The organism is Streptomyces sp. W1SF4 (genome assembly GCF_003950035.1).
In the GTDB taxonomy this organism is placed as follows: Bacteria; Actinomycetota; Actinomycetes; order Streptomycetales; family Streptomycetaceae; genus Streptomyces; species Streptomyces racemochromogenes.
Genome location: NZ_CP034350.1, coordinates 4,317,627 through 4,374,149 on the forward strand (window position 1 = coordinate 4,317,627; position 56,523 = coordinate 4,374,149).

The window sequence follows — 56,523 nt, forward strand, 5'->3', positions numbered from 1 at the left end:
GAGGAGACCGAGTACGTCATCCAGGCCGACAAGTCCGGCTTCAAGTACGCCTGGGCCTCGGAACACCACTTCCTGGAGGAGTACTCCCACCTCTCCGCCAACGAGGTCTTCCTCGGCTACCTCGCCGCCGCCACCGAGCGCATCCACCTCGGCTCGGGCATCTTCAACCCGCTCGCACCGGTCAACCACCCGGTGAAGGTGGCCGAGAAGGTCACCATGCTCGACCACCTCTCCAAGGGCCGCTTCGAGTTCGGCACCGGCCGCGGCGCCGGCAGCCACGAGATCCTCGGCTTCCTCCCCGGCATCACGGACATGAACCACACCAAGGAGATCTGGGAGGAGACCATCGCGGAGTTCCCCAAGATGTTCCTCCAGGAGGAGTACGAGGGATTCCAGGGCAAGCACTGGTCGCTCCCGCCGCGCAAGATCTTCCCCAAGCCGTACGGCAAGGCCCACCCGGCCATGTGGTACGCCGCCGGCTCGCCCTCCTCGTACGCCATGGCCGCGAAGAAGGGCCTGGGGGTGCTGGGCTTCAGCGTCCAGAAGGTCTCCGACATGGAGTGGGTCCTGGAGCAGTACAAGACGGCCATCCAGGAGGCCAAGGCGATCGGCGCCTTCGTGAACGACAACGTGATGGTCACCTCGACCGCGATCTGCGCCGAGACGCACGACAAGGCGGTGGAGATCGCCGTCAACGCGAACATGAACCGCTTCCAGTCGCTGGTGTTCCGCTACCACGACACCTTCCCGCGGCCGGAGGCGATCCCGGAGTGGCCGGAGACCCTGCCGGAGTACAACGCGGAGATCATCGAACTGCTCATCGCGGAGGAGCTGCTGATCTGCGGAGACCCGTCGGAGGTACGGGCGCAGTGCGAGCGGTGGGAGCGGGCGGGGGCGGACCAGCTGTCCTTCGGACTGCCGACGGGGGTGTCGAAGGAGGACACGCTCACCACGATCAAGCTGATCGGCGAACACGTCATCCCGCACGTCGACACCGACCCGGTCCACCGGACCACCCGCTTCCGGCAGGCCGCTTCCTAACGCCGGACTCCGTCCGTCGGACCTGGGGCGGGGTCGGTTCGGGTGGCTGGGGCCGGTGGGTCGTGTGCGGGTGGTGTGCCGCTGCGCGGGGCGGGGTCCCCTACCCGCCCTTCCCCCGTTCCCAGGGGCTCCGCCCCTGACCCCGCGCCTCAGACGCCGGCGGGGCTGGAAGTACGGCGCTCCGCGCCCGGTGCGCTCAAACGCCGCGCGGGCTGGATGTATCCAGCCCCGCCGGCGTTTGAGGCGCGGGGGTCCGGGGGCGGAGCCCCCAGGGGGCCCGGGGCGCAGCCCCGGGCTCTTCCAGCCCCGCCGGCGTCTGAGGCGAGAACGGTTGAAGGGCGGGTAGGGGACCGCCCCGCAGGGCTCGCGCCCCGCCCGGCCGGGGCAACGGCAAGGGACACGGAACCACCCAGGAGGGGAACCGCATGCTCGACCACCTCATCCGCGGAGCGACCGTCGTCGACGGCACCGGCGCCCCGCCGTACCTCGCCGACGTCGGGATCAAGGACGGCCGCATAGCCGTCATAGCCGAGCCGGGCACCACCGCAGAGGCCCGTACCACCGAGGACGCCACCGGCCTCGTCCTCACCCCCGGCTTCATCGACCCCCACACCCACTACGACGCCCAGCTCTTCTGGGACCCCTACGCCACCCCCTCCATGAACCACGGCGTCACCACCGTCGCCGGCGGCAACTGCGGGTTCACCCTCGCGCCCCTCAACCCCGCCCGCCCCGAGGACGCCGACTACACCCGCCGCATGATGAGCAAGGTCGAGGGCATGGCCCTCGCCGCGCTCGAGGAGGGCGTCGACTGGTCCTGGTCCACCTTCGGCGAGTACCTCGACGCCCTCGAAGGCCGCATCGCCGTCAACGCCGGCTTCATGGTCGGCCACTGCGCCCTGCGCCGGCACGTCATGGGCGAGGACGCCGTCGGCGGGCAGCCCACCCCCGCCCAGATGGAGCAGATGCTGGCGCTCCTCCACGAGGCCATGGACGCCGGCGCCTGGGGGCTGTCCACCACCCAGTCCTCCACCCACTCCGACGGCGCCGGCGCCCCCGTCGCCTCCCGGCACGCGAAACCCGCCGAACTCCTCGCGCTCTCCCGCGCCGTCGGCGAACACGAGGGCACCCAGCTCGAAGCCATCGTGGCCGGCTGCCTCGACCAGTTCTCCGACGACGAGATCGACCTCTTCGTCGAGATGAGCGCCGCCGCCGGCCGGCCGCTCAACTGGAACGTCCTCACCATCGACGCCGCCGTCCCCGAACGCGTCCCCCGCCAGCTCGTCCCCAGCGAACGCGCCCGCAAGTCCGGCGGCCGGATCGTCGCGCTGACCATGCCGATCCTCACCCCCATGAACATGTCCCTCGGCACGTTCTGCGCCCTCAACCTCATCCCCGGCTGGGGCGAGGTCCTCGCACTCCCCGTCCCCGAGCGGATCGCCAGGCTCCGCGACCCGGACGTACGCGCCGGGATGCTCCGCCGCGCCGACAGCAAGGAGGCCGGGGTCTTCCGCCGCCTCGCCGACTTCGGCCGCTACGTCATCGGCGACACGTACAGCAAGGAGAACGAGGGGCTCAGCGGGCGCGTCGTCGGCGACATCGCCGCCGAACGCGGCCAGGACGCCTTCCAGTGCCTCGTCGAGATCTGCGCCCACGACGACCTGCGCACCGTCCTGTGGCCCATGCCCACCGACAACGACCCCGCCACCTGGGCCCTGCGCGCCGAGACCTGGCAGCACGAGGACGTCATGCTCGGCGGCTCCGACGCCGGCGCCCACCTGGACCGGATGTGCGGGGCCCCGTACACGACCCGGTTCCTCGGCGACTGCCTGCGCGGCCGCAAGCTCCTCCCGCTGGAGCAGGCCGTACGGATGCTCACCGACGACCCGGCCCGGCTGTTCGGGCTGCGCGAGCGCGGCCGGATCGCCGAGGGCTTCCACGCCGACCTGGTCCTCTTCGACCCGGAGCGCATCGACGCCGGCCCGGCGACCCTCGTCCACGACCTGCCCGGCGACAGCCCCCGGCTGGACGCGCGGGGGATCGGGGTGGTCTCCGTACGCGTCAACGGCGTCGAGACGATCCGCGACGACCAGGTCACCGGCGCGGTCCCGGGGACCGTGCTCCGCTCCGGCCGCGACACCACGACGGTGAGCACCCGATGAACGAGGGCACGGGCACGCAGCGCCTCTACATCGGAGGCGAGTGGGTCGAGCCCGACGGCGGGCACTACGAGGTGGTCAACCCGGCCGACGAGTCCGTCGTCGGCCTGGCCCCCGAGGCCTCCCGCGCCCAGGTCGAGGAGGCGGCCCGCGCCGCCGCCGAGGCCTTCGGCACGTGGTCCCGTACGGCCCCCGAGGAGCGCGCGGCCATCCTCGACCGCGCGGCGGACGTGATCCAGCGGGAGTTCGAACCGTGGGCGGCCCTCGCGCGGGCCGAGACAGGCGCGCCGACGGGCATCGCCCGCGGGATGCAGGTCGGCGTCGGCGTGTCCCGCTTCCGGCGGTACGCGAAGGGCGCCCTGGAGCCGGTGGAGAAGGGGCTCCCGCCGCAGGTCACCGAGGCCGGCCCGATGGGGAAGGCGTCCGTCCTGGGCGCGCTGGAGGTGCGCCAGCCGGTCGGCGTGGTCACCTGCGTCACCTCGTACAACAACCCGTGGGCGAACCCGGCCGGCAAGGTCGCCCCGGCGCTCGCCATGGGCAACACGGTGGTGGTGAAGCCGGCCCCGCAGGATCCGCTGTCGGTGTTCAGGATGGCCGAGGCGCTGCACGAGGCGGGTGTCCCGGCCGGGGTGGTGAACGTGGTCTCCGGCGCCTCGGTGGAGGTCGGCGAGGCGGCCGTGGACTCCCCGTACGTGGACATGGTGTCCTTCACCGGCTCCACGGCCGTCGGGCAGCGCATCGCCGAGGTGTGCGGGCGGAGCATGAAACGGCAGCTGATGGAGCTGGGCGGCAAGGGAGCGGCGATCGTCCTCGAGGACGCCGACCTGGACGCGGCGGTGACGGGGATCGGCACCACCTTCTCCTTCTACAGCGGCCAGATCTGCACCGCTCCCACCCGCGTGATCGTCCACCGGTCGGTGTACGAGCCGCTGGTGGAGAAGCTGCGCGGCTACCTGGCCTTCATGAAGGTCGGCGATCCGGCCGAGCGGGGCACGGTCGTCGGCCCGGTGATCTCGGCGGCGCACCGCGACCGGGTGGAGTCGTACGTGGAGCTGGGCCGCAAGGAGGGCGCGCGGATCGCCTTCGGCGGCGAGCGCCCGGTGGTCGGCGGCGGCCGGGGCTTCTACGTGGCGCCGACGCTGCTGGTGGACTGCACGAACGACATGCGGGTGGTGCGGGAGGAGATCTTCGGCCCGGTCGTGGTCGTGGTCCCGTTCGACGGGGACGAGGAGGAGGCCGTCCGGCTGGCGAACGACAGCGACTTCGGGCTGATCAGCTACGTGTGGTCCGGCGACCCGGCCCGCGCCTTCCGGGTGGCGCGCCGGCTGCGGTCGGGCGGGGTGGGGGTCAACACCATCGGCCGGAACATGGAGGCGCCGTTCGGCGGGTTCAAGCGGTCGGGGGTCGGGCGGGACGTCGGCTCGTACGCGCTGCACGCGTACAGCGAGGTGCAGTCGGTGGTGTGGACGACGTGACGGGGGGAGGAGGGGAGGCGCTCCCCGGGGCGGTCCGCCCCGGGGGTGCCCTACTCCTCCTGGTTCCTGGGGCTGCGGCCCTGCCGCGGCCAGGTGTAGCCGAGGGACTCGGCGAGCCGGCGGTCCCCGCCGGTCAGCCTGGCGTACGTCTTCGGGTCGGCGCTCTCCAGGCGTGCGACGGCCGCTTCGGCCCGGACCTCGGGCGGGCGGCCGTCGTCCGGGAGCTCCCATGCGAACGTCAGGCTCGGCGCGGGGTCCTCGCCCGGTGCGGGCGGGGCGGCCGGGGCGGGCCGGTGGCCGAAGTCCACGGTCACCCGGTCCGGGTCCCGCCAGTCCGTGGTGGCCCGGATCCAGCGCAGTTCCCAGCGGGTCCGCAGCTCCGGCCGGGCCCGCAGGGCCGCCGTGATCCGCCGGGCGGTGCGCCGGGCCGGCCAGGCCCAGGACTCGTCGGCGCGGGCACGCAGGACCTCGGCCCCGTAGGCGGCCGCGTCGAAGCGGAGCTCGGGCGGGGGCGGGCCGGCCGCCCCGCGCCAGCCGTCCCAGACGACCTCGTCCCCGTCGCGTCGGACGGTGACGTACAGGGCGCCGCAGCATCCCTCGGTGCAGTCCGCCTCGGCGAGCTGCACCTCGCGCGGCTCGGGGCCGGGGAGCAGGGCGTCGCCGTCGAGCAGGTGCTCGGGCGGATGCCCGGGGCCCTTGGGGAAGAGGGCCGGTACGAGGGGCCGGCCGTCGATCAGGATCCGGGTCTCGACGGCGGTGCGGGTGTCGGGGTCGCCGGCCACCACCTCGATGCGCAGGGGCGCGGGCGGTACGGGGTGGCCGAAGGGGCGGGTGCGGTTGCGGGCGATCCAGGCGGCGCGCCGGTCGTGGGGTCCGGGCGGGGGTTCGGTGCCCAGGTGCCGTTCGAGGAGGGCGAGCAGCGCCTCCCGCTCGCCGGCGGGCCGGTCGAGCAGTGCGCCGGTGCCGCTGTCCAGGTCCTGGGCGAGGGAGAGGAGGAGCGCCTGGTGGTCGAGGTCCGGGTCGGGCAGGCCCGCCCGCTCCACCACCGTGCGGTACACCTCCGCCGCCGGGCCGTAGTCGAGGAGGTCGGCGCGGTTGTCGTACCGGTTCGCCATGGCGTGCAGCAGCCGCCCGGCGGCCGTGGTGAGGGCGGTGTCGTCGGGGCGGGCGCGCAGGAGGGCGTCGAGCCGGGCGGCCTCGGCGATGCGGCGGGCCTGCCAGCGGACGGCGGTGTCCCGGTCCGGTGCGTTGACGAGGGCGACGAGCGCGTCCCGTACGCGCCGCGTGGCCGGGCCGTCGCCGAAGCCGCCGCCGTCGGGTGTGGCGGCGGCCGCGTCGACGAGCGGGGTCAGGGTGTGGTCGCGGCCGAGGTGGGTCAGGTGCAGCAGGGCGGCCGCCTGCCGGTCGAGGGGGTCGAGTGCGGCCGCGGCCGGGCTGCCGAGTCCGCGGAGCAGGCCGAGGGCCTTGAGGCAGGGCACGTCCTCGGGTTCCCCGAGGCGGATCAGGAGGGCGACGCCGACGCCGACGGCGGTGGGGGTGGTGCCGGTCCGGGTCAGCCGGCGGGCGGCGGCCCGGGCGGCGGGTTCGTCCTCCAGCGGCATCCGGGCGGCCACGGCGCGGACGGTCCGGTCCGGCAGCCCGAGCAGGACGAGCCTGCCGACGGCATGGTGGACGGCCGCGGCGGCCCTGACGGGGTCCGGGTCGGCCAGCGGGCCGGCGAGGGCGGTGGTGACTTCCTCCTGCGCCCGCTCCCAGGTGAGGCGGGGGCCAGAGGGCGGTGTTCCGGTCGCGCGGTCGGGCCCGTCGGGGAGCGGGTAGCCGCGGCGGGGGACACCGCCGTCGGGGTCGCAGCCCCGGCGGAACAGGGCGTAGTCGTACAGGGAGGTGCCGGGAGTGAGCGTCGTCCGCTCGTCGCGGGCGCTCACCGGGCGGGGTGGGACTCGATTCCGTAGGTCATGCCGGGAGCCTGCCAGAGGTGGTCACGGGCCGTCCAGCGGGTTTCACGGGGCGCAGTCGTTTGGGGGCCTGGGGCGGGTTCCGGGGGCTTCGAAAATTGGCGCGGGAAAGTTTGGAAACGGACAATTGGGATACTCCTGCGGTTTCCGCAATCCGGAATGCCTGTCTCGGCACCTGTTGAACCGTGGATGGTTGCCCGTGTGAACCTTGTATTGCCAGTTCATGAACGGATGCGATCTTCGCAATCCAAGGAATTTAGCCCTGTGAATTACCGGACTTAAGTCTTCCGGATCAGGAAACCGCAGCATCTACCGTCCTGTCCCATGACACAGCTGGACGCGCGGCCTCGGGTCGGAGACACGGTAAGCGGCGTCGCCGAGGGCGGCGCCGTACATGCGGCCGGGACCGCAGACGCGGCCGACGTCCGCGGCAAGGGCCTCGGCAAGGGCTCCGTGGGCCTCCTGGGCAGCGCCGTCATCGGCATCTCCACCGTCGCCCCCGTCTACTGCCTGACCTCCACCCTCGGCTCCACCGCCGGCGAGGTCGGCGTCCAGATGCCGGCGGTCTTCCTGGCCGGCTTCCTCCCGATGCTCCTGGTGGCCTTCGCCTACCGCGAGCTCAACAAGGCCGTGCCGGACTGCGGCACCTCGTTCACCTGGACCGTCAAGGCCTTCGGCCCGCGCATCGGCTGGATGTGCGGCTGGGGCCTGGTCATCGCCACGATCATCGTGCTGTCCAACCTGGCGGGCGTGGCCACCTCGTACTTCTGGCTGCTGGCCGGCGAGATCACCGGCAACCCGTCGATCGCCGCCCTCGACGACAACAAGTTCGCCCACATCGCCACCTGCCTGACGCTGATCGCCGTCGCGACCGCCATCAGCTACCGCGGCATGACCGCCACCAAGGGCGTCCAGTACACCCTCGTCGGCCTCCAGCTCGTCGTCCTCGCGGTCTTCGTCGCCATGGCCCTCCAGAAGGCCTCCGCCGGCACCTTCGACACCGGCATCGACTTCTCCTGGCAGTGGATGAACCCCTTCGCGGTCGAGTCCATGGGCGCCTTCACCGCCGGACTCTCCCTCTCGATCTTCATGTACTGGGGCTGGGACGCCTGCCTGGCCACCAACGAGGAGACCACCGGCTCCGCCAAGACCCCCGGCCGCGCCTCCCTCATCGCCATGATCGTCCTGGTCGGCTCCTACCTGGCCACCGGCATCGCCGCCCAGATGGCCGTCGGCTCCGGCACCGAGGGCCTCGGCCTCGGCAACGCCGAGACCTCCGGCAACGTCTTCGCCGCCCTCGCCGGCCCCGTCATGGGCCCCGTCCTCGGCATCCTGCTCTTCGTCGCGGTCCTCGCCTCCGCCGCCGCCTCCCTCCAGACCACCTTCATCCCGGTGGCGCGCACCGTGCTGGCCATGTCCACCTACGAGGCCCTGCCGCCCTCGTACGCCAAGGTCCACCCCAGGTTCAAGACCCCCGGCCGCGCCACCGTCATGGCGGGCATCGCGACCGGCGCCTTCTACACGGTCATGACCCTGGTCAGCGAGAACGTCCTCACCGACACGATCTTCGCGCTCGGCCTGATGATCTGCTTCTACTACTCGCTGACCGCCTTCGCCTGCGCCTGGTACTTCCGCGGCGAGCTGCGCCGCTCCGCCCGCGACCTGTTCTTCAAGGGCGTCTTCCCGGTCCTGGGCGGCCTGCTGCTCGCCGCGGTCTTCTTCAAGACCCTGGCGGACGCGTGGGACCCCTCCTACGGCTCCGGGTCCGACGTCCTCGGCGTCGGCAGCGTCTTCGTCATCGGCGTCGGCCTGCTCGCCCTCGGCCTGGTCGTCATGTTCGTCACCGGCCGCCGCAGCCCCGCCTTCTTCCGCGGCGAGGTCCTGACGAAGTCCACCCCGGCCCTGGTGGTGGAGGACTGACCGCCTGACGCCCCCACCTGCTGTGTCATGACCCGCGGCCCCGGATCGATCCCCCGATCCGGGGCCGCCGGTGTACGCGGGCCAGGTCATCCGATGCGCGGAACGGCCGGGGCGGGCGGTGACCCGGGACACGGGGAGGTCGTTGGGCGGGGCATGAAGGCAATGAAGCGCACCCTCACCGCCCTCGCCCTCACCGGCGGAGCCGCACTCGTACTCACCCCCCTCACCGCCCACGCCGCCGACGGGGGCGAGGGAGCGTCCCTCGGCGGGCAGCCCCCGGTCAAGCGCGTCGTCGGCATCGTCAACCACCCCGGGCAGGCCGTGGACGACACCCGCACCGCCGTGGCCATCACCGGCGCGGCCGTCGGCAGCGCGGCCAACTCCACCAACGGCTCCCTCGCGGGCGCGGGCGGCGCCCTGGACGCCGGCGTCCCGGACGCGCCGAAGGTGAAGGGCTAGCCCGGGCGGCCCACGCTCAGCCCCAGGTGCGGGAGCAGAGCACGAGCCGGTAGCCGTCGGGGTCCTCGACCGTGACGCCGTACTCGTCCCAGTACGGGTTGTGCGAGGGGACCCGCGTCCCGCCGCACTCGACGAGCCGGCGCACGAGCTCCTCGTCGGGGGCCTCGCCGAGGTAGACGACGAACAGGTCGTCCACGGTGGGGGAGGGCTCGACCGGGTCGTCGGGGTCGAGCGTCAGCTCGAAGTGCCACCCGCCCCCGGCCGGCCCGACCATCAGCAGGTCGTGCTCCCCGGGCACGCGCTCCGCGCTCCGCCACACGACGTCGAGCCCGAGCCCGTCGACGTAGAACCGCTCGGCGGCCTTCAGATCCCGCGAGGGGCGTGCGACACGTATGTGGGTCTGCGTATTGATCATGCCGGGAGCGTACGCGCGGGGGCGCGTGCGGGCCGGATATTTCCCCCTCGAGGGGCGGGGGCGGGGCGGTGTTCGCCCACCCGCCCCCTCCCTGAGACCGTCCGGGGGGACGCCGCTCGCGCAACCCCGCGCATAATCGGCGGGTGATCAAGCCCGAGAGTGTGCGTACCGACCGGCTGGACCTCGTGCCCCTGCGGGTCGAGGACGCCGAGGAGATGGCCGGTGTGCTGGGGGATCCCGACCTGCACGTGTTCATCGGCGGTGAGCCCGAGGGCGTCGAGGAGCTGCGTGCCCGTTACGTGCGGTGGGGCGCCGGGTCGCCGGATCCGGGGGTTGCCTGGTGCAACTGGGTGGTGCGGCTGCGGGCGGAGGGGTGCCTCGTCGGGACCGTTCAGGCGACCGTCGGGGGCGGCAGTGCCGAGCTGTCGTGGGTGGTGGGAACGGCCTGGCAGGGCCGGGGGATTGCCTCCGAGGCGGCTCGGGGGCTCGTCGTGTGGTTGCGGGAGCAGGGGGTGGGGGAGGTCGTCGCGCACGTCCATCCCGACCACGCGGCGTCGGCCGCCGTCGCCGCTGCGGCCGGCCTCGCCCCCACCGGCCGGTGGCAGGACGGCGAGGTCCGGTGGGAGCGGGTGTGGGGCGGGGATCCTGTCAGCGGGGAGTGAGGAGGCAGAACTCGCTGCCCTCCGGGTCCGTCAGGACCTTCCAGTGGATCGCGGACTGGTCGAAGCCGGCGTCGGCGGGGTCCAGGGCGCCCAGGCCGCGCAGGCGCGCGGCCTCCGCCTCCAGGTCGTCGCCCTTGTAGGGGGCGACGTCGAGGTGGACGCGGTTCCAGCCGCTCTTGGGGTCGGCGGTGCGGATGAACTCCAGGTAGGGGCCGACGCCCTTGGCGGACCGCAGGGTCGCCTGGGTGTCGGTGACCTCGTGGACCGTCCAGTCCGTCGCCCGGCCCCAGAAGCGGGCCATCTCCCGGGGGTCGGCGCAGTCGACCACCACGGCGGCGACCGGCCCGGTGTCCCCGTAGACCTCGCGGGGCTCCAGGACGCAGAACTCGTTGCCCTCCGGGTCGGCCATGACCGTCCAGGGGACGTCGCCCTGGCCCACGTCGGCGAGGGTCGCGCCGAGGCCCTTCAGGCGTGCGACCAGTTCCGCCTGGTGGGCGGCCGAGGTGGTGGCCAGGTCGAGGTGCACCCGGTTCTTGACCGTCTTGGGCTCCGGTCGGGCGATGATGTCGATGCAGACGGCGGCAGGGTCGGGGTAGGTGAAACCGACGGGTTCGAGGTTGGTGACGCCGGGCCCCTCGCTGTCGATGCCCCAGCCGAGGGCCTCCGCCCAGAACCGGCCGAGCGCGGCGTCGTCGTGGGCCTTCATGTTGATCTGCACGAGTCTCGTCGTCATGGGGCAGATCCTAGGAGTTGACGCGGTACTGCCGCGCCGCAGGTCAGAGGCCGTCCCGCCGCCGGTTGGCGTGCGGGGCGGATGTGGGGGAGGCTCGCCGCATGGTTTCGATAGTGCAGAACGTGGCGGTCGACTGTGCGGATGCCTACGGGCTGGCCCGGTTCTGGAGCGCGGTGACCGGCCGTCCGCTGGGCCCGGAGGACGTACCGGGCGCCCGGGAGACGCAGGTGCTGCTCGCGGAGGGGCCGGTGCTGTACTTCAACCAGGTGCCCGAGCCGAAGACGGTCAAGAACCGGATCCATCTGTGCCTGCGCCCCGAGACGTCGCGCGAGCAGGAGGTGGAACGGCTGCTCGGCCTCGGGGCCACCCTGGTCGGCGATCACCGCAACCCGGACGGGACCGGCTGGGCGGTGCTCGCCGACCCGGAGGGCAACGAGTTCTGCGTCCTGCGCAGTGATTCGGACCGGGCCGCGACGGGCTCCTGAGGGGCGGTCCGAGAAGACGTCAGCCCCGTTCGGCGGCGCTGCGTTCCACGCAGAACTCGTTGCCCTCCGGGTCCGTCATGGTCACCCAGCCCGTGCCGTCCGGGTTGCGGTGGTCGCCGGTGATGGCGGCGCCGAGCGCGGTCAGGCGTTCCACCTCCTCGTCGCGGGTGCGGTCCTGCGGCTGGACGTCGAGGTGGACGCGGTTCTTCACCGCCTTGCCCTCCGGGACGCGGATGAACAGCAGTCCGGCGCCGGCCGTCTCGACCAGCACTTCGGGGTCGCCGGGCTCGTCGCCGTCTTCGAGCTTGCCGTCGAGGGCGGCGGTCCAGAACTGCGCCAGGGCGTAGGGGTCGGAGCAGTCGAAGGTCACGTGTCGCACGAGAGATGCCATGGCGGCACTATCGATCAGGCTCCGGCCCCTGTCCATCACACAGGGGCGGGGGCGTCACTTCCGCCAGAAGAGGTGGTGGATGACGCTGCCGCCCGGGCTGGGGACGACGTCCAGGTGGAAGCGGTCGAGCAGCTCGTCGGGTGACTTCCACAGCCGTGACCCGGAGCCGATCTCGATGCCCGGGGAGACCGCCACGTGGAGGGTGTCGACGAGGTCGGCGTCGAGGAACTCGCGGATGGTGGTGGCCCCGCCGCCGAGGCGTACGTCCTTGCCGCCCGCGGCCTCCTTCGCCCGGGCGAGGACGGTGGCCGGGTCGGCGCCGGTGAAGTGGAAGGTGGTGTCGGAGAGGGTGAAGGACGGGCGTTCGTGGTGGGTCATCACGAACACCGGTGTGTGGAAGGGCGGCTCGTCGCCCCACCAGCCCCGCCACTCGTGGTCCTGCCAGGGGCCGCGCTGGGGGCCGAACTTGTTGCGGCCCATGATCTCGGCGCCGATGTTGTTGGCGAAGTCCCGGGTGAGGTAGTCGTCGAGTCCGCGGCTGCCGCCGGGGGCGGTGCGGTTGGGCCAGCCGGCGGTGGCGCCGGCCCACGCGAACATGGTCCCGGGGTCGGCGTGGCCGAAGGGCCGCTCCAGGCTCTGGTCCTCGCCGGCGCCGAAACCGTCCCGCGAGACGTTGAAGTTCTGCACTCTCAGCAGCTGCTGCCGCGCCATGGTCTGTGTCCTCCTCCGTGATCCTCCGTGTACGGACGAGGATTGAGACTGCACGCGTCGGCGGAACTCATCGCCCGCCGACACGCCGGCTTCCCTACGGGGTCTGCTCGGGCTTGGTGTGGAGGATCTCGCGTGCCTGGTCGGCGGCGCGGACGATGCTCTCGGAGACGAAGTCGACGAAGCGGCCGATGTTCTCCAGGCGGGTCGCGGCGGGGGTGTTGCGGCCGAGGACGTTGACGCCCTTGCGCGCGGTCTCGGCGAGCAGGGCGGTGGAGCGGGCGCTGGCCATCATCGACTCGTACCAGACGTCGTCGTCGACGATGTACCGCTCACGGCGGCGTTCGTCGCGTTCCCGGCGGATGAGGCCCTGGCCTTCGAGCAGTGCGACCGCCTTGGAGATGGAGCCGGGGCTGACCTGGAGGCGCTGGACGAGTTCGGACGCGGTGAGGGTGCCGGAGTCGGCTATGTAGAGGGCGACGAGGACCTTGGCGGTCATCTTGGGCAGGCCCGACTGGATCAGGACGGTCGCGAACATCTCCTCGTACGCGGCCACCGCCTCCGGGTCGCGGCCGTGGGTCTGTGCGGGGGCCTGGGGGCCCCGGGGCGCGGCCTGCTTGCGGCGGTGGGTGCGGTGTTCGGTGGCGCGCTGGGCGAGGTCGGCGCGGTAGCCGGCGGGGCCGCCGTTGCGCATGACCTCGCGGGTGACCGTTGAGGTGGGGCGGTCGAGGCGCCGGGCGATCTCCGCGTAGGCGAGGCCGTCGGCCACGCCCAGTGCGATCTGCTGGCGTTCCTGCGGGGTGAGCCTGCCTCCCGGCATGTGCGGTCTCCTTCGTGTTGCCGTCTGCGGCCCCAGCGTAGCGTTCAGATTCGAGCTGTTGCAACGGATTCCGGGCTGGCGTTGCGTTAGATTTAGGTGCGGTGCAACGATATTGCGGCTCTGACCTGCGGTGATTTGGATTCTTCGCAACGAAGTTGTTGCTCGATCTGTGAACGCGACGTAGCTTTCAGGTCGTTGGAAACAGCGAGCGACACCAACCCGAAGGAAGAGAAACCATGCAGAACTTCGCCACCACCGCCGCCATCACCACCATCCTCGACATCCCCGCCGGTGCCATCCGCTTCATCGCCACCGACCGCGCCGACACCACCGTCGAGATCCTCCCGGCCGACGCCGGCAAGAGCCGCGACGTGAAGGCCGCCGAGGAGGCCACCGTCGAGCTCCGGGACGGCGTCCTGTACGTCAGCACCCCGCAGAAGAACGAAGCGTTCGGCGCCTCCGGCTCCGTCGACGTCACCGTCCAGCTGCCCGCCGGGTCCAGCGTCGAGGCGAAGACGGCCTCGGCCCGGGTCACCACCACCGGCCGCCTCGGCGACGTCTCCCTGGAGAGCGCCCACGGCACCGTCACCCTCGACGAGGCCGCCCGCGTCCGCATCGCCCTCGCCGCCGGCGACATCAGGGTCGGCCGCCTCACCGGCTCCGCCGACCTCCGCACCCAGAAGGGCGACCTGACGATCGGTGAGGCCGCCGGCGGCACGGTCACCCTGCGCACCGAGCACGGCGACATCACCGTCGGCGCCGCCCGCGGAGTCTCCGCCACCCTCGACGCCGGCACCTCCTACGGCCGCGTCAGCAACGCCCTCCGGAACGCGGACGGCGACGACACCCTCACCATCCACGCCACCACCTCCTACGGCGACATCACCGCCCGCACCGTCTGAGCCCCAGCCCGTCCCGCACCGCAGCCACGCACACCCACCCGAAGGAGCACGCCACCATGTCCGTCACGCCGAACAACGACCGTCCGGAACTGCTGAAGGCCATCGAGGAGATCGCCGCGGCCGACGCCTGGGCCGGGGTCCTGGTGCGGGTGAACGACGAGCGGGGCGAATGGACCGGCGCCGCCGGCGTACGAAAGCTCGGCGAGAGCGCCGCCCCGCAGGCCGACGGACACTTCCGGATCGGCAGCAACACCAAGACCTTCACCGCGACCCTCGTCCTCCAGCTGGTCGCCGACGGACGGATAGCCCTCGACGGCACCGTCGACGACCACCTCCCCGAGTACGGGCTCGACCGCCGCATCACCGTCCGGATGCTGCTCCAGCACACCAGCGGCCTCTTCAACTTCACCGGCGAGTACTACGAGGACGGCACCATCGCCCCGGGCATCGACTGGCAGGGCCAGGAGTGGGTGGACAAGCTCCTCCACACCTACCGGCCCGAGGAACTCGTCCGCTTCGCCCTCGCCAGGCCCGCCCGCTTCGAGCCGGGCACGGACTGGAGCTACGCCAACACCAACTACGTCCTGCTGCGGCTCCTGGTCGAGAAGGTCGTCGGCCGCCCCTTCGCCGAGGAGATGCGGGAGCGGCTCCTGACGCCGCTGGGCCTCACCGGCACCTTCCTCCCGGAATCCTCGCCCGAGATCGCCGAGCCGCACGCCCACGGCTACTACACCTACCAGGACGGCGAGGAGTGGAAGACGGCCGACGTCACCCGCGCCAACCCCTCCTGGATCTCCGCCGCCGGCGACATGATCTCCACCACCAAGGACCTGCACACCTTCTTCTCCGCCCTGATGAGCGGCGAGCTCCTGCCCGCCGACCTCCTCGACCAGATGCGCGACCCGCACACCAAGTTCGCCTACGGCCTCGGCCTGATCGTCCAGGAGACCGAGCACGGCACGCTCTACACCCACAACGGCGGCTTCTGGGGCTGGGGCGCCCTGATGTACAGCTCGCCGGGCGGCAGGACGACGCTGACCGCCTCGCTCACCTCCAGCGACGCCCGGCTCGACCTCATGAAGGCGGCGGAAGCCTTCACCAAGGTCCAGGGCACGCTCATCGACGCGGTGTTCGGCGCCTGAACGCCGGGAAAAGCAGGTGCGGCGGCCCTCAGGGGCCGCCTAGCTTGATCCGGATGAGCAGCGACTATCCATTCGCGGACGGGTACAACCTCGTCTGGGACCTGACCGGATTCGGTGACGCGGACGAAGAGATAGTCGAGTCCGTGTCCCTCACCCGGGACCAGTTCCTCGAGATCCGGCACCTGTTCGTGCTGGGCGACGACCCCTGGATGGTGAGCGGCGAATACCGCGTGGCGCCGAGCATCTGGGCGCACGTACGCAGCGCCGTGCCGGGTGTCCGCTTCCACCGCGATGCCGACTACTTCCTCGGCGCCCGTCAGGCCCTGCCTGACGGGCGCTTCTGGCGTCCGGCCCCTGGCGTGGCGGCGCCCGGCCCCATCCCGCCGCCTTAGCCCAGATATGGCGCACGAGAGGGCATATCGCGGTTAATCCACTGCTTCTGATGAAGATGACGGCGTATCAGTTTGGTCGGCCCCGATCTGATCAAGAAGCCGATCGATATCCGTTCAGAGCAAAGGTGGTTTCCGAATGACCAGTGACCAGACTCCCTCGGTCACCGAAGCGACGCTCACCGACATCGCCACCAACGGCATCTGGGGCCCGGGCCACAGCGTCAGCGAGGCCGTCGTCGACGTGTCCCGGGCGCTGCTCGCCTCCCTCCAGGGCGAGGAGGGCGTCGAACTCCCGGCGGAGCTCTCGGAACTGGTGGCCGCGGTACGGCGGATCGCCACGATCTCCCTGCCCCGTATCACCGCGCACGACGGTGTCCGGCTGTCGGCGTTCAGCATCAAGCTGAAGGACGCCGCCCCGCACCCCGTGGTGATCGTGCCCGCCGGCTGGAACCCCTACGGCTGGCTGCCCTTCCTCTACGCCTACCTCAAGCTGGCGCAGCGCGGCTACCACGTGCTCGCCTACTCCCCGCGCGGCATCGGCATCAAGGGCTGGCTGTCGACGTCCGAGGGCTTCGTCAACGTGGCCGGGCCCGACGACTGGGCCGACGGTTCGTCTGTGATCGACTACGCATACGAGGCCCTCGAACCCAGCCGGGTCGGCTTCCTCGGCGAGTCCTACGGCTCCGGGATCAGCCAGCTGGTCGCCGCGCACGACCCGGCCGGCCGCGTCGACGCCGTGGTCGCGCTGAGCACCTGGGGCAACCTCGCCACCAGCCTGTACGACAACGGAACCAGGCACCTGGCGGCCGTGGAGGCCTTGATCGCCTTCACCGGCGGCCCGCTGGAGGAGAAGTTCGACGAGGGCTCCCAGCAGCTCCTCAAGGACTTCCTGAGCGGCCGGAACCTCGACGCGGTGGTCGAGTGGGGCACCGAACGCTCCCCGGAGACCTACGTCGACCAGACGAACGCGCGGGGCATCCCGACGTTCATCTCGAACACCTGGCACGAGACGCTGTTCCCGGTCAACCCCGTGCTCGACCTCTTCGAGCGGCTCACCGTGCCGAAGCGGCTGAACCTGTGGATCGGCGACCACGGCGCCCCCGAGGGCCCCGGCCTGGCCGGGCTGGTGACCGGCCTGCCGTTCCCCGGGCTGGCGGAGCCGACGCTGGAGGCCTACGCGTGGCTGGACCACCACCTGCTCGGCGCCGCCAACGACGTGCCGAACTGGCAGCCCGTGAAGAGCCAGAGCATGTTCACCTACAAGACGATCGCGATCCCGGGCGGCACCAACCTGATCACTGTCCCGGCGCACCGCGAGACGTACGACTCCTGGTCCGAGGCCACCACCGGCAGCGAGTCGTGGTACCTCAGCGGTACCGGCGGCTCCGGTGACGGCGCGCTGACCGACAAGCCGACCTCCGGGTGGTCGCGGGACTTCCAGGCCGGCGCCCTGACCTCCTCCCGCGCGGGCGAACTGCTCAAGACCGGGCAGCGGGAGTGGTTCGGCAACCCCACCGTGTACGCCCTCGCGGAGTTCGAGCGCGAGCAGCTGCTGGTCTGGTCGACCGACCCGCTCACCGGCCCCGGTGAGGTGGCCCGCCGGATCCGGGGCACCGCCACCGTGCGGCTGTCGGTGCGCAGCAGCGTCGATTCCGCCACCGTGATCGCGTACCTGTACGACGTCGCCCCGGACGGCACCGCCCGGATCATCACCCACGAGCCGTACACGGCCACCGGCCTGACCCCGAACGCTGAGACCACCCTCACCTGGTCCCTCCAGGCCGCGTCCTACGACCTGCCGGCCGGGCACCGCCTCGCCCTGGTGGTCAACAGCCGCGACCCGCTGTACTCCTACGCGGGCTCGGACCTCCCGGCCCTCACCACCACCACGGTCGGCTCCGTGAGCGGGAGCGAGGCCCGGCTGGAACTGCCGCTGAGCTGAAACGCGCGTGCGGGAGCCCGCCGCTCGGCGAGCGGCGGGCTGCTGTACGGCTCAGGCGGTGACACCGCCGAGGAACGCGGTCCAGGTGGCGGGGCTGACCGCCAGCTCGGGGCTGGCGCTGAGCTTCGAGTCCCGGACGTGGACGGTGTCGGCGCAGGCGGCGACCTCGACGCAGTCGTCACCCTGGCTGCTGCTGTACGACGACTTGTGCCAGGAGAGGGCGACCTCGACGCAATTGTCGCCATCCCCGCTGCTGTAGCTGCTCTTGAACCACCGGAGCTGGGAGCTGTTCACAGGGATCCTCGCATTCGCATCAACAGGCCCGTGCTGTCCGCAGGGTTGAGGGCCTGGATGCGAAGCTTCGCATACTGCTGGTGGAAGGCGCTTACCGCTTTCGGGTCGGAGATGACATGGCCCGCCTTTGGGCCTTCGGTGTAGCCCCACCACTGGTGCTCCTCGGATTCGAGGAGACGAAAGGGGCCGTCGGTGCCGGCATGTTCCGGGCTGACGGTCGGCATGAACTGGATGTCCACATTCGGCAGCTGCGCGCATCGCAGTAAGTGGTCGATCAGCTCGCGGGTTACCTCTGGTCCACCTGTCTGCCGCTCGATGACCGTCTGTTCGATGATGAAGCTGAGGCTGGTGTACGGGGTGCGCGTCAGCACCTTCTGTCGGTTCAGGCGAAGCGTGATCCGGTCCTCGGCCTCCTGTGCCGTGGGCCGGGGTGGGACGTTCTCGATCTGTGCCCGCGCGTAGGCCTCGGTCTGCAGCAGCCCAGGAATCGACCTGCACTCGTACGTATTGAGCGCGATGGCCGTCTCCTCCAGCTCAGCCCACTGCCGGAACCATGAGGCGAGTCCCCGCCTGCGCGTCAGCTGTTTCGCCGCGATCTGGATCACCCCGAAGGCGTCCAGCACCTCCTCCGCCTTGTTCACCAACTTCGCGGACGGATGTCGTCGGCCCTGCTCTACGGACGCCACGTACTGCACCGAGTAGCCGACCTTCGGCCCGAACTGCTCCTGGGTCAGGCCGGCGCGTTTGCGCGATGCCTTGAGCACTTCACCGAAGTTCCGCAGGTCGGGATCCGGCTCCACCTGGTTGTCACCGCTGCTGCCCTCGCCAGCCGTCATCACGGTCACCTCCCGACCAATCATGCTCACGGTCGGTGACTGCGCCTGTCCAGCCACTGGACTACTACTCTTCAACAGTAGTAGTCGCCGTGCTGGGAACTCCCCTGCCCACACGGGACGTTCTAGCCATGACGGCAACCTCGGGCCACCCCCAGGCCTTCGTGCGCGTGTTCACTCAGCGTTTCAGCTGCACCCCCCGCGGCGCCCGCCTCGCCCGGCAGCTGGCCCTCGTCTCCCTCCACGACTGGGGCGTCCCCGAAGGCACCGGGCTCTCCGCCGACGCCGGGCTCCTCGTCGCGGAGCTCGCCTCCAATGCCGCCACCCACGGCCGCGTCCTCGGGCGGGACTTCGAGCTGCGGATGACGCTGCTGGAGGGCGTGCTCCGGCTGGAGGTGTCCGACCCGCGCAGGGACCGGCGGCCCGCCGTGCGGCCCCACGCGTACCAGGCGGAGTCCGGGTACGGGCTGCGCATCGTGGACGCCCTCGCGACCGACTGGGGGGTGATGGACCGGATCATCGGCAAGACCGTCTGGGCCGAGCTGGCCCACCGCCCGGCCCCGTAGGGGCGTTGTCACCGCAGGCGGCTACCTTGCTCGGGCACATGCAAGGGCGCGGGAGCAGGGAGCGGTCATGGTCGTCGAGGTGGGGTACGCGCAGGCGTGGGACCCGGAGTCCCGTACCGCGTGGCGGCCGCTGTCCGTCGGGGAGGCTCGGGAGCGGGACGCGGCCGGGCTGCCGTACGTGGTGGTGTACCGGACGGCGGGCCGGGAGGCGCCGCTGGAGGTCCGGCTCGTCTCCTGGCGGGACCACCACGTCGGGCTGTGGGTCTACGACGACCAGGGGCGCCGCACCAACGACCTGGACATGCGGCTGCTGGACGACCCGGCGCGGCTGTTCCACCGGTACGCCGTCGCCTGGAGGTACCCGGGCCCGGACACGGCGGAGTTCGACCCGCAGTGCCCGCGCATCGTCCTGGACCTCTTCCCGGACGGGAGGGGCCTGCGGAAGGAGGAGCCCCGGGGGTACTCCACCGTGGCGGGCCTCACCGAGGAGCAGCGGTGGATGGACCGGCCGGCCTTCGGGGAGTGGCCGTTGCTCTCTGCGACGGTGCACGGGCTCACGGAGCCGCCGGTCTTCGAGGCGGCCGAGGTCCCCGCGGGCGAAGCCGGGGAGGCTCCCGCCGGCTGCTGGCGGGCGCCGCGTCCCGCGCGGCCCGGGCCGATCGGCGAGCTGTTCCGGCCCGGCGTGCGGGTCACCGACGGGTACCACCCCGAGCAGACGGTCGTGGAGCCGCGCCGGGTGGGCACCCTGCGCGTGCCGAGCGGGCTGCTGGCGGTGGCGGGCCCGGACAACGTCGACGACGAGCCGGCGATCACCGTTCCCGTGCCGCCAGGGGAGTACGTCCTCGACGAAGCGCGGGTCGAGTACGCCTACCACTGCGAGTGGCGGGACGCCCGGGTCGAGACCACGTCCCCGACCGCCGTCCGGCTGCTCCTCGGCGAGACCCCCGCCGCGTCCTGGGAGATGGCCCTCGGTCCGGACGACGACCTCCGGATCTTCATCGAGAACCAGATAGCCGGCTTCACCACCGACGGCGCCGCCGGCTGCTTCGCCGATGCCGGGTCCTTCCGGTCGCTCCTCTCGCTCTTCGAGCGGGGGCTGATCCACGGGGAGCCGGACCTCGACGGGTACGAGGACCTGGACGACGGGTCGATGTTCATGCACCGCACCTGGGACACCGCCACCGGCGGCGAGCTGATGGTCTTCGCGACGACCGGCGACGGCACCTACCCCGTGTGGCTGGGCCGTTCCGCCGCCGGCGAGCTGGTAAGCGTCGTGGTGCTGGTCGAGGGCATGCCCGAGATCCTCCCGGAGCGGGACGGGGACAGAGCCGGTGCCTGACACGGCGTACGTGACGTACGAGGAGTCCTGGCACGCGGGGACCCGTACCGGCGGGCGGGAGCTGTCCGCCGACGAGGCGCGGGCCCGGGACGCGCAGGGGCTGCCGTACGCGGTGGTGTACCGCGCCCCGGGGCGTGAAGTGCCGCTCGGGGTGCGGATGGTGGCGTGGCGGGCCGGGACCGTCGACGCCTGGGCGTACGACGGGCAGGGCCGCCGGAGCGCCGAGGCGGAGCTGCGGATGCGGGACGACGAGGGGCGGCTGCTGGTGCGGCGGCTGCTCGTGCGGCGGTTCCCGGACGCGCGGACGGCGGAGTCCGACCCGGACTGCCCCCGGACGGCGGTGGAGCTGTCGGCCGACGGCACGGCGCGGATCTCGCACCAGCCCGGCGGGATGCGGGGGGACTCCCTGGAGGCCGAGGTGGCGGTGGCCGAGGCGGACCTGTGGGCGGTGCGGCCGGGCTTCGACGACTGGGCGGGGCTGCCCGTCGCGGACGCGCTCCCGGAGTGGGTCGGTGCGCTGCCCGGCGCGGAGGAGGCCGGCTGGCGGCGGGAGCCGTCGCGGCTGCGCGGGCCCGCCGACTTCGACCGGGTGTTCCGGGCCGGGACGGAGATACCAGGGCTGCATGTGCTCGATCCGATGCCGTGCGGGAGCGTGCGCGTGCCGAGCGGGGTGCTGGCGGTGGCCTGCCCGGACACGGGGGAGGGGCTGTCCCGGATCACGGTGGACGTGCCGCCGGGCACGTACCCGCTGGAGGCGGCCTGGGTCCATGTGGCGGAGGCGCACTGGGGGTCGTACGAGGACGTGGCGGCCGTCCGGCTGTGGATCGGCGACGACCCTGTGGCGGCCTGGGAGATGGCGCTCGGGCCCGGTGACGACACGCTCCGGCTCCGCGAGGGCGAGGCCTTCGGGTTCGGTACGGACGCGGCCACCGGTGCCTTCGGCGATGCCGAGGCCTGGCCGGAGCTGTGCGACCTGCTGGAGCGGGCGAGGCGGCGGGGGTCCCCGGAGCACGACCGGCTCTCCAACTCCGTCGCCGGCATGAACCTGGACGGCGGCGGCCTCGGCGCGGACCTGGCGCTGTTCTGCACGGGCGGCGACGGCGTCTACCCGGTGTGGCTGGGGCGGTCGGCGTCCGGCGAGGTCGTACGGGTGGCCGTGCAGACGGCGTACGAGCTGGACCTCGAAGCGTGAACGGGCCGCCGCCGGGAAGCGGCGGCGGCCCGCGTGCGCTACGACTTCGGGAGGGCCGGGAGGGAGGGCAGCTTGCCCGGCTCGCTCTTCTGGAAGGTGTCCTGGCCGGCGCCGTCCCAGGTGACCTTCAGGGTGGTCGCGTCGACCGAGTCGACCTTGCCCTTCGAACGGGTCGCGCCCGCCGGGCACTTCAGGTCGAGGGACGAGCCGCTCGCGGTGCCCTCGCAGGTCAGGCCGGTGGCGGCCTCGACGACGAACGCCTTCTGGCCCTTGACGGTGAGCACCACGCCCTTGCCCGGCGTCTGCATGGAGATCCAGCCGCCGTCGAGGCTGCCCGCGGCCGGTGCGCCGCCGCCCGCGCTGGGCGTGGCGGCCGGGGTGGCGGCCGGCGGGACGGAGGCGGTGTCCGGCTTCTTGGTGTCGGCCGGCTTGCTGTCGCTGCCGCAGGCGGTCAGGGTGAGGACGGCCGCGACTCCGGCTGCGGCGGCGACGGAGATACGCAGTTTGCTGTGCACGGGAAGTCCCCCAGGGGCGAGTCGAACGAAAGACGGGCCAAGTTAGCAGCCGTCCGGGCAGGCGGCGGCCACCCGCAGACACGCCGGGGCGGGGTGGTCCGGTTCCGTCAGAGGTACTGGGCGAAGTCGTCCAGGGCGCACAGGACTTCCGCCTCCCGGGCGGAGGGGAGCTGGAGGACGACCTCCTCGATGCCCAGTTCGGCGTAGTGCCCGAGCTTCCCGGGGTTCGGCTGGACGGCGTACGGGACCACCTGGAGGGACTTGGGGTCGCGCCCGGCGTCCTCCCAGACCCGGCGGAGTACGGGCACGGACTCGGTGAGGCCGCGGCCGCCGATGGGGAGCCAGCCGTCGGCGTGGTCGGCGATCGCGGCGAACAGCTTCGGGCCGGCCGCCCCGCCGATCAGGGTGCGCGGTCCGTACAGCGGCTTCCCGGGGGCGAGTTCGCGCGGGGCCTGCACCGGCTTCGGGTGGGCGGAGCTGGCGCGGACGGAGCCGTACGGGCCCTCGTACGCGGTCGGCTCCGGCGCCCACAGGGCGCGCATCAGGGCCATGTGGTCCCGGACGCGTTCGCGGCGGGTGCGCCAGTCGACGCCGTGGTCGGCGGCCTCCTCGACGTTCCAGCCGTAGCCGATGCCGAGGGTGAGGCGGCCGCCGCTGAGGTGGTCGACGGTCGCGACCTGCTTGGCCAGGCCGATCGGATCGTGCTGGGCGACGAGGGTGATGCCGGTGCCGAGGTGGAGGCGCTCGGTGACGGCGGCGGCCTGGCCGAGGGCGACGAAGGGGTCGAGGGTGCGGCCGTACTGGTCGGGGAGTTCGCCGCCCATGGGGGCGTCGGTGTCCCGGCTGACGGGGATGTGGGTGTGCTCGGGGAGGTAGAGGCCGGAGAAGCCGCGCTGCTCCAGGGCGCGGGCGAGGCGGGTGGGGGAGACGGTGCGGTCGGTGAGGAAGATGGTCGTGGCGATCCGCATGGGCGAGGGCACCTCCGAGACGTCGGGAGGGCCAAGGTACGGGCTCGGGCGCGAGGACGGCAGGGCGTACGGGGACTGCTCCTCGGCGCGTCGGCTCAGGCGCGGGGGTAGCGGGTCAGCCACGGGGAGGCGGTGACGGCCGGGCCGTGCAGGGACGGGCCCTGGGTCAGCTCCAGGGCGAGGTCGTCGGCCAGTTGCAGCAGGAGGGCCCGGCCCTCCAGTTCGGCCAGCCCGGCGGCCGGGAGGGCCGTCTCGCCGTGCAGGGCGCCGAGGAGGGCCCCGCACAGGGGGCCGGCGTGGCCGGCGGCGGCCAGGCGCAGGCCGTGCGGGACGTCCTCGGCGACCAGCGCGCAGTAGACGGCGGCGGCGAGGGTGTCCTCGGCGGTGCGGCTGGTGCCGGTGGCGGTGGCGAGGGCTTCGACGGCGCCGGGGCCGGGCTCGCCGCCGGTGACGGCGGTGAGGGCGCGGTGCAGGGCGTCGGTGACGGGTTCGTGGCCGGGGCGGGCGGTGAGCAGGGCGAGGGCGCGCCGGACGGCGGTGTCGAGGGAGACGCCCCGGGCCAGGCCGTGCACGATCACGGCGAAGGCCCCGGCGGACAGGTACGCGGCGGGGTGGCCGTGGCTCTGGACGGCGCACTCGACCGCGAGGTGGAGGACCAGGGCGGGCTCCCAGCCGACCAGCAGCCCGAACGGGGCCGAGCGTTCGGTGGCGGCCGCGTCCCGGGCGGTGGGGTTCTTCGGCCGGTCGAGGGTGGCGGGGGTGTCGTCGCCGAAGCCGGTCAGGCAGGCCCGCCCGGGGTCGCGGCGGGCGTAGGGCCACTCCTCGTTGCCGAGCCAGCCGTTGTCCTCGCGGCGCTCGTCGGGGCCCCAGTCGTGCTGGGTGGCGTACCAGCGGCGGTAGGCGCGGTGGACGTCGGTCGGCGGGTGCCAGGTGCCGGTGTCGCGGCGCACGTGGGCCCGTATCAGGCCGTCGACGGTGAACATGGTCAGCTGCGTGGCGGCGGTGACGGCCCCCCGGCGGCCGTACCCGTCCCCGAGCGCACCCCCGAGCAGCACCCCGCGCACCCGGCTCCGGAAGTCCTGCTGCTCCCCCCGCCCCCACAACACGGCCCCGCCGGGCCGGCTGCCCGCGCCGGCTTCTGCGGCGCCGCCGCCCGCGCCGGAGCCGGCGCCGCCCCCCGCGCCCGCGCCCGCGGCGGCTTCCGCGGTCCGGGCGCCCGCGCCGGCGGAGGCGGCTGCCGCGGGCGCGGGGGCCGTGGCCCCGGTGTGCCCGGCGCTCGCACCCCCGGAGGGCTGGGCGGCCGCCGCGATGCCGGGTGCCGCGCGGGCCGCCCGGGCGGCGATGCCCGGGCCGGCGGGGACGACCCGCAGTACGGCCGTGTCCCCCGCGGAGTTCCCCGCATCGCCGGCGGAGCCACCGGTGTTCGTCGCCGTCGTCGTGTCCATGCCGTCCCCCCAGGCTCAGGACGCGCACTGTAGTGGACGGGTTCGGCCGTGTTCGGGAGCGCTCTGGCGGGTCGCCCGTAACTGACCGGAGAACGGCCGGAATGCGAGCCGTTCCGGCCACGGCCGGCGGGGACCGCGCGGCGGCGGGCCCCGCCGCGCGGTCACTCCAGGACGGGCAGCAGCTCCGGCAGGTGACCGTCCGAGGCGCGCGCCGCCTCCTGGCGCTCCTGCGGGACCTCCCCGTACAGGGTCGTGCGCGGCTTCGCCGGCCGGCCCGCCGCCTCCGCCACCGCGACCAGGTCCTGGACCGACTTGTACGAGCCGTAGCTCGACCCCGCCATGCGGGAGATGGTCTCCTCCATCAGCGTGCCGCCCAGGTCGTTGGCCCCGGAGCGGAGCATCTCCGCCGCGCCCTCCGCGCCCAGCTTCACCCAGCTCGTCTGGATGTTGGGGATGTGCGGGTGCAGCAGCAGCCGCGCCATCGCCGTGACCGCCCGGTTGTCGCGGACCGTCGGACCCGGCCGGGCGATGCCCGCCAGGTAGACGGGGGCGTTGGTGTGGATGAAGGGCAGCGTCACGAACTCCGTGAAGCCACCGGTCTCCTGCTGGATGCGGGACAGGGTGCGGAAGTGGCCGAGCCAGTGCCGGGGCTGGTCCACGTGGCCGTACATCATGGTGGACGAGGAGCGGATGCCCAGCTCGTGCGCCGTCGTGACGACCTCGATCCAGTCGGCCGTGGGCAGCTTGCCCTTGGTCAGCACCCAGCGGACCTCGTCGTCCAGGATCTCCGCCGCCGTGCCCGGGATCGAGTCCAGCCCGGCCTCCTTGGCGGCCGTCAGCCAGTCCCGTACGGACATCCCGGTGCGGGTGGCGCCGTTGACGACCTCCATCGGGGAGAAGGCGTGCACGTGCATGCCCGGGACCCGTGCCTTCACGGCCCGCGCGATGTCGAAGTACGCCGTCCCCGGCAGGTCCGGGTGGATGCCGCCCTGCATGCACACCTCGACGGCGCCGACGTCCCAGGCCTGGGCCGCGCGGTCGGCGACCTGCTCCAGGGACAGGGTGTAGGCGTCGGCGTCCGTGCGGCGCTGCGCGAAGGCGCAGAAGCGGCAGCCGGTGTAGCAGACGTTGGTGAAGTTGATGTTCCGCGTGACGACGTACGTGACGTCCTCGCCCACCACCGAGCGGCGCAGGTCGTCCGCGATCCGGCACAGCGCGTCCAGCGCCGGGCCGTCCGCGTGCAGCAGGGCCAGCGCCTGCCCGTCGCTGAGCCCCTCCGGGTCGTCGGCGGCCTGCGCGAGGGCGGCCCGTACGTCGGTGTCGATGCGTTCGGGCACCATGCCGGGCGCCGCGGCCTCGCGCAGGGCCTCCCAGTTGCCGTACACCTCGTCGAAGTCCTCGCGGCGGTCGCCGGTGCGGCCCTCGGAGTCGATCGCGGTGTGCAGGTCGGTGCGCCCGTAGGAGGCGAAGGAGTCGTCCGGCTCCTGCCACGGGTGCCCGACGACGGCCGCGTCCGGGTTCGCGAGCCCGGTCTCCGGGTCGGCGAGGGCCCGTACGTGGGGCAGCAGGCGGGGGTCCAGCCACGGCTCGCCCCGCTGCACGAACTCCGGGTACACGCAGAGCCGTTCGCGGAGCTCGAAGCCGGCGGCGGCCGACCGCTCGGCCAGCAGGTCGATCTGGGGCCAGGGCCGCTCGGGGTTGACGTGGTCCGGGGTGAGCGGGGAGACGCCGCCCCAGTCGTCGATGCCGGCGCCGATGAGGCGGGCGTACTCGCCGTCGACCAGGTTGGGAGGGGCCTGGAGGCAGGCCGAGGGGCCCATGATGTGGCGGGCCACGGCGATCGTGGCGACGAGGTCGTCCAGCTCGGCGTCCGGCATCCCGCGCATGGCCGTGTCCGGCTTCGCGCGGAAGTTCTGGATGATCAGCTCCTGGACGCCGTGGTAGGCCCGGGAGATCCGGCGCAGCGCGAACAGCGACTCGGCGCGCTCCTCGTACGTCTCGCCGATGCCGATCAGCAGCCCGGAGGTGAAGGGGACCGAGGAGCGCCCGGCGTCCTCCAGGACGCGCAGCCGGACGGCCGGCTCCTTGTCGGGGGAGCCGTGGTGCGGGCCGCCGGGCTCCGACCACAGGCGGGTGGCGGTGGTCTCCAGCATCATCCCCATGGAGGGGGCGACGGGCTTGAGGCGCTGGAAGTCCGACCAGGACATCACGCCGGGGTTGAGGTGGGGCAGCAGCCCGGTCTCCTCCAGGATGCGGATGGAGATGGCCCGCACGTAGGAGATGGTGTCGTCGTAGCCGTGCGCCTCCAGCCACTCGCGGGCCTCGGGCCAGCGGTCCTCGGGCTTGTCCCCGAGGGTGATGAGGGCTTCCTTGCAGCCGAGGGCGGCGCCGCGGCGGGCGATGTCGAGGACCTCGTCCGGGGACATGTACATCCCGTGGCCGGCGCGGCGCAGCTTGCCGGGGACGGTGGCGAAGGTGCAGTAGTGGCACTTGTCGCGGCAGAGGCGGGTGAGGGGGATGAACACGCTCTTCGAGTACGTGATCACGCCCGGCCGGCCGGCGGCCGCCAGGCCCGCGTCGCGGACCCGGGCGGCGGAGGCGGTCAGGTCCTCCAGGGCCGCGCCGCGGGCCTGGAGGAGGACGGCCGCCTCGGCAGCGTCGAGCGCGACGCCGTCGCGGGCTCGCCGCAGCGCACGGCGCATCGCGTTGTCGGTCGGGGCGTCACTCGCAGTGGTCATGTGGCGAGCATACGATCCGTCCGGATTCCGGTGGAGGGCGTCATCGCATCAGCTCACCGGCGTTGACCAGCAGGGACTGGCCGGTTATCGCCCGCGCCCGGTCGGAGGCGAGGAAGACCGCCGCGTCGGCGACATCCCCGTCGGTGGCGAGGTCGGGCAGGGCCATCCGGTCGGCGAGGCGCTGGTGGACCTCGGCCTCGGGGACGCCCTCGGTGTGGGCGGTGAAGGTGACGAAGGCCTGCACGGGCGGGCCCCACATCCAGCCCGGCAGCACGGTGTTGACGCGGATCCGGTGCGGGCCGAGTTCCCGGGCCAGGGAGTACATGGCGGAGGTCAGGGCGCCCTTGGAGGCGGCGTAGGCGGCCTGGCGGACCTCGTTGGGGGCGGCCACGGCGGACTGGGTGCCGATGAAGACGACGGAGCCGCCGCCGGCCTTGAGGGCGGGCAGGCAGGCGCGGGTCATGCGCAGGCTGCCGAGGAGGTTGACGTCGATGATCTGCTGCCAGGTCCCGAAGTCGGCGTCCTCCAGGCCGCCGAAGTAGGAGTCCCAGGCGGCGACGTGGACGACGGCGTCGATGCGGCCGAAGCGCTCCAGGGCGAGGGCGGCGAGGGCCTCGCACTGCCGCTCGTCGCCGACGTCGGTGGGCAGGTGGGCGGTGTGGGTGCCGTCGGGGTCGATCTCGGCGGCGGACTTGGCCAGGTTGGCCTCGGTGCGGGCGCCGAGGACGGCATTGCCGCCGTCGCGGACCACGGCGGCGGCCACCTGGTGGCCGAGCCCGGCCCCCACACCGGAGACGACGACGGTCTTCCCTCGCAGCAGCATCACGCGCCCCCTGGCGGTCCGGCTCGGATCAAAGGATCTGACGGGCCGTCAGGGTAGGGGTGCGGGGCGCCGGTGTGAAGGGGTGCGGGGCCCGGGCCGGGCCCTGGAGTGCTCAGCGGCGGCCGCTCACGTCCAGGAAGATGTTCACGGCGACCCAGGTGGCCCAGAGGAGCGGGATGATCGCCACGTAGGCGAGCGGCCGCGCGTGCACCGGCGGACCCTCCTCCAGCGGCTGCCGGCCCGGCGCTGGCGTGGGGTGGGGGAGCTTCGCGTACTTCATCGCCGCGAACAGGTTCCACAGCAGGGTGAACGGCGTGAAGATCACCAGGGAGATCGGGCTCCACCAGCCCTGGCACAGGGTCTTGGTGGTCATGGTGCGGATCAGCGACCGGCCGCACTGGCGGCAGAAGGGGCCGTTGAGGGTGTGGAAGCGCATCAGGATCAGTACGCCGACGTGCGCGCGCACCGCGAAGTTCGCCGTCTCCGCAGCCCCGCACTGGCGGCAGCCCGGCGCCTGGGCGTGCGGGTGCGGGTACGGGGCCGCGTACTGCGGGTGCTGCGGCTGCTGCGGGTAGCCCGGGGCGGGGTGGCCCGGGGCGGGGTGGCCACCCGGCGCGGGGTAGCCGCCGGGGGCCGGCTGCTGACCGTACGGGCCCTGCCCCGCGGCCGGCTGCTGACCGTACGGGTTCGCGCCCGCCGGGGGCTGGCCGTACGGGTTCTGCCCGGCCGGGGCGCCGGGGTGCGGGCCCGGCGGGACGGGGGCTCCGGAGTAGGGGTTCGGCGGCGGAGTGCTCATGGAAGGGCCTTCGGGGTCGGCGGCGGCAGGCAGCGGCGCACCGGCGGGACCCCCGGACCGGTTCCGGTACCGCTACCGGCCGATTCCGTTTCCGCTTCCGGGCGTTCTCACGGAAGGTCCCACGGAAGAGAGGGGTGCCGAACACCAGTGCGCTCGACTGGCCTGAAACGTATCAGCCGCGTGTGACAGCCCCTGTTACGTTTCAGGACTTGCGGTTCGCCGCGACCAGTTGGCCGAAGGTCTCCGGGGAGACCGCCTCCCCCCGGCCCGACAGCACCCCCACCTCCCTGCCGTTGACCTCCACCGACGGGGTGCCCCGCTTGCCGCTCTCGCCGAAGGCCGTCGAGACCTTCTCGACCCACGGCATGTACGAGAGCTCCTCGACGGCCCGGTCGAACTCCGGCGTGCGCAGCCCCGGCACCTGCCCGGCGAGGTCCAGCAGGGTGTCCGTCGAGCCGAACCTGTCGTCCGTCTCCTCGCTCGGATGGTTCCGGTAGAGCACCTGGAGGTAGTCCACGAACTTCTGGGGGCTCTCGTTCACCGCCGCGCCCAGCGCGTTCAGCGCGCGCTTGGAGCCCTTCCCGCCCAGGCCCCCGTCCAGGAAGGTCGCGAAGTGGTACTCCACGCGGTAGGCCCCGGCGTCCGCCCGCTCCTTGAAGGCCGGGCCGAGGCCCGTCTCCACGTTCGCGCAGAAGGGGCAGCGCGGATCCAGCCACACGGACACGACGTCCTTCGCGTCGGCCCTGCCGTACGGGACCACCACCCCGTCCTCGCCGGTGGTGTGCGCCGGCCGCAGGAAGGGCTTGCCCGCCGCCTCGCTCTTCCCCGGCCCCGCCCGCCCCGCCGCGTACGCCCCCACCCCGACCGCGGCCGCCAGCACGGCCGCCAGCGCCCCGCCGACGAGCAGCCGTCCGCGCAGCCGCGTCCGCCGCGCCCCGGCCTCCCGCTCCGCCCGGGGCCGCTCCCGGCCCTCGCGGCGGTGGTCCTTCCTGCTGCTGCTCGTCATGAGAATCAGCGTAAAGACCAACAAGCGCCGCCAGTACGGGTCTTTGGGATGTTCCGGACAGGGCCGGAAGGCCCGCCGGGGCCGGGCCGGAGGGCCGCCGGAGCCGGGCTGGACGTCCTGGGCCACAGTCCGGTGAAGCCGAGACGAATGGTGCGTCACATCTGCGGGGGCGGGGGTGAGTCGTGTCGGAATACCTGATAGACAGAACAATCGCGGCCCGACCGGCCGCACGCCTTTGACGGCCGCCTTGGGGGGATCGCCGCACCGTGAAGCCGCTTCACCGCCACGTAGTCAACACCTCGCGCAAGGTACTGTGCACGGCCGCGCTCGCGGCCAGCCTGACGACGGCCGCCGTCGTGACCAACACCCCGGTCGCCGGTGCCGGAGAAGCCGAGCCCACGCCCGACAGCCCGCAGGCCACGGACCGCGGCGACGCCCGCCTCGACCTGCCCGGCCAGCTCGCGGACCCGGTCGTCCCGCCCGCCGCCGGCACGGGGGGCAACCCGGCCGAAGGAGCCTCCGCCATCCCCGCGACCGCCCTCGACGCCTACAAGCGCTCCGAGGTGGCCGTGGCCGCCGCCCTCCCCAAGTGCAAGCTGCCCTGGACGCTGGTCGCGGCGATAGGCCGCGTCGAGTCCGTGCACGCCTCCGGCTACGGGCTCAAGACCGACGGCACCACGGAGAAGCCGATCCGCGGCCCGCGCCTGGACGGCAACGGCTACGCGAAGATCCTGGACACCGACAAGGGCGAGTTCGACGGCGACACCGAGTACGACCGCGCCTTCGGCCCGCTCCAGTTCATCCCCTCCACCTGGGCCACCTGGAAGGCCGACGGCAACGGCGACGGCAAGCGCGACGCGAACAACATCTACGACGCGGCGCTCGGCGCGGGCCTCTACCTCTGCTCCGGCGGCAAGGACCTCTCGCTCCCGGCCGACCTCGACAAGGCGATCCTCGGCTACAACCAGTCGCGCGAGTACGTGAACTCCGTGCTCGGCTACATGCGCCAGTACCAGCAGGACGGCACGGCCGGGATCCCGAACCCGCCCGTCGGCAACTACCCGACGCCGCCCACGCCGACCATCCCCACCCCGCGCGTCCCCACCCCGCAGCCGCCGGCCACCCGGCCGAACACCCCCAACAACCCGACCAACCCGACGAACCCCTCCAACCCGGGCAACCAGACCCCGAACCCGAAGCCCACCCCGGAGCCGTCGAAGCCGACCCCCGAGCCCTCCAAGCCGACCCCGGCGCCCGCGACCCTGGCCAAGCTGGAGCGGGTCGGCGACGCGAAGCTGGAGGCCGAGGCCGGCAGCCTCTTCGCGGAGGGCGCCCGCTTCAAGGCGGTCCTCGGCGACGGCAAGCCGGCCGTCAACCAGGCCGTCGTCGTCGCCGTCGAGCAGGACACCACCGGCGGCACCGGCTTCGTCTTCGGCAGCGAGCCGAGCGTGGTCGTCCGCACCGACGCCCAGGGCATCGCCACCACCCCGCGGCTGAAGGCCGGCCCGAAGGCGGGCACCTTCACCCTGCGGGCCACCGCCTACGACGCCAAGAACCACTTCACCGTGGCCGTGGACGGCAGGACCACCGAGAAGCCGGCCGAGCAGCCCGTCGTGCTCACCGGCACCAAGACCGTCCAGGTCGCCGCGGGCACCCCGGTCACGGGCCTGCAGTACCTGGTCGCCCGCGGCGACAAGCCGGTGCAGGGCGCGGAGCTCACCGCCGCGCTCGTCGAGAAGGCCGCCGGCGGGGCCTGGACCCCGGTGGACGCCAAGACCGCCAAGGGCCCCTGGTTCCAGGGCGCCACCGCCGAGGAGAAGCTGTTCACGAAGGCGCTCAAGACCGGCGCCGACGGCAAGGCGGCCCTGCCCGCGCTGCTCACCGCGGACGTCCCCGCGGGCACGTACCACCTGCGGCTGCTCACGGCGGACAAGGCCGAGCTGATCGTCACCATCGAGATCACCGCCCCCGCCGCCCCGAAGGCCTGACGAGGGCTCCGCGCACGATGCGACGCGGCCGGTCGCCCCTGGGGGACCGGCCGCGTCGCGTCGTCCGGGGGCGTCAGACCGGGGTGGCCTGGAGCGCCTGGAAGCCCGTGCCGCAGGCACCCGGCAGGTTGGTCGGGCTGTAGGCGGTCGCGCTGGTGGTGCAGCGGGCCTCGTAGATCACCCCGCTCTTGCTGAGCAGGGTGAGGGTGAGGGTGCCGAAGGACTCCTCGACGGAGGCCGCGACGTCCACCACGCACTTCGGCGTGTTCGGGACGACCTTGAGGTCGATCCACACGCCCTGGTTCCGGCTGTCGTTGAGGAAGGCGTGCCCGTCCCGGTCGGTCGTCAGGCGGAAGACCGTGCCCCTGAGGCTGCCGAAGTCGGGAGCCGCGGAGGCGACGTGGCGCGCCACCGGCCCGCACTTCTTCTTCCCGTGGTCCGGCTCCGGCGTCGGACCGCTGCTGGCGGCCGCGGACGGCACCATCAGGGCTCCGAGGAGCAGCGCTCCCGTAGCGGCGGAAACGCCCCGTGTGGCCCAAGCGAGCTTCCTCATGTGCTGTGCGTCCTTTCCCGTGACGGCCTCGTACCAGGACCGACCATCCCCGGGGCGCACGAGCCGTACACACAAAGTGACAAACGGTCACTCAGGGGGACCATCGACGGGCCCCGAACGGCGGGAAAAGGCAGGAGCCCCGCCGCCTCCGCTCGCACGGAGGAGACAGGGCTCCTTGGGTACTGCAAATCCGACCGCGATCCGGTCGGCCTGGCGACTAGGCCGGGGTGACGTTCTCCGCCTGCGGACCCTTCGGGCCCTGCGTGACGTCGAAGTTGACCTGCTGGTTCTCCTCGAGGGAGCGGAAGCCAGAGGCGTTGATCGCGGAGTAGTGGACGAAGACATCCGGGCCGCCGCCGTCCTGGGCGATGAAGCCGAAGCCCTTTTCAGCGTTGAACCACTTCACGGTTCCGGTAGCCATGAGCCCTCCTATGGGCCAAAGGGTCGCCCTGCTCCAGAACCTGCTAAGAAGTCTGAAAACTACAAAAGCCTGCGGGTTACAACCGCAGGCCTCGTACTGCAAGGGAAACCAAACTGCAACTTGCGTCGAGCCTAGCACGCACCCTCGGGCCGAGACCAGAGGGAAAGATCACGTCACCCGGACGTTTGAGACCCGCTCGATCGCTGACGGAGAACCGCGGCTAGTCTCGCGATGTGGACGTCTATCGCAGCCGGCCCCGCGTCGGCCACATCCAGTTCCTGAACTGCCTGCCCCTGTACTGGGGGCTGGCCCGAACCGGCACGCTGCTGGACCTGGAGCTGACCAAGGACACCCCCGAGAAGCTGAGCGAGCGGCTCGTCGAGGGCGACCTCGACATCGCTCCCGTCACCCTCGTGGAGTTCCTCCGCAACGCCGACGAGCTCGTCGCCTTCCCCGACCTGGCGGTCGGCTGCGACGGCCCGGTGATGTCCTGCGTGATCGTCTCGCAGGTCCCGCTGGAGCAGCTGGACGGCGCCCGCGTCGCCCTCGGCTCGACCTCCCGCACCTCCGTACGCCTCGCCCAGCTGCTGCTCGCCGAGCAGTACGGAGTCCGCCCCGACTACTACACCTGCCCCCCTGACCTGGGGCTGATGATGCAGGAGGCCGACGCGGCGGTGCTGATCGGCGACGCCGCGCTGCGCGCCTCGCTGCACGACGCGCCCCGGCTCGGGCTGACCGTGCACGACCTCGGCCTGATGTGGAAGGAGTGGACGGGGCTGCCGTTCGTCTTCGCCGTCTGGGCCGCCCGCAAGGAGTACCTGGAGCGCGAACCCGTGCTCGTGCGGGAGGTCCACGAGGCCTTCCTCGCCTCCCGGGACGTCTCCCTGGAGGAGGTCGTCAAGGTCGCCGAGCAGGCCGCCCGCTGGGAGGCCTTCGACGCCGAGCTGCTCCAGCGCTACTTCACCACGCTCGACTTCCGCTTCGGCCCCGACCAACTGGCGGGCGTACGCGAATTCGCACGCAGGACCGGAGCGGACACCGGCTATGACGCCGACGTCACCGTCGAGCTGCTGAAGGCCGCCGCGCCGGACCGTTGATCGCGATATCCCCGCCGGTCTTCCGCTTCTCCGCCTTCACGGCCGGCCGCTCCCGGGAATGTTCCGTTTGCCGGGAATTCGTTCCCCTTTCGTATTCATGTCACCCGAAGGTGAATGCGAAGGGGAGCGGGGGAAGCGGAAGCTATTCGACGGGAGCGCGCCCCCGTCACCCCCTAAGGTGCTGTCTGTTCGCACGCACGTGAACAGGGATCTCGGGGGACGGGGGACGCGATGCAGCCGCTCGAAGCCGGCGAGCCTCGCGCCGTCGGCGCCTACCGGCTGCTCGGCCGGCTGGGCGCGGGCGGCATGGGACGGGTCTATCTGGGGCGCAGCGCCGGCGGCCGGACCGTCGCCGTCAAGATCGTGCACCCGCACTTCGCCTCCGACGCGGAGTTCCGCGCCCGCTTCCGGCGTGAGGTGGAGGCCGCCCGGCGGGTCGGCGGCGAGTGGACCGCGCCCGTGCTGGACGCCGACCCGGACGCGCCCGTGCCGTGGGTGGCGACCGGGTACGTGGCGGGCCCTTCCCTGGACCGGGCGGTGGCCGGGCACGGGCCGCTGCCCGAGGCCTCGGCACGGGCGGTCGGCGCGGGGCTGGCCCGCGCGCTGGTGGCGGTGCACGGGCTGGGCCTCGTACACCGGGACGTGAAGCCGTCCAACGTGATGCTCACCCTGGACGGGCCGCGGCTGATCGACTTCGGGATCGCCCGGGCCACGGACGGCACCGCCTCGCTGACCTCCACCGGCGTCTCCATCGGCTCGCCCGGCTACATGTCCCCGGAGCAGATCCTCGGCAAGGGCGTCACGGGCGCCTCGGACGTGTTCTCCCTGGGCGCGGTCATGGCCTTCGCGGCGACCGGCCGGCCGCCCTTCAGCGGGGACAACTCCGCGACCCTGCTCTACAAGGTGGTCCACGAGCCGCCGGAGCTCGACGGCATCCCCGCCGGCGAGCTGCGCGAGCTGGTCGGCGCCTGCCTGGCCAAGTCCGCCGCCGACCGCCCGGCGCCGGAGGTCCTCGCGGCGGCCCTGGGCGGCGCCCTGGGTGCCCCGGGCTGGCTCCCGGCCCCGCTGGTCGAGGAGGCGAGCCGCGCGGCGGTGGCGCTGCTGGACCTGGACGCCGATTCCTCCGAGGCCGGTTCCGGGCCGGGAACGGCCGGGGGCCACGCCGCCGGACCGGCCGCGGCGGCCGGCTCCGCCGCCGGTGCCTGGTCCGGCCACTCCTCGGGTTCCGGGCCGGCCGCCGGTGCCTGGTCCGGCCACGCCTCCGGTTCCGGGCCGGCGTCCGGGTCCGGGCCGGTGCCGTTCACGGAGGGCTCCTTCGGGGGGCCGGCCAGGGTCGGCTTCGGGACGCCCGACCCCTCGTACGGCTCCGCCGCACGGCCCGGCGCCGCCCACCCCGCGACGGCGGGCCCGTACGGCAACTCCGGCGGGGTGTACGGCGCCCCCACCGAGACGGCCGGCCAGGCCGGCGGCGGGGTGCCGCAGCCGCGCGCCGGGTCCGACGGCGGGCGCGGGGTCACCGTCACCGCGGCCGGGCGCCGCTTCAGCTGCACCCTGGTGCTCGGCGCCGCCGCCGCCGTGCTGGCGCTGACGTCCGGCGGGCTGTACGCCCTGGACCTGCTGCCGGGCCAGGGCAAGGCCCGGGACTCCGCCTCGGGCAGCCACGACCAGCAGGTCACCCCGGCCCCGGCCGGCTCCGCACCGGCCTCGGGCGCGCCGTCCCCGTCCTCGTCCGGGTCGTCCGAGGCCCCGCCCCGGGGCACCCGCGAGGACGTCCCCAAGGAGCTCGTCGGCACCTGGAAGGGCACCGTCACCACCAACCTCGGCGCGACCACCGAGTTCGAGATCACCATCAGGGCGGGCCGGATCGGCGAGGTCGTGGGCCGGGACAAGTCGGTCCTGCCGGTGTTCGGCACCGACTGCAGCGGCGACTGGAAGCTCGCCTCCGCCACCGACCGCTCCCTGGTCCTGGACACGGCGGGCGGCCCCAACCCGCACCCCGGCATCTGCGCCGGCGGCTCCGCCAACGAGCGCTTCACCCTCAACACCGGCGGTTCGCTGCACTACAAGTCGGGCGACAGGGCCGCCGGGAACCCCGAAGGAGACCTCACGCGCAGCCCGTGACCCCCGCCCTGGAAACGGCGCGCGGGCCCTGGCGTAGGCTGGATCGGTCCGGACCCTTGACACACCGCCGAAAGGTGATCCCCCGGTGACCGACCCGGCCGCACTCCAGTCCGTTCTCGACCGCGCCGCCGCAGGGGGCCGGATCACCAAGGAAGAGGCCCTCGACCTCTACCGGCACGCCCCGCTGCACGCGCTCGGCCAGGCCGCCGACGCCGTGCGCCGACGCCGCTACGCCGGTACGGAGCACATCGCGACGTACATCATCGAGCGCAACATCAACTACACCAACGTGTGCGTCACGGCGTGCAAGTTCTGCGCCTTCTACGCGGCCCCCAAGGACACCAAGAAGGGCTGGTCGCGCGACCTCGACGACATCCTGCGCCGCTGCGCGGAGACCGTCGAGCTGGGCGGCACCCAGATCATGTTCCAGGGCGGCCACCACCCGGACTACGGCGTCGAGTACTACGAGCACCACTTCTCGGCGATCAAGAAGGACTTCCCGCAGCTGGTCATCCACTCCCTCGGCGCGTCCGAGGTCGAGCACATGGCCCGCATCTCCGGCGTCTCCGCCGAGGAGGCCATCAAGCGGATCCACGCCGCCGGCCTCGACTCCTTCGCCGGTGCCGGCGCCGAACTGCTCCCGGAGCGCCCGCGCAAGGCCATCGCCCCGCTGAAGGAGTCCGGCGAGCGCTGGCTGGAGATCATGGAGATCGCCCACCGGCTGGGCGTGGAGTCGACCTCCACCATGCTGATGGGCACCGGCGAGACCAACGCCGAGCGCATCGAGCACATCGCGATGATCCGGGACACGCAGGACCGCACCGGCGGCTTCCGCGCGTTCATCCCGTACACGTACCAGCCCGAGAACAACCACCTCAAGGGCCGCACCCAGGCGACCGTCTTCGAGTACCTGCGGATGATCGCCATCGCGCGGCTCTTCCTCGACAACATCGCCCACATCCAGGGCTCCTGGCTCACCGTCGGCAAGGAGGCGGGCCAGCTCGCCCTGCACTACGGCGCCGACGACCTCGGTTCGATCATGCTGGAGGAGAACGTGGTCTCCTCGGCCGGTGCCAGGCACCGCTCGAACCGCCAGGAGATCATCGACCTGATCCGCAAGGCCGGCCGCGTCCCCGCGCAGCGCGCGACCACGTACGAGCACCTCGTGGTGCACGAGGACCCGGCGAACGACCCCGTCGACGACCGCGTGGTCTCGCACATCTCCTCGACCGCCATCGAGGGGGGCACCGCGCACCCCGAGCTGAAGCTCATCTCCACGAACTGACGCCCGATGCTGACGCTGCACACCGCCGACCTCCTCGTCACCGGACCGGGGGCCGCACCGCTGGAGGGCGGCGCGGTCCTGGTCGAGGGCGACCGGATCGTGCGCACGGGCCCGTACGAGGAGCTCGCCGCGGCCGCGCCGCACGCCCGGGTGCGCCGCTGGCCCGGGCTGCTCACGCCGGGGCTGCTCGCGCGCGGGGCGGACGAGCTGCTGGAGCGCACCTACTACCCGGACGACCCGTACGAGGTCACCGAACTCGGTGCCGCCCCGATCACCGGGGCCGAGGCGCTGGACGCGCTGAAGATGACCGAGTCGCGCTGGGGCAACAGCGCCCGGCGGGGCACGCAGAAGCTGCTGGCGCGCGGGGTGGTGGCGGTCGCCGGCCGCTTCACGACCGCCTCCGTCCGCACGGCGGTGACCCGCTCGGGCCTGGCCGTGGTGCCGCCCGCCCCCTACGAGGGGGTGCCCGCCCTGGACCCGCTCACCGGCCGGGACTCGGCCGGGCAGGCCTTCCACGGGGTGCTGGAGGCGGGGGCGGCGGCCCGGTTCGCGGTCTTCGCGGTGGCGGACGAGGCCGAGCTGCTGGAGCGCGGCGCGACGACCTGCGTGGCCACGGTCATCGCGGGGCGGCTGCTGCACCGGCGGCGCTGAGCCCCTACGGCGCCGGCGGGCCCGGGCTACGGCACCGGCGGGCCCGACAGGTAGGTCCCCCCGGCGGTGTGCGGCCAGGCGTTGGACGTGCAGCCCTGGAGCCCCTTGATCTGCTGCATCATCGCCGGGGCGGGGGCGCCCGGACGCGGGCAGGTCTCGTGGCCGCGGCCCAGCTCGTGGCCCACCTCGTGGTTGATGATCAGCGCCCGGTACTCGGCGGGCGAGCCCCGGAACTTCGGCGAACCCTCCTGCCAGCGCTTGAGGTTCACCACGATGGTGTGGTGGGCCTGGCAGTTGGTCTCCCCGATCAGCTCGGGGGTCACCACGTCGCACAGCCGGTCGGTGGTGGCGGGCGTGGCGATCTTGACGGTGAAGTCCACCGGTTCGCCGCGGCCGGCCCGCCGGAAGCCGTACGAGGGGTCGCGTATCCACCCGCGGCGGTCCCCGAGTATCGCCTCGATGTCCCGGGCGGCGGAGTCCGGGTCGACGCCGCTGCCGTTCTCCGTCTCCACCCGCCAGCGCCGCTGACGCCCCTCGCCCTGGGACCGGCCGGGGGTGGAGGAGGCGGTGAACTGCCCCGGGGCCGCGCTCGGGCTCGTACTCAGGCTCGGGCTCGGGCTCGCGGCCGGGCCGGGCGGCGGCGGGGCCGCGTGCTCGGCCGGGGCCGCCGCGCGCTCGGCCGCCGGTGACGGGCCGCCGCGGCCGGCGGTCGCGGCGCCCTCTTCCAGTCCGAGCCAGTAGGCGGTGACGGAGAGTGCGGCCAACGCCGTCGAGCCGAGGACCGTGCGGCGCAGTCGCCTGCGCCGTTCGGCCCGTCGTGCCGTGCCTGATCGGCGTGTCCCCACTGGTGCCCCCCCATTTTGTTCTGATTGCCCGCCCAGTCTGCCCGTTTCCGGTCCTGATCTGCCGGATTTTCCGCGGGGCCGGGGCGGGCCGGGCCGGGGCGGCCGACGCGGCGGCGGCCTGAGAGGATGACGGGGTACGACCTGTCCGCCGCAGAAACACCGAGCACCGAGGGGCCAACGCCAGTGACAAGGGCTTCCCTGGACAAGCAGCCGCACGAAGTCGCCTCCATGTTCGACGGGGTGGCCGCGAACTACGACCTCACCAACGACGTCCTGTCCCTCGGCCAGGCACGCCTGTGGCGCAAGGAGGCCGCCAGGGCGGTCGCCGCCCGCCCGGGGCACAAGGTGCTCGACCTGGCCGCCGGCACCGCCACCTCGTCCCTCCCGTACGCGGCGACCGGCGCCTACGTCGTCCCCTGCGACTTTTCCCTGGGCATGCTCCGCGAGGGCAAGAAGCGCCACGCCTGGCTGCCGCTGACGGCGGGCGACGCGACGAAGCTCCCCTTCAAGGACGACACGTTCGACACCGTGACGATCTCCTTCGGGCTGCGCAACGTGCAGGACACCGACGGGGCGCTGCGCGAGATGTACCGGGTGACCAAGCCCGGCGGCCAGGTCGTGATCAGCGAGTTCTCGCAGCCCACCTGGGCGCCCTTCCGGACGGTCTACACCGAGTACCTGATGCGCGCCCTGCCGCCGGTGGCGCGTGCGGTGTCCTCCAACCCGGACGCGTACGTCTACCTGGCCGAGTCCATCCGCGAGTGGCCCGACCAGCCGGCGCTGGCGGCCCTGCTGCAGAAGGCCGGCTGGTCGAAGGTGGCCTGGCGGAACCTGAGCGGCGGCATCGTGGCGCTGCACCGCGGGGTCAAGGCGTAACCCTCCATGTCCATGGACTACCAGGGACTGCTGGAACGGATCGCGGCCGACGTCTCCCCGCTGGTGGGCAGCGGCACGCCCGCCGAGTACATCCCGGCGCTGGCGAAGGTCGATCCGCGGCGGTTCGGCATGGCGGTCGCCGACCTCGACGGCAACGTCTTCGGGGTCGGCGACTGGCGCGTCCCCTTCTCCGCCCAGTCCGTCACGAAGGTCTTCGCCCTGGCGCTGGCCCTCGCGGAGGGCGGCGACAGCCTGTGGGAGCGGGTGGGCCGGGAGCCCTCGGGCAACCCGTTCAACTCCCTGGTGCAGCTGGAGTACGAGAACGGCATCCCGCGGAATCCTTTCATCAACGCGGGCGCGCTCGTCGTCACCGACCGGCTCCAGACTCTTACGGGCGACGCGAGCAGCGAACTCCTGGACTTCCTCCGCCAGGAGAGCGGCAACCCGGACCTCGGCTTCGACCCGGACGTCGCCGCCTCCGAACAGGAACACGGCGACCGCAACGCGGCGGTGGCCCACTTCATGGCCTCGTACGGCAACATCGACAACCCGGTGCCGGCGCTGCTGGAGCACTACTTCTGGCAGTGCTCGATCGAGATGAGCTGCGCCGACCTCGCCCTGGCCGGCCGCTTCCTGGCCCGGCACGGCCTGCGCGCGGACGGCTCGCGGCTGTTGACGCGCAGCGAGGCGAAGCAGGTCAACGCGGTGATGCTGACGTGCGGGACGTACGACGCGGCGGGGGAGTTCGCGTACCGGGTGGGCCTGCCGGGCAAGAGCGGCGTGGGCGGCGGCATCATCGCGGTCGTCCCGGGCCGCTGCACCCTCGCGGTCTGGAGCCCTGGCCTGGACGCCCGGGGCAACTCGGTCGCGGGCGTCGCGGCCCTGGACCGCTTCACGACCCTGACGGGCCTGAGCATTTTCTGACGCGCCGGAGCTGATTCGGTGAGGGCCGCTGCGCGAGGCCCGGCCTTCCACCCGCACCCCAGCGGGAGCGCCCCGGCTGCATAGACTGCCTCATGTCCTGTGCCGCTGGGCACTTTCCCCCGAGCCTTCAGGAGACCCCGCAGTGACCGAGCCCCTCACCGAACACTCCGCGGACGTGATCGTCGTCGGGGCCGGGCCCGCCGGTTCCACGACCGCCTACTACCTCGCCAAGGCGGGACTCGACGTCCTGCTCCTGGAGAAGACGGCGTTCCCGCGCGAGAAGGTCTGCGGCGACGGTCTGACCCCGCGTGCCACCAAGCAGCTGGTCGCGATGGGCATCGACGTCTCCGAAGAGGCCGGCTGGCTCCGCAACAAGGGCCTGCGCATCATCGGCGGCGGACAGCGCCTCCAGCTGGACTGGCCGGAACTCGCCTCCTACCCGGACTACGGACTCGTCCGCAAGCGCGACGACTTCGACGAGACGCTGGCCCGCCAGGCGCAGAAGGCCGGCGCCCGCCTGTACGAGCGCTGCAACGTCGGCGAGCCCGTGCGCGACCCCCGCACCGGGCACATCACCGGCGTGCAGGCCAAGCTCGGCGAGGACAAGACCCCGGTGACCTTCCACGCCCCGCTCGTGGTCGCCGCCGACGGCAACTCCTCCCGGCTGTCCCTCGCGATGGGCCTGCACCGGCGCGAGGACCGTCCGATGGGCGTGGCCGTCCGCACCTACTTCACCTCCCCCCGGCACGACGACGACTACCTGGAGTCCTGGCTGGAGCTGTGGGACCGGCGCGGTCCGCAGGACCGGCTGCTGCCCGGCTACGGCTGGATCTTCGGCATGGGCGACGGCACCTCCAACGTCGGCCTCGGCATCCTCAACTCCTCCTCCGCCTTCAAGGAGCTGGACTGGCGCGAGGTGCTGAAGGCCTGGTGCGCGTCCATGCCGGAGGACTGGGGCTACACCCCGGAGAACATGACGCAGCCGATCCGCGGCGCGGCGCTGCCGATGGCCTTCAACCGGCAGCCGCACTACACCAAGGGCCTGCTGCTGGTCGGTGACGCGGGCGGCCTCGTCAACCCGTTCAACGGCGAGGGCATCGCCTACGCGATGGAGTCCGGGCAGATCGCGGCGGACGTCATCGTCCAGGCGCACGCCCGCGCGACCCCGGCGCAGCGCGAGCTGGCCCTGCACAACTACCCGAAGGTGCTCAAGGAGACCTACGGCGGCTACTACACGCTGGGCCGCGCCTTCGTGAAGCTGATCGGCAACCCGGCGGTCATGAAGATCGCCGCCCAGCGCGGCCTGACGCACCCGGTGCTGATGCGCTTCACGCTGAAGATGCTGGCGAACCTGACGGACCCGACGGGCGGCGACGCGATGGACCGCATCATCAACGGCCTCTCGAAGGTGGCCCCGAAGGCCTGAGCGACGGCCTGGGCGACGGCCTGGGCGCAGTCCTGAGGGCCTGTGAGCCGCTCCCGGCACTCCGGGGGCGGCTCAGTCGTTCCCGGGCCCCCGCAGGGCCCCCTCGGCCCCTTCGGCCGCTCCGGGGGCCGCGTGGACGGTGCGGACGCAGCGGGCCAGCAGGACGAGGCCGGACAGCAGCAGCGCGCCGGACACGGTCCAGCCGAGGCCCAGGGTGAGCGGGTTGCCCGGTTTGTGCCACGGGCGGGTGGTGGTCAGCAGCCAGCCGCCGACCGACAGGAGGCCCAGACCGAGGGCGGCCGGGACGGCGGTGGGGTCGGCGGCGCCGTGGTCCTCGTAGGACGGTCGGCTCACGGGACCACCTCCAGGGTCTGCTCGAACGGCCGGGCGACGCACACCGGCCATCTTCTCAGCATGCCGAAGGTCCGGTACTCCGCCCCCGAGCGGGGGAGTACCGGACCTTGCGGGCGATCGTGCGACCGTGCGTCAGAGGACGCGGACGGCGCCGGTCGGCATGTCGTAGCTCAGGCTGCGCTCGACGATGCCGGTGCTGGGGTTCTGCGCACCGATGAACTTGCCGTTGCCCGAGTAGATGGCGACGTGGTACGCGCTGCCCTTGGCGCCCCAGTAGACGATGTCACCGGGCTGGAGGGCGTTCAGCGAGACCGAACGGCCGGCCATGGACTGGTCCTGGGAGACGCGGTCCAGGGTGATGCCCGCCTGGCGGTAGGCGGCCTGGACGAGGCCCGAGCAGTCGTACGCGGTGGGACCGGTGGAGCCGAGGACGTACGGCTTGCCGATCTGGGCGCGGGCGAAGGCGATGATGGCCGCCGCCGAGCCGGTGGCCGGCTTCGAGGCGGTGGAGCCGCTGCCGGAGCCGGTGACGGCGGAGGAACCGCCGTTGTCGGCGGCGGAGGCGTTGGTGAGGTCGGTGCGGTCGCTGCTTCGGCCCGCGCGCTCGGCCTCGGCCTTGCGGTCGGCCTCCTGCTTCGCCTTGAGCTCGGCGGCCTTGGTGGCGTCTTCCTTCGCCTGCTTCGCCTCGGCGGCGGCACCCGTGCGGGCGCTCTCCTCCAGGGCGTTCAGCTCGCCGGTGACGGCGGCTTCGACGGCGGCGACGCGGGTGTTCTCCGCGGCCGTGTTGACGGCGTTGGAGACCTCGGTGCCGAGGTCCAGGTTGAGGACCGGCATCTCGAGCGTCGTCTCGGCCACGGGCTCGGACGGGGACGCGCTCGCGGTCCCGGCCATGGCCAGGGTGCTGAGGACGCCACCGGCAACTCCGGCGCGGACCGCGAGCTTCGAGGCGCTGCGGCGGGGCTTCCGGTGGCTGGGTATGTGAGCGGTGTGGGACATGGGACAACCGCTATCAGTGGAGCCGGGTTCCCTTCAAGAAACGTGGTCTGCGCCACAGTTGCCCGCAGAGGCCCTGAACCGGGCGCGTCGCGCCTCTTATTGACGCCGTAACGGACGTAACGGACACGCTTTCACAAGGCTGTGATCATGGGGTTTCAGTAATAAGTCCGAATTGATCCACGGCCTACCATCGACCCGCACAGTTGGCCAAGCCCCCTTTTCGTGGCCCTCGCCGCACGTGACGCAGGTCACAGTTACCCGCCGCCGTGAGGCGGTCGTGGCCCGTCCGTGATCCGGCCGTGAACATGCCGCGCGGTTCGTGAACGGATGCACAGGATCTCTCTCCGGATCCGGTCGGCGGCGACTTCCGGCCACCCTGTCCACTCCCGTACGCGTGGAGTCCCCCTGGCGAGGGACCCGCGTTCCCTTATCACTTGGGCGGCCGAGCCGCCAATTTGCCTGCACTGCCCATCGTTTGATAGGGCGACACCCCTTTCACCTGCGCCTACGGGCCCGGATGTCACCTTTGGTGATCATGTGGATGCCTTGAGTGCGAAGATCACCACTCATTGGCCTTCATGATCGTTCGTCAGGTGGTGGAGATCACAAACTCGGTGTTGTTACCCGTGTCGCAGATCACAGACCGGCAGGCATAAGATGCGCACCAGTCCGGCTTGTGAACTGCCTCACATGCGATCGGTCCCCGTTCGAAGGGGCGGCCCCGCGAGGGGCGGGGCACTCGGCGCCGGCGCAGCGGTCCAACGGTCAAGGACGACTGGAAGGAGCGAGGAGCGTGAATGCGTACGCACCCATCCTCGTGCTCGGCGCCATCGGCGCAGGGTTTGCGATCTTCTCCGTGGTCATGGCCACGCTGATCGGCCCAAAACGGTACAACCGGGCGAAGCTCGAAGCCTACGAGTGCGGCATCGAGCCCACCCCGATGCCCGCCGGCGGCGGTCGCTTCCCCATCAAGTACTACCTGACGGCGATGCTCTTCATCGTCTTCGACATCGAGATCGTCTTCCTCTACCCCTGGGCGGTCACCTTCGACTCCCTGGGGATCTTCGGGCTCGTCGAGATGCTGCTCTTCGTGCTCACCGTCTTCGTCGCCTACGCGTACGTGTGGCGCCGGGGCGGCCTGGAATGGGACTGAGGGGCTGAATTTCCCATGGGACTGGAAGAGAAGCTGCCGAGCGGCTTTCTGCTCACCACCGTCGAACAGGCCGCGGGCTGGGTGCGCAAGTCATCCGTCTTCCCGGCCACCTTCGGCCTCGCGTGCTGTGCCATCGAGATGATGACCACCGGCGCCGGCCGCTACGACCTGGCCCGCTTCGGCATGGAGGTCTTCCGCGGCTCCCCGCGCCAGGCCGACCTGATGATCGTGGCGGGACGCGTCAGCCAGAAGATGGCGCCGGTGCTGCGCCAGGTCTACGACCAGATGCCCGCCCCGAAGTGGGTCATCTCCATGGGCGTGTGCGCCTCCTCGGGCGGCATGTTCAACAACTACGCGATCGTCCAGGGCGTCGACCACATCGTCCCGGTGGACATCTACCTCCCCGGCTGCCCGCCCCGCCCCGAGATGCTGATGGACGCGATCCTCAAGCTCCACCAGAAGATCCAGGGCTCGAAGCTCGGCGTGAACCGGGAAGAGGCGGCGCGCGAGGCGGAGGAGGCCGCCCTCAAGGCCCTCCCCACCATCGAGATGAAGGGGCTCCTTCGGTGAGCGACGACCCGGCCGTCGAGAACGGCGACAACGTCCCCGCCCCCAGGGCCGCCTCCGGACCCGAGGTGATCGGCGTCCGCAAGGGCATGTTCGGCACCAGGAACGGCGGCGACACCAGCGGGTACGGCGGCCTCGTGCGCACCGTGGCGCTGCCCGGCGCGACCAGCCGCCCGTACGGCTCGTACTTCGACGAGGTCGTCGACGAACTGGAGGGAGCCCTGGAGGAGCAGGACCTGCTCCCGCAGAACGCCATCGAGAAGACCGTCGTCGACCGGGGGGAGCTCACCCTCCACATCGCCCGCGAGCACCTCGTCCGCGTCGCCGCCACCCTGCGCGACGACCCGGCGCTGCGCTTCGAGCTGTGCACCGGGGTGTCGGGGGTGCACTTCCCCGGCGACAAGGGCCGCGAGCTGCACGCCGTCTACCACCTGCGCTCGCTCACCCACGGCCGGATCCTGCGGCTGGAGGTCTCCGTCCCGGACGGCGACCCGCACCTGCCCTCGCTCGTCACCGTCTACCCGACGAACGACTGGCACGAGCGCGAGGCCTACGACTTCTTCGGCCTGGTCTTCGACGGCCACCCGGCCCTCACCCGGATCATGATGCCGGACGACTGGCAGGGCTTCCCCCAGCGCAAGGACTACCCGCTCGGCGGCATCCCCGTCGAGTACAAGGGCGCCCAGATCCCGGCTCCCGACCAGCGGAGGTCGTACAGCTGATGTCCACATCGAACCACGCGTCCTCCCGCGAGACGACCGAGGGCACCGTCTACACCGTCACCGGCGGCGACTGGGACGAGATCGTCCGGTCGGCGGCGAAGGCGGACGACGAGCGCATCGTCGTCAACATGGGACCGCAGCACCCCTCCACCCACGGGGTGCTCCGGCTGATCCTGGAGATCGACGGCGAGACGGTCACCGAGGCCCGCTGCGGCATCGGCTACCTGCACACCGGCATCGAGAAGAACCTCGAATTCCGGAACTGGACGCAGGGCACCACGTTCGTGACGCGCATGGACTACCTGACGCCGTTCTTCAACGAGACGGCCTACTGTCTCGGCGTCGAGAAGCTCCTCGGCATCACCGACCAGGTCCCGGACCGCGCCACCGTCGTCCGCGTCCTGCTGATGGAGCTCAACCGGCTCTCCTCGCACCTGGTGTGCATCGCCACCGGCGGCATGGAGCTCGGCGCGACCACCATCATGATCTACGGGTTCCGGGACCGCGAGCTGATCCTCGACGTCTTCGAACTGATCACCGGCCTGCGCATGAACCACGCCTTCGTCCGCCCCGGCGGCCTCGCCCAGGACCTGCCCCCCGGCGCGGTCGACCAGCTGCGCGAGTTCGTCAAGACGATGAAGAGGAACCTGCCGGAGTACGACAAGCTCGCCACCGGCAACCCCATCTTCAAGGCCCGCATGCAGGACGTCGGCTACCTCGACCTCACCGGCTGCATGGCCCTCGGCGCGACCGGCCCGATCCTCCGCTCGGCCGGCCTGCCGCACGACCTGCGCAAGGCCGACCCGTACTGCGGCTACGAGGACTACGAGTTCGACGTCCCCACCACCGAGAGCTGCGACTCCTACGGCCGGTTCCTGATCCGCCTGGAGGAGATGCGCCAGTCGCTGCGGATCGTCGAGCAGTGCCTGGACCGGCTGGAGCCCGGCCCGGTGATGGTCGCCGACAAGAAGATCGCCTGGCCGGCGCAGCTCGCCATGGGCCCCGACGGCCTCGGCAACTCCCTCGACCACATCAAGAACATCATGGGCACCTCCATGGAGGCCCTCATCCACCACTTCAAGCTGGTGACCGAGGGCTTCCGAGTCCCCGCCGGACAGGCGTACGCGGCCGTCGAGTCCCCCAAGGGCGAACTCGGCGTGCACGTCGTCTCCGACGGGGGCACCCGCCCCTACCGGGTCCACTTCCGCGACCCGTCCTTCACCAACCTCCAGGCCATGGCCGCGATGTGCGAGGGCGGCCAGGTCGCCGACGTCATCGTGGCCGTCGCCTCCATCGACCCCGTGATGGGAGGCGTCGACCGATGACGGAGATCTCACTGGGCATGCCCCAGCTGCCGGCCCCCGACTACCCGGCGGAGGTGCGCGAGCGGCTGGCGGCCGACGCCGCCGACGTCATCGCCCGCTACCCCGACAGCCGCTCCGCGCTGCTGCCGCTGCTGCACCTGACGCAGTCCGAGGAGGGCTACGTCTCGCGCACCGGCATCCGCTTCTGCGCCGAGACGCTGGGGCTGACCACGGCCGAGGTCACCGCGGTCGCCACCTTCTACACGATGTACCGCAGGAAGCCCTCCGGGGACTACCAGGTCGGCGTCTGCACCAACACCCTGTGCGCGGTGATGGGCGGCGACGCCATCTTCGACGAGCTCAAGCAGCACCTGGGCGTCGGCAACAACGAGACCACCGCCGACGGCAAGGTCACGCTGGAGCACATCGAGTGCAACGCGGCCTGCGACTACGCGCCCGTGGTGATGGTCAACTGGGAGTTCTTCGACAACCAGACCCCCGAGTCCGCCAAGGCGCTCGTCGACGACCTGCTCGCGGGCCGCCCGGTCGAGCCGACCCGGGGTGCGCCGCTGTGCACGTACAAGGAGACCGCCCGGATCCTGGCCGGTTTCCCCGACGAGCGCGACGGCGCGGTCCAGGCGAGCGGCGGCGCGGGCCCCGCCTCCCTGATCGGCCTGCGCATCGCCCGCGGTGAGACCCCGCACACGCCGATCGTGCACCCGCGCGGTGAGGCGCGTACCGAGGGAGGGGAGGGATGAGCGTGTCGTCCAAGGAAAGTCAGGGGGGCACCTCCCAGCCGAAGGCTGGGGGAGGCAGCCCGGAGAAGCTGCTCTCGCCCGTGCTGTCGGCCTTCTGGGACGAGCCCGAGTCCTGGACCCTGGAGACCTACCGGCGCCACGAGGGCTACGAGGGCCTGCGCAAGGCCCTCGCGATGACCCCCGACGAGGTGATCGCGTACGTCAAGGACTCGGGTCTGCGCGGACGCGGCGGCGCGGGCTTCCCCACCGGGATGAAGTGGCAGTTCATCCCGCAGGGCGACGGAAAGCCGCACTACCTCGTCGTGAACGCGGACGAGTCGGAGCCGGGCACCTGCAAGGACATCCCCCTCCTCTTCGCGAATCCGCACTCCCTCGTCGAGGGAATGATCATCGCCTGTTACGCGATCCGGTCGGAGCACGCCTTCATCTACCTGCGCGGTGAGACGGTCCCCGTGCTGCGGCGCCTGCACGAGGCCGTGCGGGAGGCCTACGCCGCCGGATACCTCGGCAAGGACATCGACGGCACCGGCCGCAACCTCGACATCACGGTGCACGCGGGCGCGGGCGCGTACATCTGCGGCGAGGAGACGGCACTGCTCGACTCCCTCGAAGGCCGGCGCGGTCAGCCCCGGCTGCGTCCCCCCTTCCCCGCCGTCGAGGGGCTCTACGCCTGCCCCACCGTCGTCAACAACGTCGAGTCCATCGCCTCGGTTCCCGCGATCCTGAACAGGGGCAAGGACTGGTTCAAGGCGATGGGGACGGAGAAGTCCCCCGGCTTCACCCTGTACTCGCTCTCCGGGCACGTCGCGGGCCCCGGCCAGTACGAGGCCCCCCTCGGCATCACCCTGCGCCAGCTCCTCGACATGAGCGGCGGGATGCGCCCCGGGCACCGGCTGAAGTTCTGGACCCCCGGCGGCTCCTCCACCCCCATGTTCACCGACGAGCACCTCGACGTCCCGCTCGACTACGAGGGCGTCGGCGCCGCCGGCTCCATGCTCGGCACCAAGGCGCTCCAGTGCTTCGACGAGACCACCTGCGTGGTCCGCGCCGTCACCCGCTGGACCGAGTTCTACGCCCACGAGTCCTGCGGCAAGTGCACCCCCTGCCGCGAGGGCACGTACTGGCTCGTCCAGCTGTTGCGCGACATCGAGGCCGGCAAGGGCGTCATGTCCGACCTCGACAAGCTGAACGACATCGCCGACAACATCAACGGCAAGTCGTTCTGCGCGCTCGGCGACGGCGCGGCCAGCCCGATCTTCTCCTCGCTGAAGTACTTCCGCGAGGAGTACGAGCAGCACGTCACCGGCAAGGGCTGCCCGTTCGATCCCCGAAGGTCCACGCTCTGGGCCGACGCCCAGCCGGAGGCGGCGCGATGACCCAGGCACGCGGCAGCGGCCCCGCCGCTGCGACCCCAGCCCCGACGACTCACCAGGAGGTGGCCGCATGACCGTCACCACGTCCGCCGGCCCTTCCGCCGGAGAGCCGGCCCCTCCGCCGGAGAACACCGTTTCGCTGACCATCGACGGCATCGAACTGTCCGTGCCCAAGGGAACCCTGGTCATCCGCGCCGCCGAGCAGCTCGGCATCGAGATCCCCCGGTTCTGCGACCACCCCCTCCTCGACCCGGCCGGCGCCTGCCGGCAGTGCATCGTCGAGGTGGAGGGCCAGCGCAAGCCGATGGCCTCCTGCACCATCACCTGCACCGACGGCATGGTCGTCAAGACCCAGCTGACCTCGCAGGCCGCCGACAAGGCCCAGCGCGGGGTGATGGAGCTGCTGCTCATCAACCACCCGCTGGACTGCCCCGTCTGCGACAAGGGCGGCGAATGCCCCCTGCAGAACCAGGCGATGTCCCACGGCAACGCCGAATCCCGCTTCGAGGGCAGGAAGCGGACCTACGAGAAGCCGGTCCCGATCTCCACCCAGGTGCTCCTGGACCGCGAGCGGTGCGTGCTGTGCGCGCGCTGCACCCGCTTCTCCAACCAGGTCGCCGGCGACCCGATGATCGAGCTCGTCGAGCGCGGCGCGCTCCAGCAGGTCGGCACCGGCGAGGGCGACCCGTTCGAGTCGTACTTCTCCGGCAACACCATCCAGATCTGTCCCGTCGGCGCCCTCACCTCGGCCGCCTACCGGTTCCGATCCCGCCCCTTCGACCTCGTCTCCTCCCCGAGCGTGTGCGAGCACTGCGCGGGCGGCTGCGCGACCCGCACCGACCACCGGCGCGGCAAGGTGCTGCGCCGCCTGGCCGCCGAGGACCCCGAGGTCAACGAGGAGTGGATCTGCGACAAGGGCCGCTTCGCGTTCCGGTACGCGCAGCGCCCCGACCGGCTGACCACCCCGCTGGTGCGCGGCGCGGACGGGGTCCTGGCCCCGGCGAGCTGGCCCGAGGCGCTGGAGGCCGCGGCCGCCGGGCTCACCGCCGCCCGCGGCCGGGCCGGCGTCCTGACCGGCGGCCGGCTGACCGTCGAGGACGCGTACGCGTACGCCAAGTTCGCCCGGGTCGTGCTCGACACCAACGACATCGACTTCCGGGCCCGGGTGCACAGCGCGGAGGAGACCGAGTTCCTGGCCGCCGCCGTCGCCGGCACCGGCAAGGACCTCGACGGCACGGGCGTCACGTACGCCTCCCTGGAGGCGGCCCCCACCGTGCTCCTCGTCGGCATCGAGGCGGAGGAGGAGGCCCCCGGGGTCTTCCTGCGGCTGCGCAAGGCCCACCGCAAGCACAAGCAGCGGACCTTCGCCCTCGCCCCCTTCGCCACCCGCGGCCTCACCAAGGCGGGCGGCACCCTGCTGGCCGCCGCCCCCGGTACCGAGCCCGAGTGGCTCGACGCCCTCGCCACCCGCACCGGCCTGGAGGCCGGCGGCTCCGAGGCCGCCGAGGCGGTCCGCGAGCCCGGCGCGGTCATCGTCGTCGGGGAGCGCCTCGCCGGCGTGCCCGGCGCGCTGACCGCCGCCGTGCGCACCGCCACCGCCACCGGCGCCCGGCTGGTGTGGATCCCGCGCCGGGCCGGGGAGCGGGCCGCCGTCGAGGCCGGCGCGCTGCCGTCCCTGCTGCCGGGCGGCCGCCCCGCGACCGACCCCCGGGCCCGCCAGGAGGTCGCCGCCGCCTGGGGGCTGGAGGAACTCCCGCACCGCTACGGCCGCGACACGGGGCAGATCGTCGAGGCCGCCGCCACCCGGGAGCTGTCGGCCCTGCTGGTCGCGGGCGTCGAGGTCACCGACCTGCCCGACCCGGAGCGCGCCCGCACCGCGCTGAAGGAGGCCTTCGTGGTCTCCCTGGAGCTGCGGCCCGGCGAGGTCACCGACCACGCCGACGTGGTGCTGCCGGTCGCCGCCGTCGCCGAGAAGGCCGGCACGTTCATCAACTGGGAGGGCCGGGTCCGCCCGTTCGAGGCGGCCCTCAAGCCCGACCAGATGACCCGCCGCCTGGCCCCCGCCGACGCCCGCGTCCTGCACATGCTGGCCGACGCCGCCGACCGGCCCCTCGCCCTGCCCGACGTGCACGCCGTACGGCGGGAACTGGAGCGGCTCGGCCCCTGGGAGGGGGAGCTCGCCCCCGAGCGGTCCACCGCCCCCGAGCCGCTGCCCCGCCCCGGCGCCGGCGAGGCGGTCCTGGCCGGCCACCGGCTGCTGCTGGACCTCGGCCGGCTCCAGGAGGGCGACGACGCCCTCGCCGGGACCCGGCACGAGGCCAGTGCCCGGCTCTCCGCCGCCACCGCCGCCGAGACCGGCGTCAAGGACGGTGACGCCCTCGCCGTCACCGGACCGGCCGGCACGGTGGAACTCCCGCTGCGGATCACCGAGATGCCCGACCGGGTCGTGTGGCTCCCGCTGAACTCCACCGGCTCCGGCGTCCTCGCCGACACCGGCGCCCGCCCCGGAACCCTCGTACGGATCGGCCCGGCCGGGACCGGCCCCGCGGCCGGAGCGGAGGTACGACCGTGACCCACCTCGCCCAGCTCGCGGCACAGCCGCAGCACCTCCTGGCCGCCGAGGACCTGACCCTGTTCGGCAGGGACGTCTGGTGGCTCGTCCTGCTCAAGGCGGTGTTCTGCTTCGCCTTCCTGATGGTGACGGTGCTCTTCTCCATCGTGTGGGAGCGCAAGGTCGTCGCCTGGATGCAGCTGCGCATCGGCCCCAACCGGCACGGCCCCTGGGGCATGCTCCAGTCGCTCGCCGACGGCGTGAAGCTGATGCTGAAGGAGGACCTCGTCGTCAAGCGCGCCGACAAGGTCGTCTACATCCTGGCGCCGATCATCGCGGCGATCCCGGCGTTCATGGCCATCGCGGTGATCCCCTTCGGCCCCTCGGGCAACGAGGTGTCCATCTTCGGGCAGCGCACCACGATGCAGCTGACCGACCTGCCGATCGCGATGCTGTACGTCCTCGCGGTCGCCTCGGTCGGCATCTACGGCATCGTCCTCGCCGGCTGGTCCTCGGGCTCCACGTACCCGCTGCTCGGCGGCCTGCGGTCCTGCGCGCAGATGATCTCGTACGAGATCGCGATGGGCGCCGCGTTCGCGTCGGTGTTCCTCTACTCCGGGTCGATGTCGACCTCGGCGATCGTGGAGGCGCAGGCGGACCGCTGGTACATCGTGCTGCTGCCGGTGTCCTTCATCATCTACGTCGTCACGATGGTCGGCGAGACGAACCGCGCCCCCTTCGACATGCCGGAGTCCGAGGGCGACCTCGTCGGCGGCTTCAACACCGAGTACTCCTCCATCAAGTTCGCGCTGTTCATGCTGGCCGAGTACGTCAACATGGTCACCGTCTCGGCGGTCTCGGTCACCCTGTTCCTGGGCGGCTGGCGGGCCCCGGCGCCTATCTCCACGTACTGGGAGGGCGCGAACCACGGCTGGTGGCCGATGCTCTGGTTCGTCGTCAAGGTGCAGCTGCTGCTGTTCTTCTTCATCTGGCTGCGCGGCACCCTCCCGCGCGTGCGCTACGACCAGCTGATGAAGCTCGGCTGGAAGGTGCTGATCCCGGTCTCCGTGGTCTGGCTGATGCTGGTCGCCACCGTCCGGGCGCTGCGCAACGAGCGCTACGACTTCAGCGAGATCGTCCTCTACGTCGGGGGCGCGGTCATCGCGATCCTGCTGATCTCCTCCGTCGCGGACCACTTCAGGGACCGGCGGGAGAAGACGGCCGCGGCCGCGGCCGGGAAGGCCGCCGCGGCCGAGCCCTTCGACCCGATGGCGGGCGGTTTCCCCGTACCGCCCAAGCCCGGCCAGCACCTGGCACCCGTACCGCGCCGACGTCCCCGCGGAGAGCGGGAGCTGATTGTCAGTGGCGGGACGAATACTGACAGTGACCGAGAGGAGGGTGCTGACCATGCCTGACGCGGAGAGCGAGAAGTGGCAGAACCCGGTGGCCGGCTTCGGCGTGACCTTCAAGGCCATGTTCAAGAAGCGGCTCACCGAGCAGTACCCGGAGCAGCAGAAGACCACCGCTCCGCGCTTCCACGGGAGGCACCAGCTCAACCGCCACCCCGACGGTCTGGAGAAGTGCATCGGGTGCGAGCTGTGCGCCTGGGCCTGTCCCGCCGACGCGATCTACGTGGAGGGCGCGGACAACACCGAGGAGGAGCGCTACTCCCCGGGCGAGCGGTACGGGCGGGTCTACCAGATCAACTACGCCCGCTGCATCCTGTGCGGGCTGTGCATCGAGGCGTGCCCGACCCGCGCGCTGACGATGACGAACGAGTTCGAACTGGCCGACTCCAGCCGCGAGTCCCTGATCTACACCAAGGAGCAGCTCCTCGCCGGGCTGACCGAGGGCATGGTCGAGGCCCCGCACTCGGTCTTCCCGGGCACGGACGAGCAGGACTACTACCGCGGTCTGGTGACGGGCGCGGCCCCGGGCACGGTCCGGCAGGTGGCCCTCTCCAAGGGCGAGACGGCCGAGGGCTCGGCGGCGGAGGCCGGCAAGACCGAGGAGGTCGGGGCATGAGCGCCATCGCCGCGGCCGCCTCCGCGACCTCCACCGGCGAGGCCGTGCAGTTCTGGGTGCTGGGCACGGTCGCCGTCATCGGCGCGCTGTGCACGATCCTGATGAAGAAGGCCGTGCACAGTGCCCTGTGCCTCGCCGGGACGATGATCATCCTGGCCGTCTTCTACCTCGCCAACGGGGCGTACTTCCTGGGCGTGGTCCAGGTCGTCGTCTACACCGGCGCCATCATGATGCTGTTCCTCTTCGTGGTCATGCTCGTCGGCGTCACGGCGGCGGACTCGCTGAAGGAGACCATCAAGGGGCAGCGCTGGCTGGCCTCCCTGTGCGGGCTCGGCTTCGGCATCCTGCTGGTCGCCGGCATCGGCAACGCGGGCCTCACCCACTTCAACGGACTCGGCAAGGTCAACTCCGCCGGGCACGTCGAGGGCCTCGCCGAACTGATCTTCACCCGCTACATCTTCGCCTTCGAGATCACCGGCGCCCTGCTGATCACGGCGGCCGTCGGCGCGATGGTGCTCACCCACCGCGAGCGCACCGAGCGGGCCGCCACGCAGCGCGAGCTCGCCGAGAAGCGCGTACGCGAGGGCGTGCAGCTCCCGCCGCTGCCGGCCCCCGGCGTCTACGCCCGGCACAACGCCGTGGACGTCGCCGGCCTGCTCCCGGACGGCACCCCGTCCGAGCTGACCGTCAGCAAGACGCTGCGCGCCCGCGGCCAGATCCGCGACGTGTCCGGCCAGGCCCTGGAGGACCTCAAGGCGCTGGAGCAGGCCTCTGCGGAGCGCCTCGGCCGAGAGGAGGCCTCGAAGTGAATCCGGTCAACTACCTGTACCTGGCTGCCCTGCTGTTCACCATCGGCGCGGCCGGCGTGCTCATCCGGAAGAACGCGATCGTCCTGTTCATGTGCGTGGAGCTGATGCTCAACGCCTGCAACCTGGCCTTCGTGACCTTCTCCCGGATGCACGGCAACCTCGACGGCCAGATCATCGCGTTCTTCACGATGGTCGTGGCCGCCGCAGAGGTCGTGGTGGGCCTCGCGATCATCGTGTCGCTGTTCCGTACCCGCCACTCGGCCTCGGTCGACGACGCCAGCCTGATGAAGCTGTAAGGGGCGTTCACAGTGGAGAATCTGATTGCGCTGCTCGTGGCGGCGCCCCTGCTCGGAGCGGCGGTGCTGCTGTGCGGCGGCCGGCGCCTCGACAAGGCCGGCCACTGGATCGGCACCCTGCTCGCGGCCGTCTCCTTCGGCATCGGCGTCGTCCTCTTCGCGGACATGCTGGGCCGCGGGGCCGAGGACCGGGCCCTGCACCAGCGGCTGTTCAGCTGGGTGCCCGTGGAGGGCTTCCAGGCGGACATCGCCTTCCAGCTGGACCAGCTGTCGATGACCTTCGTCCTGCTGATCTCCGGGGTGGGCACGCTCATCCACGTGTACTCGATCGGGTACATGGAGCACGACGAGCGCCGCCGCCGCTTCTTCGGCTACCTCAACCTGTTCGTCGCGGCGATGCTGCTGCTCGTCCTCGCCGACAACTACCTGCTGCTGTACTTCGGCTGGGAGGGCGTCGGCCTCGCCTCGTACCTCCTGATCGGCTTCTGGCAGCACAAGCCCAGCGCGGCCACCGCCGCTAAGAAGGCCTTCCTGGTCAACCGGGTCGGCGACATCGGCCTGTCGATCGCGATCATGCTGATGTTCACCACCTTCGGGACCTTCGCCTTCGGGCCGGTGCTGGCCTCCGTCGGCGAGACGGGCGAGGGCACGCTGACGGCGATCGGCCTGATGCTGCTGCTCGCCGCCTGCGGCAAGTCGGCGCAGGTGCCGCTGCAGTCCTGGCTCGGTGACGCGATGGAGGGCCCGACCCCGGTCTCGGCCCTGATCCACGCCGCCACCATGGTCACCGCCGGCGTCTACCTGATCGTCCGCTCCGGGGCGATCTTCAACGGGGCGCCCGACGCCCAGCTCGTCACCACGGTCGTCGGCGCGGTCACGCTCCTGTTCGGTGCGATCGTCGGTTGCGCCAAGGACGACATCAAGAAGGCCCTCGCCGGCTCGACGATGTCGCAGATCGGATACATGATCCTGGCCGCCGGGCTCGGCCCGATCGGCTACGTCTTCGCGATCATGCACCTGGTCACGCACGGCTTCTTCAAGGCCGGCCTCTTCCTCGGCGCCGGATCGGTCATGCACGGCATGAACGACGAGGTCGACATGCGCAAGTACGGCGCCCTGCGCACGTACATGCCGGTCACCTTCGTCACCTTCGGCCTCGGTTACCTCGCGATCATCGGCTTCCCCGGCCTGTCCGGCTTCTTCTCCAAGGACATGATCATCGAGGCGGCCTTCGCCAAGGGCGGCACCCAGGGCTGGATCCTCGGCGGGGTCGCCCTGCTGGGCGCCGGCATCACCGCCTTCTACATGACCC

54 protein-coding genes (2 of these 54 running past the window's edge) are annotated in these 56,523 nt (G+C 72.2%); 34 read left to right on the plus strand and 20 right to left on the minus strand.

Annotated features, from left to right (window positions below; all coding sequences use genetic code 11):
* The 3 genes from D1J60_RS20200 to D1J60_RS20215 form a co-directional block, all read left to right on the plus strand.
* Positions 1-1,041: the 3' portion of an LLM class flavin-dependent oxidoreductase gene (locus D1J60_RS20200; protein ID WP_125822048.1), read on the plus strand. The gene continues 84 nt to the left of window position 1, outside the view; 1,041 of the gene's 1,125 nt are visible here — the last part of the coding sequence; its start codon lies off the left edge, out of view; it ends in the stop codon at positions 1,039-1,041.
* A 425-nt stretch (positions 1,042-1,466) separates the two neighbouring features.
* The gene (locus D1J60_RS20210) at positions 1,467-3,203 is read left to right on the plus strand and encodes a D-aminoacylase (RefSeq protein WP_125822050.1); all 1,737 of its coding nucleotides are present in this window, start codon (positions 1,467-1,469) and stop codon (positions 3,201-3,203) included.
* Positions 3,200-4,675 carry an aldehyde dehydrogenase family protein gene (locus D1J60_RS20215; RefSeq protein WP_125822051.1) on the plus strand — a complete coding sequence of 492 codons (1,476 nt, stop codon included), beginning with the start codon at positions 3,200-3,202 and terminating at the stop codon, positions 4,673-4,675. Before D1J60_RS20210 ends, D1J60_RS20215 begins: the two co-directional genes overlap by 4 nt.
* A gap of 50 nt (positions 4,676-4,725) precedes the next feature.
* On the opposite strand, the gene D1J60_RS20220 is transcribed toward D1J60_RS20215, so the two are convergent.
* Positions 4,726-6,600, minus strand: a complete 1,875-nt coding sequence (locus D1J60_RS20220; RefSeq protein ID WP_206436546.1) for a hypothetical protein — start codon at positions 6,598-6,600, stop codon at positions 4,726-4,728.
* Positions 6,601-6,954: 354 nt separating this feature from the next.
* On the opposite strand from D1J60_RS20220, the gene D1J60_RS20225 reads away from it, so the two are divergent.
* A complete protein-coding gene (locus D1J60_RS20225; protein ID WP_125822052.1) occupies positions 6,955-8,550 on the plus strand; it encodes an APC family permease in 1,596 nt (531 codons plus the stop codon).
* Between the two features lie 153 nt (positions 8,551-8,703).
* Complete coding sequence (locus D1J60_RS20230) at positions 8,704-9,009, plus strand: hypothetical protein (RefSeq protein WP_241253335.1); 306 nt, start codon at positions 8,704-8,706, stop codon at positions 9,007-9,009.
* 16 nt (positions 9,010-9,025) lie between these two features.
* Here the strand turns inward: D1J60_RS20230 and D1J60_RS20235 are convergent, their stop codons facing one another.
* Positions 9,026-9,424: a VOC family protein gene (locus D1J60_RS20235; protein ID WP_125822054.1), complete on the minus strand. Its 399-nt coding sequence runs from the start codon at positions 9,422-9,424 to the stop codon at positions 9,026-9,028.
* A gap of 143 nt (positions 9,425-9,567) precedes the next feature.
* Between D1J60_RS20235 and D1J60_RS20240 the strand changes: the two genes are divergently transcribed.
* Positions 9,568-10,086: a GNAT family N-acetyltransferase gene (locus tag D1J60_RS20240; protein ID WP_125822055.1), complete on the plus strand. Its 519-nt coding sequence runs from the start codon at positions 9,568-9,570 to the stop codon at positions 10,084-10,086.
* Here the strand turns inward: D1J60_RS20240 and D1J60_RS20245 are convergent.
* The gene (locus D1J60_RS20245) at positions 10,073-10,819 is read right to left on the minus strand and encodes a VOC family protein (protein ID WP_125822056.1); all 747 of its coding nucleotides are present in this window, start codon (positions 10,817-10,819) and stop codon (positions 10,073-10,075) included. The genes D1J60_RS20240 and D1J60_RS20245 overlap by 14 nt on opposite strands.
* Before the next feature lie 101 nt (positions 10,820-10,920).
* On the opposite strand from D1J60_RS20245, the gene D1J60_RS20250 reads away from it, so the two are divergent.
* A complete protein-coding gene (locus tag D1J60_RS20250) occupies positions 10,921-11,304 on the plus strand; it encodes a VOC family protein (protein WP_125822057.1) in 384 nt (127 codons plus the stop codon).
* A gap of 19 nt (positions 11,305-11,323) precedes the next feature.
* Here D1J60_RS20250 and D1J60_RS20255 read toward each other — a convergent pair whose 3' ends face one another.
* From D1J60_RS20255 to D1J60_RS20265, 3 genes are all read right to left on the minus strand, one after another.
* Positions 11,324-11,695, minus strand: coding sequence for a VOC family protein (locus tag D1J60_RS20255; protein WP_125822058.1), 372 nt, complete (start codon positions 11,693-11,695; stop codon positions 11,324-11,326).
* Between the two features lie 54 nt (positions 11,696-11,749).
* Complete coding sequence (locus D1J60_RS20260; protein ID WP_125822059.1) at positions 11,750-12,406, minus strand: dihydrofolate reductase family protein; 657 nt, start codon at positions 12,404-12,406, stop codon at positions 11,750-11,752.
* A gap of 94 nt (positions 12,407-12,500) precedes the next feature.
* Positions 12,501-13,223, minus strand: coding sequence for a helix-turn-helix domain-containing protein (locus D1J60_RS20265; RefSeq protein ID WP_125822060.1), 723 nt, complete (start codon positions 13,221-13,223; stop codon positions 12,501-12,503).
* A gap of 236 nt (positions 13,224-13,459) precedes the next feature.
* On the opposite strand from D1J60_RS20265, the gene D1J60_RS20270 reads away from it, so the two are divergent.
* The 4 genes from D1J60_RS20270 to D1J60_RS20285 all read left to right on the plus strand — a co-directional run bounded on the left by D1J60_RS20270 (position 13,460) and on the right by D1J60_RS20285 (position 17,601).
* Positions 13,460-14,125, plus strand: a complete 666-nt coding sequence (locus D1J60_RS20270) for a DUF4097 family beta strand repeat-containing protein (RefSeq protein ID WP_125822061.1) — start codon at positions 13,460-13,462, stop codon at positions 14,123-14,125.
* Positions 14,126-14,181: 56 nt separating this feature from the next.
* On the plus strand, positions 14,182-15,267 hold the full coding sequence (locus tag D1J60_RS20275) for a serine hydrolase domain-containing protein (protein ID WP_125822062.1): 1,086 nt from the start codon (positions 14,182-14,184) through the stop codon (positions 15,265-15,267).
* A 53-nt stretch (positions 15,268-15,320) separates the two neighbouring features.
* Complete coding sequence (locus D1J60_RS20280) at positions 15,321-15,659, plus strand: hypothetical protein (RefSeq protein ID WP_125822063.1); 339 nt, start codon at positions 15,321-15,323, stop codon at positions 15,657-15,659.
* A gap of 136 nt (positions 15,660-15,795) precedes the next feature.
* Entirely contained in the window at positions 15,796-17,601 is a 1,806-nt protein-coding gene (locus D1J60_RS20285; protein WP_125822064.1) for a CocE/NonD family hydrolase, read from the plus strand.
* A gap of 51 nt (positions 17,602-17,652) precedes the next feature.
* Here the strand turns inward: D1J60_RS20285 and D1J60_RS20290 are convergent, their stop codons facing one another.
* On the minus strand, positions 17,653-17,895 hold the full coding sequence (locus tag D1J60_RS20290; protein WP_125822065.1) for a DUF397 domain-containing protein: 243 nt from the start codon (positions 17,893-17,895) through the stop codon (positions 17,653-17,655).
* Positions 17,892-18,755, minus strand: a complete 864-nt coding sequence (locus tag D1J60_RS20295) for a helix-turn-helix transcriptional regulator (RefSeq protein WP_125824115.1) — start codon at positions 18,753-18,755, stop codon at positions 17,892-17,894. The genes D1J60_RS20290 and D1J60_RS20295 overlap by 4 nt, the downstream gene beginning before the upstream one ends.
* Positions 18,756-18,859: 104 nt before the next feature.
* Here D1J60_RS20295 and D1J60_RS20300 point away from each other — a divergent pair, with 104 nt between their 5' ends.
* The 3 genes from D1J60_RS20300 to D1J60_RS20310 all read left to right on the plus strand — a co-directional run bounded on the left by D1J60_RS20300 (position 18,860) and on the right by D1J60_RS20310 (position 21,825).
* Complete coding sequence (locus D1J60_RS20300; RefSeq protein ID WP_125822066.1) at positions 18,860-19,294, plus strand: ATP-binding protein; 435 nt, start codon at positions 18,860-18,862, stop codon at positions 19,292-19,294.
* 67 nt (positions 19,295-19,361) lie between these two features.
* Entirely contained in the window at positions 19,362-20,633 is a 1,272-nt protein-coding gene (locus tag D1J60_RS20305) for a DUF4241 domain-containing protein (protein WP_125822067.1), read from the plus strand.
* The gene (locus tag D1J60_RS20310) at positions 20,626-21,825 is read left to right on the plus strand and encodes a DUF4241 domain-containing protein (protein ID WP_125822068.1); all 1,200 of its coding nucleotides are present in this window, start codon (positions 20,626-20,628) and stop codon (positions 21,823-21,825) included. The genes D1J60_RS20305 and D1J60_RS20310 overlap by 8 nt, the downstream gene beginning before the upstream one ends.
* A 38-nt stretch (positions 21,826-21,863) precedes the next feature.
* Here the strand turns inward: D1J60_RS20310 and D1J60_RS20315 are convergent, their stop codons facing one another.
* The 7 genes from D1J60_RS20315 to D1J60_RS20345 form a co-directional block, all read right to left on the minus strand.
* Entirely contained in the window at positions 21,864-22,340 is a 477-nt protein-coding gene (locus D1J60_RS20315) for a hypothetical protein (RefSeq protein ID WP_241253336.1), read from the minus strand.
* Between the two features lie 107 nt (positions 22,341-22,447).
* Positions 22,448-23,308, minus strand: coding sequence for an LLM class F420-dependent oxidoreductase (locus D1J60_RS20320; RefSeq protein WP_125822069.1), 861 nt, complete (start codon positions 23,306-23,308; stop codon positions 22,448-22,450).
* Positions 23,309-23,403: 95 nt separating this feature from the next.
* Positions 23,404-24,411, minus strand: a complete 1,008-nt coding sequence (locus tag D1J60_RS20325; protein WP_206436654.1) for an ADP-ribosylglycohydrolase family protein — start codon at positions 24,409-24,411, stop codon at positions 23,404-23,406.
* Between the two features lie 503 nt (positions 24,412-24,914).
* Positions 24,915-27,491 carry a bifunctional FO biosynthesis protein CofGH gene (locus D1J60_RS20330; protein ID WP_125822070.1) on the minus strand — a complete coding sequence of 859 codons (2,577 nt, stop codon included), beginning with the start codon at positions 27,489-27,491 and terminating at the stop codon, positions 24,915-24,917.
* A gap of 40 nt (positions 27,492-27,531) precedes the next feature.
* Positions 27,532-28,314, minus strand: a complete 783-nt coding sequence (locus D1J60_RS20335; protein WP_206436547.1) for an SDR family oxidoreductase — start codon at positions 28,312-28,314, stop codon at positions 27,532-27,534.
* Between the two features lie 112 nt (positions 28,315-28,426).
* Complete coding sequence (locus tag D1J60_RS37720; protein WP_206436548.1) at positions 28,427-29,110, minus strand: hypothetical protein; 684 nt, start codon at positions 29,108-29,110, stop codon at positions 28,427-28,429.
* Positions 29,111-29,312: 202 nt separating this feature from the next.
* A complete protein-coding gene (locus D1J60_RS20345; RefSeq protein ID WP_125822072.1) occupies positions 29,313-30,116 on the minus strand; it encodes a thioredoxin domain-containing protein in 804 nt (267 codons plus the stop codon).
* A gap of 266 nt (positions 30,117-30,382) precedes the next feature.
* On the opposite strand from D1J60_RS20345, the gene D1J60_RS20350 reads away from it, so the two are divergent.
* Complete coding sequence (locus D1J60_RS20350) at positions 30,383-32,104, plus strand: lytic transglycosylase domain-containing protein (protein WP_241253337.1); 1,722 nt, start codon at positions 30,383-30,385, stop codon at positions 32,102-32,104.
* A 73-nt stretch (positions 32,105-32,177) separates the two neighbouring features.
* Here the strand turns inward: D1J60_RS20350 and D1J60_RS20355 are convergent, their stop codons facing one another.
* Positions 32,178-32,657: a hypothetical protein gene (locus D1J60_RS20355; RefSeq protein WP_125822073.1), complete on the minus strand. Its 480-nt coding sequence runs from the start codon at positions 32,655-32,657 to the stop codon at positions 32,178-32,180.
* 217 nt (positions 32,658-32,874) lie between these two features.
* Positions 32,875-33,078, minus strand: coding sequence for a cold-shock protein (locus tag D1J60_RS20360; RefSeq protein ID WP_007265804.1), 204 nt, complete (start codon positions 33,076-33,078; stop codon positions 32,875-32,877).
* A gap of 233 nt (positions 33,079-33,311) precedes the next feature.
* Here D1J60_RS20360 and D1J60_RS20365 point away from each other — a divergent pair, with 233 nt between their 5' ends.
* The 4 genes from D1J60_RS20365 to D1J60_RS20380 all read left to right on the plus strand — a co-directional run bounded on the left by D1J60_RS20365 (position 33,312) and on the right by D1J60_RS20380 (position 38,232).
* Complete coding sequence (locus tag D1J60_RS20365; RefSeq protein WP_125597593.1) at positions 33,312-34,175, plus strand: menaquinone biosynthesis protein; 864 nt, start codon at positions 33,312-33,314, stop codon at positions 34,173-34,175.
* A 231-nt stretch (positions 34,176-34,406) separates the two neighbouring features.
* Positions 34,407-36,296 (plus strand): serine/threonine-protein kinase, encoded by a 1,890-nt coding sequence (locus tag D1J60_RS20370; protein ID WP_125822074.1) that lies wholly within the window; start codon positions 34,407-34,409, stop codon positions 36,294-36,296.
* Between the two features lie 85 nt (positions 36,297-36,381).
* A complete protein-coding gene (mqnC, locus tag D1J60_RS20375) occupies positions 36,382-37,581 on the plus strand; it encodes a cyclic dehypoxanthinyl futalosine synthase (RefSeq protein ID WP_125597587.1) in 1,200 nt (399 codons plus the stop codon).
* Positions 37,582-37,587: 6 nt separating this feature from the next.
* Positions 37,588-38,232, plus strand: coding sequence for a hypothetical protein (locus D1J60_RS20380; RefSeq protein WP_125597584.1), 645 nt, complete (start codon positions 37,588-37,590; stop codon positions 38,230-38,232).
* A 26-nt stretch (positions 38,233-38,258) separates the two neighbouring features.
* Here the strand turns inward: D1J60_RS20380 and D1J60_RS20385 are convergent, their stop codons facing one another.
* Positions 38,259-38,996 (minus strand): DUF3152 domain-containing protein, encoded by a 738-nt coding sequence (locus tag D1J60_RS20385; RefSeq protein ID WP_241253338.1) that lies wholly within the window; start codon positions 38,994-38,996, stop codon positions 38,259-38,261.
* A gap of 264 nt (positions 38,997-39,260) precedes the next feature.
* On the opposite strand from D1J60_RS20385, the gene D1J60_RS20390 reads away from it, so the two are divergent.
* The 3 genes from D1J60_RS20390 (at position 39,261) to D1J60_RS20400 (ending at position 42,303) form a co-directional block, all read left to right on the plus strand.
* A complete protein-coding gene (locus tag D1J60_RS20390; protein WP_125597578.1) occupies positions 39,261-39,953 on the plus strand; it encodes a demethylmenaquinone methyltransferase in 693 nt (230 codons plus the stop codon).
* Positions 39,954-39,965: 12 nt separating this feature from the next.
* Positions 39,966-40,877 (plus strand): glutaminase, encoded by a 912-nt coding sequence (locus D1J60_RS20395; RefSeq protein ID WP_125597599.1) that lies wholly within the window; start codon positions 39,966-39,968, stop codon positions 40,875-40,877.
* Between the two features lie 142 nt (positions 40,878-41,019).
* Positions 41,020-42,303 carry a geranylgeranyl reductase family protein gene (locus D1J60_RS20400; protein ID WP_125597574.1) on the plus strand — a complete coding sequence of 428 codons (1,284 nt, stop codon included), beginning with the start codon at positions 41,020-41,022 and terminating at the stop codon, positions 42,301-42,303.
* A 72-nt stretch (positions 42,304-42,375) separates the two neighbouring features.
* On the opposite strand, the gene D1J60_RS20405 is transcribed toward D1J60_RS20400, so the two are convergent.
* Both D1J60_RS20405 and D1J60_RS20410 read right to left on the minus strand, forming a co-directional pair.
* Positions 42,376-42,657, minus strand: a complete 282-nt coding sequence (locus D1J60_RS20405; protein ID WP_125822076.1) for a hypothetical protein — start codon at positions 42,655-42,657, stop codon at positions 42,376-42,378.
* Between the two features lie 132 nt (positions 42,658-42,789).
* Complete coding sequence (locus D1J60_RS20410) at positions 42,790-43,653, minus strand: C40 family peptidase (RefSeq protein WP_125822077.1); 864 nt, start codon at positions 43,651-43,653, stop codon at positions 42,790-42,792.
* A 793-nt stretch (positions 43,654-44,446) separates the two neighbouring features.
* Here D1J60_RS20410 and D1J60_RS20415 point away from each other — a divergent pair.
* The 12 genes from D1J60_RS20415 to nuoL all read left to right on the plus strand — a co-directional run.
* Positions 44,447-44,806 (plus strand): NADH-quinone oxidoreductase subunit A, encoded by a 360-nt coding sequence (locus D1J60_RS20415; protein ID WP_045946775.1) that lies wholly within the window; start codon positions 44,447-44,449, stop codon positions 44,804-44,806.
* Between the two features lie 15 nt (positions 44,807-44,821).
* Positions 44,822-45,376, plus strand: a complete 555-nt coding sequence (locus D1J60_RS20420; protein WP_007265818.1) for an NADH-quinone oxidoreductase subunit B — start codon at positions 44,822-44,824, stop codon at positions 45,374-45,376.
* On the plus strand, positions 45,373-46,095 hold the full coding sequence (locus D1J60_RS20425) for an NADH-quinone oxidoreductase subunit C (RefSeq protein ID WP_125822078.1): 723 nt from the start codon (positions 45,373-45,375) through the stop codon (positions 46,093-46,095). Before D1J60_RS20420 ends, D1J60_RS20425 begins: the two co-directional genes overlap by 4 nt.
* Positions 46,095-47,420 carry an NADH-quinone oxidoreductase subunit D gene (locus D1J60_RS20430; protein ID WP_125822079.1) on the plus strand — a complete coding sequence of 442 codons (1,326 nt, stop codon included), beginning with the start codon at positions 46,095-46,097 and terminating at the stop codon, positions 47,418-47,420. The genes D1J60_RS20425 and D1J60_RS20430 overlap by 1 nt, the downstream gene beginning before the upstream one ends.
* A complete protein-coding gene (nuoE, locus tag D1J60_RS20435) occupies positions 47,417-48,157 on the plus strand; it encodes an NADH-quinone oxidoreductase subunit NuoE (RefSeq protein WP_125822080.1) in 741 nt (246 codons plus the stop codon). The genes D1J60_RS20430 and nuoE overlap by 4 nt, the downstream gene beginning before the upstream one ends.
* Entirely contained in the window at positions 48,154-49,533 is a 1,380-nt protein-coding gene (gene nuoF, locus D1J60_RS20440; protein ID WP_125822081.1) for an NADH-quinone oxidoreductase subunit NuoF, read from the plus strand. The genes nuoE and nuoF overlap by 4 nt, the downstream gene beginning before the upstream one ends.
* 67 nt (positions 49,534-49,600) lie before the next feature.
* Positions 49,601-52,102: an NADH-quinone oxidoreductase subunit G gene (locus tag D1J60_RS20445; RefSeq protein ID WP_125822082.1), complete on the plus strand. Its 2,502-nt coding sequence runs from the start codon at positions 49,601-49,603 to the stop codon at positions 52,100-52,102.
* Positions 52,099-53,496 carry an NADH-quinone oxidoreductase subunit NuoH gene (gene nuoH, locus D1J60_RS20450; protein WP_125822083.1) on the plus strand — a complete coding sequence of 466 codons (1,398 nt, stop codon included), beginning with the start codon at positions 52,099-52,101 and terminating at the stop codon, positions 53,494-53,496. The genes D1J60_RS20445 and nuoH overlap by 4 nt, the downstream gene beginning before the upstream one ends.
* Entirely contained in the window at positions 53,489-54,106 is a 618-nt protein-coding gene (gene nuoI, locus D1J60_RS20455; RefSeq protein WP_125822084.1) for an NADH-quinone oxidoreductase subunit NuoI, read from the plus strand. The genes nuoH and nuoI overlap by 8 nt, the downstream gene beginning before the upstream one ends.
* On the plus strand, positions 54,103-54,915 hold the full coding sequence (locus tag D1J60_RS20460) for an NADH-quinone oxidoreductase subunit J (protein WP_125822085.1): 813 nt from the start codon (positions 54,103-54,105) through the stop codon (positions 54,913-54,915). The genes nuoI and D1J60_RS20460 overlap by 4 nt, the downstream gene beginning before the upstream one ends.
* Complete coding sequence (gene nuoK / locus D1J60_RS20465) at positions 54,912-55,211, plus strand: NADH-quinone oxidoreductase subunit NuoK (RefSeq protein ID WP_007265827.1); 300 nt, start codon at positions 54,912-54,914, stop codon at positions 55,209-55,211. Before D1J60_RS20460 ends, nuoK begins: the two co-directional genes overlap by 4 nt.
* Before the next feature lie 12 nt (positions 55,212-55,223).
* Positions 55,224-56,523: the 5' portion of an NADH-quinone oxidoreductase subunit L gene (gene nuoL / locus D1J60_RS20470; protein WP_125822086.1), read on the plus strand. Its footprint extends 641 nt past the window's final position; 1,300 of the gene's 1,941 nt are visible here — the first part of the coding sequence; it begins with the start codon at positions 55,224-55,226; its stop codon lies beyond the right edge, outside the window.

Coding starts and splice junctions, on each gene's coding strand:
- D1J60_RS20210 (WP_125822050.1), top strand. CDS start 1,467: ATGCTCGACCACCTCATCCGCGGAGCGACCGTCGTCGACGGCACCGGC.
- D1J60_RS20215 (WP_125822051.1), top strand. CDS start 3,200: ATGAACGAGGGCACGGGCACGCAGCGCCTCTACATCGGAGGCGAGTGG.
- D1J60_RS20225 (WP_125822052.1), top strand. CDS start 6,955: ATGACACAGCTGGACGCGCGGCCTCGGGTCGGAGACACGGTAAGCGGC.
- D1J60_RS20230 (WP_241253335.1), top strand. CDS start 8,704: ATGAAGGCAATGAAGCGCACCCTCACCGCCCTCGCCCTCACCGGCGGA.
- D1J60_RS20235 (WP_125822054.1), bottom strand. CDS start 9,424: ATGATCAATACGCAGACCCACATACGTGTCGCACGCCCCTCGCGGGAT.
- D1J60_RS20245 (WP_125822056.1), bottom strand. CDS start 10,819: ATGACGACGAGACTCGTGCAGATCAACATGAAGGCCCACGACGACGCC.
- D1J60_RS20250 (WP_125822057.1), top strand. CDS start 10,921: ATGGTTTCGATAGTGCAGAACGTGGCGGTCGACTGTGCGGATGCCTAC.
- D1J60_RS20255 (WP_125822058.1), bottom strand. CDS start 11,695: ATGGCATCTCTCGTGCGACACGTGACCTTCGACTGCTCCGACCCCTAC.
- D1J60_RS20260 (WP_125822059.1), bottom strand. CDS start 12,406: ATGGCGCGGCAGCAGCTGCTGAGAGTGCAGAACTTCAACGTCTCGCGG.
- D1J60_RS20265 (WP_125822060.1), bottom strand. CDS start 13,223: ATGCCGGGAGGCAGGCTCACCCCGCAGGAACGCCAGCAGATCGCACTG.
- D1J60_RS20270 (WP_125822061.1), top strand. CDS start 13,460: ATGCAGAACTTCGCCACCACCGCCGCCATCACCACCATCCTCGACATC.
- D1J60_RS20275 (WP_125822062.1), top strand. CDS start 14,182: ATGTCCGTCACGCCGAACAACGACCGTCCGGAACTGCTGAAGGCCATC.
- D1J60_RS20280 (WP_125822063.1), top strand. CDS start 15,321: ATGAGCAGCGACTATCCATTCGCGGACGGGTACAACCTCGTCTGGGAC.
- D1J60_RS20285 (WP_125822064.1), top strand. CDS start 15,796: ATGACCAGTGACCAGACTCCCTCGGTCACCGAAGCGACGCTCACCGAC.
- D1J60_RS20295 (WP_125824115.1), bottom strand. CDS start 18,755: ATGATTGGTCGGGAGGTGACCGTGATGACGGCTGGCGAGGGCAGCAGC.
- D1J60_RS20300 (WP_125822066.1), top strand. CDS start 18,860: ATGACGGCAACCTCGGGCCACCCCCAGGCCTTCGTGCGCGTGTTCACT.
- D1J60_RS20305 (WP_125822067.1), top strand. CDS start 19,362: ATGGTCGTCGAGGTGGGGTACGCGCAGGCGTGGGACCCGGAGTCCCGT.
- D1J60_RS20320 (WP_125822069.1), bottom strand. CDS start 23,308: ATGCGGATCGCCACGACCATCTTCCTCACCGACCGCACCGTCTCCCCC.
- D1J60_RS20330 (WP_125822070.1), bottom strand. CDS start 27,491: ATGACCACTGCGAGTGACGCCCCGACCGACAACGCGATGCGCCGTGCG.
- D1J60_RS20335 (WP_206436547.1), bottom strand. CDS start 28,314: ATGCTGCTGCGAGGGAAGACCGTCGTCGTCTCCGGTGTGGGGGCCGGG.
- D1J60_RS37720 (WP_206436548.1), bottom strand. CDS start 29,110: ATGAGCACTCCGCCGCCGAACCCCTACTCCGGAGCCCCCGTCCCGCCG.
- D1J60_RS20345 (WP_125822072.1), bottom strand. CDS start 30,116: ATGACGAGCAGCAGCAGGAAGGACCACCGCCGCGAGGGCCGGGAGCGG.
- D1J60_RS20355 (WP_125822073.1), bottom strand. CDS start 32,657: ATGAGGAAGCTCGCTTGGGCCACACGGGGCGTTTCCGCCGCTACGGGA.
- D1J60_RS20360 (WP_007265804.1), bottom strand. CDS start 33,078: ATGGCTACCGGAACCGTGAAGTGGTTCAACGCTGAAAAGGGCTTCGGC.
- D1J60_RS20370 (WP_125822074.1), top strand. CDS start 34,407: ATGCAGCCGCTCGAAGCCGGCGAGCCTCGCGCCGTCGGCGCCTACCGG.
- D1J60_RS20380 (WP_125597584.1), top strand. CDS start 37,588: ATGCTGACGCTGCACACCGCCGACCTCCTCGTCACCGGACCGGGGGCC.
- D1J60_RS20395 (WP_125597599.1), top strand. CDS start 39,966: ATGGACTACCAGGGACTGCTGGAACGGATCGCGGCCGACGTCTCCCCG.
- D1J60_RS20410 (WP_125822077.1), bottom strand. CDS start 43,653: ATGTCCCACACCGCTCACATACCCAGCCACCGGAAGCCCCGCCGCAGC.
- D1J60_RS20420 (WP_007265818.1), top strand. CDS start 44,822: ATGGGACTGGAAGAGAAGCTGCCGAGCGGCTTTCTGCTCACCACCGTC.
- D1J60_RS20430 (WP_125822079.1), top strand. CDS start 46,095: ATGTCCACATCGAACCACGCGTCCTCCCGCGAGACGACCGAGGGCACC.
- nuoE (WP_125822080.1), top strand. CDS start 47,417: ATGACGGAGATCTCACTGGGCATGCCCCAGCTGCCGGCCCCCGACTAC.
- nuoF (WP_125822081.1), top strand. CDS start 48,154: ATGAGCGTGTCGTCCAAGGAAAGTCAGGGGGGCACCTCCCAGCCGAAG.
- D1J60_RS20445 (WP_125822082.1), top strand. CDS start 49,601: ATGACCGTCACCACGTCCGCCGGCCCTTCCGCCGGAGAGCCGGCCCCT.
- nuoI (WP_125822084.1), top strand. CDS start 53,489: ATGCCTGACGCGGAGAGCGAGAAGTGGCAGAACCCGGTGGCCGGCTTC.
- D1J60_RS20460 (WP_125822085.1), top strand. CDS start 54,103: ATGAGCGCCATCGCCGCGGCCGCCTCCGCGACCTCCACCGGCGAGGCC.